The organism is Pseudomonas sp. KCJK8993 (assembly GCF_046230915.1).
GTDB lineage: Bacteria > Pseudomonadota > Gammaproteobacteria > Pseudomonadales > Pseudomonadaceae > Aquipseudomonas > Aquipseudomonas piscis.
The window spans coordinates 1-48,744 of record NZ_JBJJLO010000041.1 but is presented as its reverse complement, the minus strand read 5'-3'; the positions used below and the strand labels follow the sequence as shown (position 1 = coordinate 48,744).

The window sequence follows — 48,744 nt, the reverse complement described above, 5'->3', positions numbered from 1 at the left end:
AAAGGAAAAATGATATAATAACCACCAACCATCAGCGATTTGACCATAAACATACAGAAACACAACTACAGCTATAAGCCCTCCCCCACCCCATAACGCCCATATGTAAGGCCAGGGCATCTCAACAACCCCGCCTAAAAAGGGAATAGCGGAGAGAAAACTCAGAACAATCGCTACACCTCCTCCCCTCGGAGTCGGAACTGAATGGGAACTACGATCATTGGGAATATCCATGAGGCTGCGCGTCAGCGCATAACGTCGCAGCACCCACGTTAGTAAAAGCGAAGCACCGAGCACCACCAACATCAACCAGCTAATTGCCATCTAGACTTCTAATCCTTAAAAACAAAAGAGGGTATTAATTGAATATCCACTCTTAACCAATAATAAAAACGCACAAAACTACTAAAAAATAGAAATCAGGTATTTTTTGCAAGAAAATCCCTGGCTGTAGTACCCAGTGCAGAATCTACGCTTAACGGTGGCTTCCATCCCAGCAACTCTCGGTTTTTGTCGATATCGACCTGAAGCGAGCCACAGAGGCGCTGCGAAAGAGACTGCTTGCCCAACAAGAATGCTGCAAGCTTCAAAAAGAAACTCGGGATAGGTAAAAGTCGAGCAGGCTTATTCAATGCTTGCGCCATTTTATTCAGCAACATAGTCGTTGAAAGATCATCACCATCACTGACGAGGAACTTCTGATTGGCAGCCTTGGGATGATCGATACATGTGACAACAAGATCCACCAAGTTACCCAAAGCCACTAGACTACGCCTGTTGTTGATCGCACCAAAAGGCAACGGAATGCCTTGGCTCAACCATTTCATCATGCTCAAGAAATTCGCCTTGACCCCAGGGCCGTAAACTAGAACTGGGCGAATGATCACCACCTCCATCCCGGTCTGGGAGGCAATGCTCATGAGCCCCTGTTCCGCCTCCAGCTTGGAAATACCATAAGGATCCACCGGAGCTGGTTCAGAATCTGCGGTATAGGGGACCCCGAAGGTTTCCTCACCATTGACCTTGATGGAGCTAATGAATATGAAACGGCGAACGCCCTTAGCCGCAGCTTGGCGCGCCAAATTCAGCGTTCCCTCTACATTCACTTTTCGAAACGATGCGAGAGGATCTTTGGAAGACTCACGCATTACATGGACACGAGCAGCAGCATGTATAACCACTTCGCAATCCAACAGTGATTGAGTCCAGTCCGTAACACCGTCGATTTGCTCGATCAGAGCACTGGTGACAGCAGCCCCAAGTGTTTGCATGGGCCTACGTAGTGCGAGGGTCAAATCATAAGTCGGGAATTTGGCTAAACGCTCATGAAGAGCGCCTCCCACAAAACCGGATGCTCCTGTCAAAAGAATCCTGGTCATTTTTTAGCGTACCCTCTCAAACTCGCGCTACAGACTATGCCTGAAACACTCAAAAGCTGGCATTATGCGCCTACAATGCACCGAGGAGCTACATTTCCTCTCAAAAATCGCTCACCATTGATCCTTATACCGCAAGCCAGCCAGCACAGGTTGAACTCCCAATAACCTACAATAGGTGTGACCTGCAAAATCCACAGCGAAAGTTCAAATTGCAAATACAAAAAAACCACACCTGTCTATAGGCATGGCATGACCAGAAAGAACATCTAAATTTTCCGGAACAGAAAGAAGCCCTGCTCTAGCAACATTGCAAGGGTAATTTGGAGAATAACTTCTTCCTTATGGAAGCTTGAAGTCTCTCAGAGTCAAAACTTAAAAAGAATTATCGTCTTCTTCATTAACCCTATCCCTAAGCTCCTTGCCTGGCTTGAAATGCGGAACAAACTTCCCATCCAAGCTGACCGACTGACCTGTCTTCGGATTTCGGCCGACCCTCGGAGCACGATAGTGGAGTGAGAAACTACCAAACCCCCTTATCTCGATCCGATCACCAGTAGCCAAACACTGAGACATTTGCTCAAGCATCGTCTTGATGGCCAACTCGACATCCTTGGATGACAGCAGCCCTTGATGGGTGACAATTCGTTCGATCAACTCCGACTTCGTCATATTTTTCCCTTCTTTTTCAAGCAGCTAGATCAGTGCTTAGAAGGTTTTAGCATGCCCAGAAGGTTTTGAACAGCCCACCCACATCGAGCAATACAAACAAGACGCATCTGTAACAACCGAAAACCTTAACGACACATAACCAGCATTGTCCTCGTCATATACCCCGCCGGATTCCAGCCAAAGGGATAATCGCCCTCCTCATCCTTCGCATCGCTAGATTTAGTGATGATCCGATAACCACTGGAGCCGCACTCACGTGCAGCCCGTTCGTAGCATCTATCCCAATCCGCGCCCAATCCAGAACAGTCAATTTCGATACCAGTGACCCCTCGAATTGCATGGGTTCTCACATTGGCTTCACAACCCACCAAAAGCAAAATCAAACTAACGACCATAAACCTGCTCATACTCCTCCCTAGGTCAAGCTTCTAGATACCTGGCTCGTCCAGCGAAAGCCAAGAGCCTTAAATACAATCTACCCACCTAGAGAGACCCATGATTGCATGCCTTGGTTTCACTCCAAGATATCCTTGCTGATCTCCAGGCATAAAAAAGGGCGACCGAAGTCGCCCTTTTTTGGTGAACCAGAACTTAGTTCTGCTTCTCCATCTGTGCACGCAGCAGGTCACCCAGAGTGGTAGGACCAGCAGCGATATCCGAGGTAGCCGGCTTGTCGCGCAGGCTCTGGATAGCTTCTTTCTCGTCCTCAACGTCTTTCGACTTGATGGAGAGCTGGATTACACGACTCTTACGGTCAACGCTGATGATCTTAGCTTCAACTTCTTCGCCTTCTTTCAGGACGTTGCGCGCATCTTCGATGCGGTCACGGCTGATCTCAGAGGCTTTCAGAGTAGCTTCGATATCGTTAGCCAGGGTGACGATGGCGCCTTTGGCGTCAACTTCTTTTACAACACCCTTAACGATTGCGCCTTTGTCGTTCTCTTGTACGTACTCGGAGAACGGATCGCTTTCCAGTTGCTTGATACCCAGGGAGATACGCTCACGCTCTGGGTCAACCGACAGGATAACGGTGTCCAACTCGTCGCCCTTCTTGAAGCGACGCACAGCTTCTTCGCCCACTTCGTTCCAGGAGATGTCGGACAGGTGAACCAGGCCGTCGATGCCGCCGTCCAGACCAATGAAGATACCGAAATCGGTGATCGACTTGATGGTGCCGGAGATCTTGTCGCCCTTGTTGAACTGGCCAGAGAAGTCTTCCCATGGGTTGGACTTGCACTGCTTGATGCCAAGGGAAATACGACGACGCTCTTCGTCGATGTCCAGAACCATAACTTCCACTTCGTCGCCAACTTGTACGACTTTCGAAGGATGGATGTTCTTGTTGGTCCAGTCCATTTCCGAAACGTGTACCAGACCTTCAACGCCTTCTTCCAGCTCAGCGAAGCAGCCGTAGTCAGTCAGGTTGGTTACACGAGCGGTAACGCGGGTGCTTTCTGGGTAACGAGCTTTGATGGCAACCCATGGGTCTTCACCCAGTTGCTTCAGGCCCAGGGAAACACGATTGCGCTCGCGATCGTACTTCAGAACCTTGACATCGATCTCGTCGCCAACATTGACGATTTCGGAAGGATGCTTGATACGTTTCCAAGCCATGTCGGTAATGTGCAGCAGGCCGTCGACGCCACCCAGATCGACGAATGCGCCGTAATCGGTGAGGTTCTTGACGATACCCTTGACTTGCTGACCTTCCTGCAGGGATTCCAGCAGAGCTTCACGCTCGGCGGAGTTCTCGGCTTCAAGGACGCTACGGCGGGAAACGACAACGTTGTTGCGCTTCTGGTCGAGTTTGATGACCTTAAACTCGAGCTCTTTGCCTTCCAGGTGCGTGGTGTCGCGCACTGGACGGACGTCAACCAGAGAACCTGGCAGGAACGCACGGATGCCGTTAACGTCGACAGTGAAGCCGCCTTTAACCTTACCGTTGATAACGCCCTTGACCACTTCTTCGGCTGCGAAGGCTGCTTCCAGAACGATCCAGCATTCAGCGCGCTTGGCTTTTTCACGGGAGAGCTTGGTTTCACCGAAGCCGTCTTCAACCGAGTCCAGAGCAACGTGAACTTCATCACCAACATTGATGGACAGTTCGCCGGCATCGTTGTAGAACTGCTCAAGCGGGATCAGCGCTTCAGACTTCAGACCAGCGTGAACGGTTACCCAACGCGCTTGGTAGTCGATGTCGACGATAACACCGGTGATGATGGAGCCTGCCTGAAGGTTCAGGGTTTTCAGGCTTTCTTCAAAGAGTTCCGCAAAGCTTTCGCTCATTTTAATTCCTGTTGATAAGGGCGAAGATTCCGCCCATCTGCCACATTCCAGACAATGTGGGTTACGTTCATATAAAAGAAAGATCGCAGGACTATGACTGGTCCCCTACGATCTTCCTTGTTCACCCGGCGATATCGCGAAGGGCGATTTCGCTCAAGATGCGTTGCAACACCTGATCGATGGACAACTCCGTTGAATCCAGCTGTATGGCGTCAGCCGCCGGCTTGAGCGGGGCGACCGCTCGCTGGGTATCGCGCTCATCACGCGCACGAATCTCATCTAGCAGACTCGACAGACTAACACCATCGACCTTTCCCTTCAACTGCAAGTAGCGGCGGCGCGCACGCTCCTCGGCACTAGCGGTCAGGAAAATCTTCAATGGCGCATCGGGAAAGACTACCGTGCCCATGTCACGACCATCGGCGACCAGCCCCGGCAATTCACGAAAGGCCCGTTGACGCTGCAACAACGCATCCCGTACGGCCGGCAATGCAGCGACCTGGGAAGCCCAGGCACCGACCTGCTCGTTACGCAAGTCGTCGGTCACATCGTCGCCTTCGAGGATGATCCGTTGCGGATGGCTTTCGGTAGCACCCAGAAACTGTACATCCAGATGAGCCGCCAGAAGCTTGAGCGACTCCTCGTTGGTCAAATCGACCCCATGATTGCGGGCAGCGAACGCCAGCAACCGATACAAGGCCCCGGAGTCCAGCAGACACCAGCCCAGATGCTCGGCCAGCTTGCCAGCGATGGTGCCCTTGCCCGAACCGCTTGGCCCATCGATGGTGATTACAGGCGCCTTGCTCATCACGACTGAGCCTCTTGGGCAACACGGATGCCGACCTGGGCGCACAACGCAAGGAAGTTCGGGAAGGAGGTGGCGACGTTGGCGCAGTCATGGATGCGAATCGGCGCATTGGCGCGCAACGAGGCCACACTGAAGGCCATGGCAATCCGGTGGTCGCCATGACCATGGACCTCGCCACCACCAATCTGGCCACCATCGATGATGATGCCATCCGGGGTCGGTTCGCATTTCACACCCAGGGTCAGCAGGCCGTCGGCCATCACCTGGATGCGGTCGGACTCCTTGACCCTCAGCTCTTCCGCGCCACGCAGCACAGTACGCCCTTCGGCACAAGCAGCAGCGACGAACAGTACCGGGAACTCGTCGATCGCCAGCGGCACCAGTTCCTCCGGGATCTCGATTCCCTTGAGTTTGGCTGCGCGCACATGCAAGTCTGCAACCGGTTCGCCACCCACTTCACGCTGGTTTTCCAGGCGAATGTCGGCCCCCATCAGGCGCAGGATATCGATGACCCCGGTACGAGTCGGGTTGATCCCCACATGCTCCAGCACCAGCTCGGAGCCTTCGGCGATCGAAGCGGCCACCAGGAAGAAGGCCGCGGAGGAGATGTCCGCCGGCACCTCGATATGACTAGCCTTGAGCTTGCCACCGGAAACCACCGAGGCGGTCGCTCCCTCGACATCCACTGAATAACCGAAGCCGCGCAGCATGCGCTCGGTATGGTCGCGAGTCGGCGCCGGCTCGGTCACCGTGGTCTTGCCTTCGGCGTACAGCCCCGCCAATAGCAGGCAGGACTTCACCTGGGCGCTGGCCATCGGCAAGGTGTAGGTCAAGCCCTTGAGCTTATGACCGCCACGGATCACCATCGGCGGGCGACCTTCGGCCGCGGTCTCGATCACCGCGCCCATCTCCCGCAACGGATTGGCCACACGATTCATTGGACGCTTGGACAGTGAAGGGTCGCCCGTCAGGGTGCTATCAAAATCCTGCGCAGCCAGCAGGCCGGAGAGCAGGCGCATGGACGTACCGGAGTTGCCCAGGTAGATCGGGCCAGGTGCCGGCTTCAAACCATGCAGCCCGACTCCATGAATGGTCACCCGGCCGTGATGCGGCCCCTCGATGACCACCCCCATGTCGCGGAAAGCCTGCAAGGTAGCCAGCGCATCTTCCCCCTCGAGGAAACCTTCCACTTCAGTGGTGCCTTCGGCCAGGGAGCCGAGCATGATCGAGCGGTGGGAAATCGATTTGTCACCTGGAACACGAATCCGCCCACTCAGGCGGCCACCAGGATTTGCCAGGAAAATCAGATCGTTGGAGTTCATAGCGTCCACATAGGCCCGGCGGGCCAGGATTTTACCGAAATGCTCGCGGGCTACCCGGGCGCGAGTGAATACGCCCAACAACTGATGCCCGTCCCCTGCATCGACCGCGTCGCGCAAGGCGTCGAGGTCATTGCGAAATGTATCGAGTGTGCGCAGGACCGCTTCGCGATTGGCGAGGAAGATGTCATGCCACATGACCGGGTCACTGCCAGCGATTCTCGTGAAATCGCGGAACCCGCCCGCAGCGTAACGGAAGATATCCAGATTTTCACTGCGCTTGGCCAACGAGTCGACCAGGCCGAATGCCAACAAATGCGGTAGATGGCTGGTTGCAGCCAGGACCTCGTCATGCCGCTGGACCTGCATATGTTCGACATCTGCCCCCAATTCGCGCCACAAGCTGTCGACCAGCGCCAGCGCCAGCGCATCGGTCTGCGCCAACGGCGTCAAGATCACCTTGTGCCGGCGAAACAACTGGGCATTGGAGGCCTCGACGCCGCTTTGCTCGGAACCGGCGATCGGATGCCCAGGCACGAAGCGCGCCGGCATGCCAGCAAAAGCCTCGGTCGCCGCCCGCACCACATTGCCTTTGGCGCTGCCGACATCGGTCAACACCGCCCGCCCCAGATCCATGCCCGCCAATTTGGCCAGCAATTTCTCCATGGCCAGGATCGGCACCGCCAGCTGGATCACATCAGCCCCCTGGCAAGCCAGGGCCAAGTCCTCTTCGCAGCGATCCACCACCCCCAGTTCCACGGCCAATCGACGGGACTGCGGATCCAGGTCAACGCCAACCACTTCACGACAGATACCACTTTCACGCAGCCCCTTGGCAAAGGAGCCGCCAATCAATCCCAAGCCGATCACCACCAGGCGACCGATCATAGGCACAGCAGATTGCACTGGAATGACATCAACCACGAGCCAGGACCTTGGCCAAGGCCTCGAGGAAGCGGGTATTTTCCGCCGGCAAACCGATGGTCACGCGCAGGTGGTTGGGCATTGAGTAGTTGGCCACAGGGCGCACGATCACCCCTTCACGCAACAACCCCTGGAATACCGGCGCGGCCTCGCGCCCCAGGTCAACGGCGATGAAGTTGCCCCTGGACGGGATCCAATCCAGGCCCAACTCGCCGAACCCCGCTTCCAACTGCTGCATTCCAGCCTCGTTCAGGCGCCGGCTTTCAGCCAGGTAGTCATCGTCCTGCAATGCTGCGCAAGCCGCGGCCAGGGCCAGGCTGTTGACGTTGAAGGGTTGGCGCACGCGATTCAGCACATCCGCCACCACCGCGGTAGACAGGCCATAACCGACCCGCAGAGCTGCCAGGCCATAGGCCTTGGAAAACGTCCGCGAGACCAGCAGGTTCGGGTAAGCCGCCAGGAAATCCAGGCCATCAGGCAGGTCGCTGCCTTCGGCATACTCGATGTAGGCCTCGTCCAGCACCACCAGCACATGGGCCGGTACGTCCTGGAGAAACTCGTCCAGCGCCTCGGCATCGAACCAGGTACCCGTCGGGTTGTTCGGGTTGGCGATGAACAGCACCCGGGTTTGCGCATCGATGGCCTTGAGCATGGCGGGCAGGTCATGCCCCCAATTCTTGGCCGGCACTACCCGCGCCTCGGCACCGACCGCCTGGGTGACGATCGGGTACACGGCAAAGGCGTGCTCGCTGAACACCGCATTCAGGCCTGGGGCCAGGTAGGCGCGAGCGACCAGCTCGAGGATGTCGTTGGAGCCATTGCCCAGGGTCACCTGCCCGATCTCGACGCCACAGCGCTCGGCCAGCAGGGACTTGAGCGCGAAGCCGTTGCCATCCGGGTAGCGAGTCAGCTCGGCCAGCTCTTCGCGAATCGCGGCAAGCGCCTTCGGACTGGCGCCCAGCGGATTTTCGTTGCTCGCCAGCTTGACGATGGTGGCCGGATCGATATCCAGCTCACGGGCCAGTTCGTCCACGGGCTTGCCCGGAACGTACGGCGAAAGTTGTTGCACGCCTGGCTGCGCCAGGGCGAGGAAGTCGCCACTCATTGTTAAATGCCTCAGAGAACCGCTTTCGGGTAGGAACCCAGCACCTTGAGTGCCACTGCTTCCTGACTGATCTTCTCCAACACACCCTTGACCAGCGGATCGCGGTGGTGGCCGACAAAGTCGATGAAGAATACGTAGGTCCATTTGCCACTACGCGAAGGCCGGGTCTCGATCCGCGTCAGATCGATGCCATTGTCATGGAACGGCACCAGCAGCTCGTGCAGCGCACCCGGCTTGTTGCTCATGGAAACGATGATCGAAGTCTTGTCGTCTCCAGTCGGCGGCACTTCCTGATTGCCGATCATCAGAAACCGCGTGGAGTTGTCCGGACGATCCTCGATCTTGTCAGCCAGGCGGGTCAGGCCATAGAGGCTCGCCGCCATGTCGCCGGCGATCGCCGCCGAGCTCCACTCCCCCTTGACCCGCTTGGCGGCCTCGGCATTGCTCGATACCGCGACCCGTTCCACATTCGGATAGTGGGCGTCCAGCCATTTGCGACACTGGGCCAGCGACTGGGCATGGGAATAGATACGGCTGATGCTGTCGGTCTTGGTGTTCTCGCCCACCAGCAGGTGATGGTGGATACGCAGCTCGACCTCGCCGCAAATCACCATGTCGTGCTCGAGGAAACTGTCGAGGGTATGGTTGACCGCACCCTCGGTGGAATTCTCCACCGGCACCACGCCGAAGTTCACCGCACCAGCCGCCACTTCGCGGAACACCTCGTCGATGGCCGCCATCGGCTTGCTGATCACCGCGTGACCGAAATGCTTCAAGGCCGCGGCCTGGGTGAAGGTACCCTCGGGGCCCAGATAGGCCACTTTCAGCGGCTGCTCCAGCGCCAGGCAGGAGGACATGATCTCGCGGAACAACCGCGCCATTTCCTCATTGTCCAGCGGCCCCTGGTTACGCTCCATCACCCGCTTGAGAACCTGGGCCTCGCGCTCGGGGCGATAGAACACCGGCACCTCGCCTTCGGCCAGGGAAGCCATCTTCACCCGGGCCACTTCCTGAGCACAGCGCGCGCGCTCACTGATCAGCTCCAGGACCTTCTCGTCCAGGGAGTCAATGCGCAGGCGCAAGGCCTTGAGTTCTTGCTCAGACATCAGCCATGTTCCTTCTCGAACTCCGCCATGTAGGCCACCAGCGCGTTGACCGCATCGAGGCCCAATGCGTTATAGATGGAGGCGCGCATGCCGCCTACCGAGCGGTGCCCCTTGAGATTGAGCAGGCCCCGGGCATCGGCACCGGCCAAGAAAGCCTTGTCCAGGCGCTCGTCGGCCAGACGGAACGGCACGTTCATCCACGAACGGGCGTTGACGCTGATCGGGTTGGTGTAGAAATCGCTGTTGTCGATGAAGCCGTACAGGGCATCTTTCTTCGCCTTGTTGCGCTGCTCCATGGCGGCAACGCCACCCTGCTCCTTCAGCCACTCGAAGACCAGGCCCGAGAGGTACCAGGAATAGGTAGCCGGAGTGTTGTACATCGAGCCGTTGTCGGCAGCGACCTTGTAGTCGAGCATGGTCGGGCAAGCGCTACGGGCGCGGCCCAGCAGGTCTTCGCGGACGATCACCACCACCAGGCCACTCGGGCCGATGTTCTTCTGCGCGCCGGCGTAGATCAAGCCGTACTGCGACACATCGGCCGGACGCGAAAGAATGTCGGAGGACATGTCGACCACCAGAGGCACGTCACCGGTCTGCGGCACCCAGTCGAACTGCAGGCCACCGATGGTTTCGTTGGATGCATAGTGCACATAGGCCGCGCCCGCGGTCAGCTTCCACTCGTTCTGGCCCGGGATGGCCAGGTAGTCGTAGGACTTGGCGCTGGCGGCGATGTTGACGGCACCAAAGCGACGGGCTTCCTCGATGGCCTTCTTCGACCAGATACCAGTCTCGATATAGTCCGCCGTGCCGTTTTCCGGCAGCAGGTTCAACGGGATCTCGGCGAATTGCTGGCTGGCGCCGCCCTGGAGGAACAGCACCTTGTAGTTGGAGGGGATGGACATCAGCTCGCGCAGGTCCTGCTCGGCTTTTTCGGCGATGGCCACATAGTCGTCGCTACGATGGCTCATTTCCATGACCGACAGGCCCTTGCCGTTCCAGTCCAGCATCTCGGCCTGGGCGCGCTTCAGCACCGCTTCAGGAAGCGCGGCAGGGCCTGCGCAGAAGTTAAAGGCTCGTTTGCTCACATCCACTCTCGCTCTGCTTCAGTTATGAAGCGGGGCGATCATGCTGATCGCCCCGCCGGGTTATTGCGCTGGGTTATTCCTGGGTCACCTCGTCGGCGGCGTCGGGCGCCTCGCCCTCGGCGTCGACTACCTCACCATCGATCACCTCGCCGTCTTCGAGCACGCCCTCGAGCTCATCCGACGCCTGGATACGCTCCAGGCCTACCAGCGTCTCGTCGTCGGCCAACTTGATCAGCGTCACCCCCTGGGTGTTGCGGCTGAGGATCGACACCTCGCCTACCCGTGTACGCACCAGGGTTCCCTGATCGGAGATGAGCATGATCTGCTCGTCTTCACGCACCTGGATGGCGCCGATCAGATTGCCGGTACGCCCCTTCATGGCGATCACGCCCTGGCCGCCACGCTTGCGACGCGGGAACTTGGCAAGCTCGGTACGCTTGCCGATACCGCGCTCCGAGGCGGTAAGGATCTGCGCGCCGGACTCGGGGATGAGCATGGAAATCAGTTGCTGGGACTTGCCCAACTTCATCCCGCGCACACCACCGGCCACACGACCGCGCTCGCGAACTTCGCTCTCGACGAAGCGGATGACCTTGCTGGCGCTGGAGAACAACATGACTTCCCGCGCACCATCGGTGATGGCGGCAGCGATCAGGGTATCGCCCTCTTTCAGCTTCAAGGCGATCAAGCCGGCCTTGCGCGGCTTGGCGAAGCTTGCCAGCGAGACCTTCTTGACCAGGCCGAAGGCGGTCGCCATGAACACGAAGGCACCGGTCGGCTCGGCGACCCACTCCGGCGTGTCGCGGTCGTCATCGTCCTCGGCTTCCTCTTCATCCATCACTTCGGCGTCGGCCAGAACGTCCTCAGCCTCTTCGACCTCCTCGGAGTCGGCGCCCTGCTGCAGGGCCTCGAGGTCGACCTGCAACATCGCGGTGATGCGCTCGCCCTGCTCCAGCGAGTCGATGATGTTCACCAGCGGACGACCGCGGGCAGCACGGGAAGCTTCAGGAATCTCGTAGGTCTTGAGCCAGTACACCTTGCCCTTGCTGGAGAACAGCAACAGGGTGGCATGGCTGTTGGCTACCAGCAGGTGCTCGATGTAATCCTCATCCTTCACGCCGGTCGCCGACTTGCCCTTGCCACCACGGCGTTGGGCCTGGTAGGCCGACAACGGCTGGGTCTTGGCATAACCGCCATGGGAAATGGTCACTACGCGCTCTTCTTCGGGGATCATGTCGCCGTAGTCGAGATCGTGGGTCGCATTGACGATTTCGGTACGGCGCTCGTCGCCGTATTCGGCACGGATCACTTCCAGCTCTTCGCGGATCACTTCCATCAGGCGCTCAGCGCTGTTGAGGATGCGGATCAGCTCGCCGATCTGGTTGAGGATCTCCTGGTACTCGGCCAGCAGTTTCTCGTGTTCCAGGCCCGTCAGGCGGTGCAGGCGCAGTTCCAGGATGGCCTGGGCCTGTTCCGGGGACAGGAAGTACTTGCCGTCGTGCAGGCCATACTGCTCCGGCAGGTCCTCAGGGCGGCAGGAATCGGCACCAGCGCGCTCGACCATGACCTGCACGGCACTGGATTCCCACGGTGTGGAAACCAGCGCTTCCTTGGCTTCGGACGGTGTCGGCGAGGCCTTGATCAGGGCGATGACCGGATCGATGTTGGACAGGGCAACGGCCTGGCCTTCGAGGATATGGCCACGCTCGCGAGCCTTGCGCAGCTCGAATACGGTACGCCGGGTCACCACTTCGCGGCGATGACGAACGAAAGCTTCCAGCAGGTCCTTCAAGTTGAGGATCCGCGGACGACCGTCGATCAGCGCGACGATGTTGATGCCGAACACGCTCTGCAACTGGGTCTGGGCGTAGAGGTTGTTGAGCACCACCTCCGGCACTTCGCCACGGCGCAGTTCGATCACCACGCGCATGCCGTCCTTGTCGGACTCGTCGCGCAACTCGGTGATGCCTTCGAGTTTCTTCTCCTTGACCAGCTCGGCGATCTTCTCGATCAGGCGGGCCTTGTTCAGCTGGTATGGCAGCTCGGTGATGACGATCTGCTGGCGACCACCGACCTTGTCGATGTCCTCGACAGTGGAGCGGGCGCGCATGTAGATACGGCCACGGCCTGTGCGGTAGGCCTCGATGATGCCCTGGCGGCCGTTGATGATACCGGCGGTGGGAAAGTCCGGACCGGGGATGAACTGCATCAGGTCGTCGACGCTCAGCTCGGGATTGTCGATCAGTGCCAGGCAGCCATCGATCACCTCGCCCAGGTTGTGCGGCGGGATGTTGGTCGCCATGCCCACGGCAATACCGCTGGAACCATTGACCAGCAGGTTGGGGATCTTGGTCGGCATGACCGCGGGAATCAGTTCGGTGCCATCATAGTTGGGCACCCAATCCACGGTTTCCTTGTGCAGGTCGGCCAGCAGCTCGTGCGCCAGCTTGGTCATGCGCACCTCGGTGTATCGCATGGCCGCCGCGTTATCGCCGTCCACCGAACCGAAGTTACCCTGGCCGTCTACCAACAGGTAGCGCAGGGAGAATGGCTGAGCCATGCGGACGATGGTGTCGTACACCGCGGTATCGCCGTGGGGGTGGTACTTACCGATCACGTCACCGACCACACGGGCAGATTTCTTGTACGGCTTGTTCCAGTCGTTACCGAGTTCGCTCATTGCGTACAGCACACGCCGGTGCACGGGCTTCAAGCCGTCGCGCGCATCAGGCAGTGCCCGCCCGACGATTACGCTCATCGCGTAGTCGAGGTAGGACTGTTTCAGCTCGTCTTCGATATTGACCGGTAGGATTTCTTTGGCCAGTTCGCCCATGAGAAGCCTGATTCCTTTTTCTGGTGAAACTTCGCCACATCCAGATGGGACGAACGAAGCTCGCCGCTGCAGGCCTAGTGCCAGCACCGACTTACGACAAATCAACAAGTTATGACATGGATTTGCGCAGTAGAGGTGACCGCATCGGACCACCCTGGAAACCGCCGGATGTTATCACAATCGCCGCCACGCACCTATCCCCCTGATGCGCATGGAACGTAGCTAGTTGACCGATGACCACCTGAAAGACGGCGACAGGGCCTCAGAGGCCGATTCCCTTTCCGACAACCAGGTTTTTTCCGAGCTGGCGAGCATTTTTTGGTCCTGCCTGCTGACAGGCATCGCTCCCGACTCAATGCAGGCGCTTGCGGCACAGCAATTGGGCCATTTTTGCCGCATCAGGGCGCTCGACGACGCCCTTCTCGGTGACGATGGCGTCGATCAGGTCCGCCGGCGTGACGTCGAACACCGGATTGAAGACCGCCACCGCCGCCCCCAGCGGTTTGCCACCCACCTCCAGCAGCTCGCGGGCGTCACGCTCCTCGAGGGGAATGTCCTCGCCAGTGGCCAGGCTCATGTCGATGGTCGAACTGGAGGCCACCACCATGAAGCGCACGCCATGATGCATGGCGTTGACGGCCAGCTGGTAGGTGCCGATCTTGTTCGCCACATCGCCATTGGCGGCGATCCTGTCCGCACCGACCACCACCCAGGTCAGGCCCTTGGTCTTCATGATGTGCGCCGCCGCGGCATCGGCGTTCAGGGTCACCGGCACGCCTTCACTGGCAAGTTCCCAGGCAGTCAGCCGCGACCCTTGCAGCCAGGGCCGGGTTTCATCGACGTAGACCCGCTCCACCATGCCCTCCAGCCAGGCTCCGCGAATCACTCCCAGGGCAGTGCCGAAGCCACCGCTGGCCAGGGCCCCGGTATTGCAATGGGTCAGCAAGGTCTGCGGGTTTCCCTGGTGCCGACGAATCAGCTCCACCCCGAGCTGGGCCATGGTCAGGTTGGCCTCGCGATCGCTTTCATGGATCGCCAGGGCCTCGACCTCCAGGGCCGCCAGAGGGTCGGCATGCTCCCTGACCCGCTCCAGCCGCTCACGCATGTGGCGCAAGGCCCAGGAGAGGTTGACCGCCGTCGGCCGGGTGGCTTCGAGCAGCTCCAAGTCCGCATCGAGCGCAGCGATCCAGTCGCCACCGGCGGCAAAACGTGCGCGGGCAGCCAGGACCACACCATAGGCTGCACTGATGCCAATGGCCGACGCACCGCGCACCACCATCGCGCGAATGGCCTCGGCCACCGCGGCGACGCTGTCGCAGGCCAGCCAGTTCTCTTCAAGGGGCAAGGCCCGCTGATCGAGCAGGTACAGAGTGCCATCTCGCCAGTCAATGGCCTTGACCTTCTCCGCAGCCAACAGACGATCGCGCATCCCTCACCCCGCACTCATGAACAAAAGCCGCCGATTATAGCGATCCCCCGGCGAAGACGCTCGGGTATACTTCGCCATCCTTTGTCTTTGAAGCCCTGGACCGATACTCGATGCCGAACCGTGAACCTGCGCTCGACCTGTTGCTGCTGCCCACCTGGTTAGTGCCTGTGGAGCCAGCCGGCGTCGTCCTCAAGGACCACGGCTTGGGCATCCGCGACGGCCGCATCGCCTTCATCGGGCCACGCAACGAAGCCCTGAGGCGCCAGGCTGGCGAGGTCCGCGAGCTGCCCGGCATGCTGCTCGCCCCGGGCCTGATCAACGCCCACGGGCATGCGGCCATGACCCTGTTTCGCGGCCTGGCCGACGACTTGCCGCTGATGACCTGGCTGGAGAACCACATCTGGCCCGCCGAAGCCAAATGGGTGGATGAAGCCTTCGTCCACGACGGCACGGACCTGGCCATCGCCGAGCAGATAAAAGGCGGCATCACCTGCTTCTGCGACATGTATTTCTTCCCCAAGGTCGCCAGCGAACGGGTTCACAACAGCGGCATTCGCGCCCAGATCGCCATTCCGGTACTGGACTTCCCGATTCCTGGCGCCCACGACGCGGCCGAAGCCATTCGCCAGGGCGTGGAACTGCTCAGCGATCTCAAGCATCACCCGCGCATCCGCATTACCTTCGGCCCCCATGCCCCCTACACCGTAAGCGACGAAAACCTGGAGAAGGTCCGCATGATCGCCGAGGAACTGGACGCCTCGATCCACATGCACGTGCACGAAACCGCATTCGAGATCCAGCAGTCCCTGGAGCGGCATGGCGAGCGACCGTTGGCCCGCCTCGCCCGGCTAGGCTTGCTGGGACCACGCTTGCAGGCCGTTCATATGACCCAAATCAGCGATGAAGACCTGGCTTTGCTGGTAGAAACCAACACCAGCGTGGTTCATTGCCCGGAGTCCAACCTTAAACTGGCCAGCGGCTTCTGCCCGGTCGAGCGCCTGTGGCAGGCCGGGGTCAATGTCGCGGTGGGCACCGACGGCGCAGCCAGCAACAACGACCTGGACCTGCTCGGCGAAACCCGCACCGCAGCCTTGCTGGCCAAGGCCGTGGCAGGTTCGGCAACCGCGCTGGATGCCCATCGCGCCCTGCGCATGGCCACCCTCAACGGCGCCAGGGCCATGGGCCTGGAAGATGAAGTGGGCTCCCTGGAGCTCGGCAAGGCTGCGGATCTGGTGGCATTCGACCTGTCCGGGCTGGCCCAGCAACCGATTTACGACCCGGTGTCGCAACTGATCTATGCCACCGGCCGCGACTGCGTGACGCACCTCTGGGTGGCCGGCAAGCAGCTACTGGACAACAAGCGGCTGACCCGCATGGATGAGCGCCAACTCGGCGACACCGCCCGCGACTGGGCCAGGCGCATCAGCGGACACGCCCAATAATCCCGGGCCTCGAGCCAGCGCGCGAGGCCCTATCGAATTCCTTGAGTTTTGGAGCACTACCCATGAGCAACGTCGACCACGCTGAAATCGCCAAGTTCGAAGCCCTGGCCCACCGCTGGTGGGACCGTGAAAGCGAGTTCAAGCCCCTGCACGATATCAATCCGCTGCGGGTCAACTGGATCGACGAACGGGTCGGCCTGGCCGGCAAGAAGGTCCTGGACGTCGGTTGCGGCGGCGGCATTCTCAGCGAAGCCATGGCCCAGCGTGGCGCTACCGTGACCGGTATCGACATGGGCGAGGCCCCGCTGGCGGTCGCCCAGCTGCACCAGCTGGAATCCGGGGTGAACGTCGAATACCGGCAGATCACCGCCGAGGCTCTGGCCGAGGAAATGCCCGAGCAGTTCGACGTGGTCACCTGCCTGGAGATGCTCGAGCACGTTCCCGATCCTTCGTCGGTGATCCGCGCCTGCTTGCGCATGGTCAAGCCCGGCGGCCAGGTGTTTTTCTCTACCATCAACCGCAACCCCAAGGCCTACCTGTTCGCCATCGTCGGCGCGGAATACATCATGAAGCTGCTGCCACGCGGCACCCATGACTTCAAGAAATTCATCCGCCCATCGGAGCTCGGCGCCTGGAGCCGCGCCGCCGGCCTGACCGTCAAGGACATCATCGGCCTGACCTACAACCCGCTGACCAAGCACTACAAGCTGTCAGCGGACGTGGACGTCAACTACATGATCCAGACCCTGCGAGAGGAGTGACACATGGCCATCAGAGCCGTTCTTTTCGATATGGATGGCACCTTGCTCGATACCGCGCCGGACTTCATCGCTGTCTGCCAGGGCATGCGCCGTGATCGCGGCCTGCCGCCCATCCCCGACCAGCACATCCGCGACGAAGTCTCGGGCGGCGCCCGGGCCATGGTGGCCGTGACCTTTGCCATGGACCCCGAATCCCCGGGGTTCGAAGAGTTGCGCCAGGAGTTCCTCGAGCGCTACCTCCAGCATTGCGCGGTGCATAGCCGGTTGTTCGACGGCATGGAACAGTTGCTGGCCGACATCGAGCGCGCGAACCTGCCCTGGGGCGTGGTGACCAACAAGCCCGTGCGCTTTGCCGCGCCGATCATGGAGCAACTGGGACTGGCCGAGCGTTCGGCCCTGCTGATCTGCCCCGATCACGTGAAGAACAGCAAGCCGGACCCCGAACCACTGATCCTGGCCTGCAAGATGCTGGACCTGGACCCCTCCACCGTGCTGTTCATCGGCGACGACCTGCGCGACATCGCATCCGGCCGCGATGCCGGCACCAAGACCGCGGCCGTGACCTACGGCTACATCCATCCGGACGACAATCCCCGGCACTGGGGTGCAGACGTGGTGGTCAGCCACCCACTGGAACTGCGCCAGGTCCTGGATAACGCATTGTGCAGCTGCTGAGCAGCGCCCTGCCCGACTGACTCCCGGCAGGCTCCCATTTCCGCTGAGGCTTTTTATGTTTGATTACTCCGCCCGCCCCGAACTGCTCAAGGACCGGATCATCCTGGTCACCGGCGCCGGTCGCGGCATCGGCGCCGCCGCCGCCAAGACCTACGCCGCCCACGGCGCCACCGTGCTCCTGCTGGGCAAGACCGAGGCCAACCTGACCGAGGTCTACGACGCCATCGAGGCCGCCGGGCACCCGCAGCCCGTCGTGATCCCGTTCAACCTGGAAACCGCGTTGCCGCACCAGTACGACGAGCTGGCGGCCATGATCGAAGCCGAATTCGGTCGCCTCGACGGCCTGCTGCACAACGCTTCGATCATTGGCCCGCGCACACCGCTGGAGCAGCTGTCGGGGGAAAACTTCATGCGGGTCATGCAGGTCAACGTCAACGCCACCTTCATGCTGACCAGCACCCTGCTGCCGTTGCTCAAGCTGTCCCAGGACGCTTCGGTGGTCTTCACCTCCAGCAGTGTCGGCCGCAAGGGCCGCGCCTACTGGGGCGCCTACGGAGTATCCAAGTTCGCCACCGAAGGCCTGATGCAAACCCTCGCCGACGAGCTGGATACCGTCGCCCCGGTACGCGCCAATAGCATCAATCCCGGCGCCACCCGCACCAGCATGCGCGCCCTGGCCTACCCGGGTGAAAACCCCAGCAAGAACCCGCAACCAGAAGAAATCATGCCGGTCTACCTCTACCTCATGGGCCCGGATAGCACCGGCATCAACGGCCAGGCATTCGACGCGCAGTAACCCCTCCGTTCGTCGCGACGGAATACCGTCGCGACACCTCGACAAGTCCCATTCAGCACGGACTTCAAGCCAAACAACCGTCGCCCTGGATGACGGCAATTCCTCTCATATTTACAACCCGTTGAATTGGATGGATTTTTCTCCATCTGAACCGAATGGCACGAGTTTCGCTCTAAGAACACTCAATACACCGTGCCTTGGCACCGTGGAATATGGCTTTGATCGGGGCGTGGAAGCCCAAGATGAAGCGGCATAAAATGTGCGCGATTGTCCTACGGGACTGAAGGAACAGTATGACGCGCAGCTCCGAGCCGCTCTCACCCAGGCCAGTAAGACTTTACACAGTGCTCAGGGGGCGCAAGCTCAGATGAAGATTCCCACCCAGAACAACGCAATTGACTTTGACAGCGCCAAATTGCAGCGCCTGGGCTTTACCCAACAATCGCCACTGCTCAAACAGCCAGTGAGCCTCACGCAGTTGCGCCAACAGTTAGGCCTGCAGTTGCAGACCAGCCTGGAACCGCAGCGCATCCTGGAGCTGTTCTTCCGCGAAGCGCAGCGCCTGGTGCCTCTCGATGCCCTGCACTACAGATACGCCCCCAGCGACCTGCGCCTGGAGTTCGGCCAGCGCGGCCACCATTCCACCAGCTACAGCCTCAGCCATGAAGGCGAACCCATGGGCGAACTGGTCTTTCGTCGCAACCAGCGCTTCAGCGATAGCGAACAAGGCCACCTGGAATCCTTGCTCTCCACCCTGCTCTACCCGATGCGCAACGCCTTGCTGTACCGCGCCGCCACCCGCAGCGCCCTGCGCGACCCGCTGACCGACACCGGTAATCGCATCGCCATGGACCAGACCCTGTCGCGGGAAATCGAGATGGCTCGGCGCCACCTGCTGCCGCTGTCGCTGCTGATGCTGGACATCGACCATTTCAAGCGCATCAACGATAGCCATGGCCACAGCACTGGCGACGAGGTACTCAAAAGCGTTGCCGCCTCCATCAAGGGGCAACTGCGCAATGTGGACATGGTGTTTCGTTTCGGCGGGGAGGAATTCCTGATCCTGCTCTCCAACACCGGTCGCGAGGCTGCGGCCATGGTCGGGGAGCGCCTGCGCAATGCCACCCAGGCCCAGGAACATCGGGCCGATGGCAAGCTGATCGAACTGACCGTCAGCCTGGGCTGCGCCACGCTGCTGCCCGGAGAATCCGCTGAAAGCCTGCTGCGCCGCGCCGATAGCGCGCTTTACGTCGCCAAGCGCGAGGGCCGCAATCGCCTGGCCATGGCAGGCTAGGCGTCAAATATCGCCACAAGCGCTAGCCGCTTGTGGCGATCTGTCCTGCCAACTGCTGACTCAGCCCTCGGCCAGCGCCAGGCGCTCGCGAGTCACCGTGTTCTTTTCCAGCTGCATGCAGCGCTCCAGGAACAGGTACATATAGTCATAGCTCTTGCAGATCGCCTGGCGCAGCTCGGCCTGCAGCGCCTTGCTCGGGTTCAACCCGGCCAGGGTAACGATGATCTCCAGGGCTTCCCATGGGTGGGCATCGTCGTACTGCGCGTGCATCTTCAGCCACTTCATGGCGCGCTTGCGGTCTTCCTCGGGGAAGGACGCCGCATAAATGCCGTTGGAGCAGACCAGGGCCGACCATTCGCCGGTCGCCCCTTCGATGGCGTAGTTGGTGGCGGCAATGGCCACGATCAGCGAATCCGCCGAGCTGGTATGCCAGCACCAGTGGCTCAGGGCATGCAGCTCCGGTGGCACCTGCTGGGCCTGCAGGTCTTCCAGGGTCACCCCGTGAGCCCGACTCCAGTGCACCCAATAGTCGGCATGGTTGAGCTCGACGCGAATGTTGCGCATCAACCAGCGGCGCGCCATGTCTTCGCCAGGGTGGCGGGCAAAGCGAGTCTTGGTCAGGTTCTGCGCCATGTACAGGGCGAACTGCTCGACCACCGGCCAACCACCGATCAGGTACTGGCGCATGATTTTCGGACTGAGCTTGTTGTCTCGCATGCGCTGGTACAGCTCATGCTCTACGACGCGGCGCTTGCTCTCGCTACAGTCCTGGATCAGTTGCTGGGTCCAGGCGGGGTAGCTGGCAGCTTCCATGAGCGGGCCGGTTCGGCTGAATGTGTCGATCACTGTCGGGCTCCTTTTGATTGTGATGTACGGATCCAAAAGAGGTTTCAGCGGAACGTGCCGGGCGCCTTCAGCAATACGGGCCGTGGCCGCACGGGTCGACACTGCAGGCTGTCACAGGTGAACAATTGCGGGCGCTCGATGTTGTAGCCTTGAGCATAATCCACACCGATCTCGAGCAGGGCCTGTTCGATCTGCGGCGTTTCGACGAATTCGGCAATCGTGCGCTTACCCATGACATGCCCGATATGGTTGATCACCTCGACCATGGCGCGGTTAATCGGGTCGTCCAGCATATCCTTTACGAAACTTCCATCGATCTTCAGGAAGTCTACAGGCAAATGTTTGAGATAAGCGAACGACGACATTCCCGCACAAAAGTCGTCCAGGGAAAAATGACAACCTAAACCCTTGAGTTCGTTTATAAAACGAATCGCACTGCCGAGGTTGGCGATGGCGCTGGTTTCGGTAATTTCAAAACAGATCAGTTCCGGTGATATCCGGTAGATGGCGAACTGCTCGCGCAGGAAGTCGAGGAATTCATCGTCGCCGATGGTGATCCCCGACAAGTTGATCGCACACATGGCCATCGGCCCTTCGCGCCCCTCCTCGATGCACTGGGCAATGATCTTGAATACATTCTGCACCACCCAACGATCCAGTGACGTCATCAGGCCATAGCGCTCGGCCGCCGGAATGAAGCTGTCCGGCAGGATCATGCGCCCGGCCTCGTCGTGCAGGCGCAGGAGGATCTCCAGATGGCCCCCCCCTTCTTCCAGATGGTCCAGCGCGGTGATTTCCTGGGAATACAGGCAGAAGCGGTTTTCCTCCAGCGCCATATGCAGGCGCTGGACCCAGGCCATTTCGCCAAAACGCAAGGACAGCTCCGAGTCATCGGCATGGTAGACCTGCACTCGGTTGCGGCCCTTTTCCTTGGCCATGTAGCAGGCCATGTCCGCCGCGCGCAGGGAGGCCTCCAGGGTGGTCGGGGTCTGGGCGATATGCACCAGTCCGATGCTGACGGTGGTCACGAACGGCCGCCCCTTCCAGACGAAATGCAGATTCTGCACGGTTTGGCGCAACCCCTCGGCGATTTTCTCCGCGGCTTCCGGCGAGCAATTCTCCAGGAGGATGCCGAACTCGTCCCCGCCCAGCCGCGCCAAGGTATCGCCCTCGCGCAGTCCTGATTGCAGCAAGGCGCAGATATGCCGCAACAATTCGTCGCCGGCAGCATGACCACAGGTGTCGTTGACCAGCTTGAACTGGTCCAGGTCCAGGAACATCAGGGCATGCCGCGCCGGTTGCCGGGCCAGGCCGTACAGGGCCTGTTCCAGGCGAAACTCGAACTCGCGACGGTTGGCCAGGCCGGTCAGGGCATCGTGGGTCGCCTGCCAGGACAGGTTGGCGATGTATTGCCGCTCCTGGGTCATGTCGTGCAACACCAGCACCGCACCGCTGACCTTCCCGGCATTGCGGATTGGCGCCCCCACCAGCGTCACCGACACTGTGCTGCCGTCCAGGCGCTGGATCAGCTTGGAATGCTCGCTGCCACCACTGAGTTGGCCGCTGAGAATATGCTCGATCAAGGTAAAGCCGTCGGTCTGGGCGTTTTCGTCCAGCAGATTGAATAGCGCCGCCAGGGGCAAGCCGACGGCCTGCGCGCCCTTCCAGCGAGTCAGCTCCTCCGCCGCCGGGTTCATGTAGGCGATGGCGCCTTCGACATCCGTGGTGATCACCCCGTCGCCGATGGACTGCAAGGTGATTTGCGCCCGCTCTTTCTCCAACTGCAAGGCGGTGGCAAAGGCATGACGCTGGGCCAGCAGCTTGTGGGTGCGCAGCAAAGCCAGGCCGATCAGGAACAACGCCGTGGCCAGATTGGTCACCAGCAGCAACCGCAGGATCACCCGCGAGCCTTCCCCGAGGGCATCGCTGAACGCCTTGGCCGCCGGGGTGACTCCAGCGTTGATGGCGAAGATCTCGCTCTTCCAGCGCTGGACATCGGCATCGCTGGCGTTGTTGCTATTGATGTGCTGGTGCATTTCCCGCGCGACCTGGTCCAGTTGCAACAGGTAGCTGTCGCCCACGGTCCAGCGGTCGATGGCTTTTTCCAGGTAGCTGAAGTGCCGGAAGTTGAGGTACAGCCAGATCAGGCTGGCCACGTCGTCCGGGTGGTTGCCACCCTTGAGGATCCCCAGCCGCGCCGCTTCTAGGTCCGGCGGCTGACTATCCAGCGCTCCCCGCAGCTCATGCCCGCCCTGGGGCACGGCGATCGCGTTCTGGTACTTGAGGAAGGTGCCTTCGTCGCGGCTGTCGGCATACAGACTGAGGTAGTAGATCGCGTCTTTCTGGCCCTTGGACCATAGGCTTTCGCCGGCGACGTAGCCACGCACCGCCGATAGCACATACAGGCTGAGGCCACCCAGGAGTGCCTGGAATACCACCACTGCAATGAAAGGCCAGACGATGCCCAACAACCGTGGCGTTGCGAAAGTCCGCTTTTGCTTCATGAGGGTCCTTGCTTCAGCACTGCCAAATGAACACCCAGTAGTCTCGCCTCAGACAGCACAGATTAGGCTAATTTCCCCCGTTTCGAGACCGGGCGAACGGCCGCTGGCTCGAGCCCTTTGCAAAAGGTCCCGAGCCTGGACTGCTGAAGCGATCAATACACCTGGAAATTCAAGCACTAAGCACAGAAAGCCGGATAAAACTCAAGGCGCTCGAACTTGCTGCAAATGCCCATAAAGCTTGGCATAGAGGCCGCCATCGGCAATCAGTTGCTGATGGTCGCCATCTTCGGCGATCTGCCCGCCATCGAACACCAATACCCGGTCCGCCTGTTTCACCGCCGACAATCGGTGAGCAATGATCAGCGTAGTCCGGCCCCGTAAAAAACGCGTCAGTGCCTGGTGCAGGTTGTATTCGGTGGCCGCGTCCAGTGCGGACGTGGCCTCGTCGAGGATCACCACCTTGGGTTCGGCCAAAATCATCCGCGCAATCGCCAGGCGCTGGCGCTGGCCTCCGGACAGTCGTACCCCAGAACGTCCGACCATGGTGTCCAGGCCCTGGGGCAAGGCCCTCACCGTGACATCCAGCTGGGCGATCTCCAGCGCCTGCCAGCAGGCGCCGTCGCTGCGCTCACGGCCCATGGTCAGGTTGGCCCGCACGGTATCGTTGAACAACGCCGGATGTTGCAGCACCACGGCGACATTCTCGCGCACGGTAGCCAGGCCGATCTCCTCCTGGGTCGAACCGCCGAAGCGGATACTGCCGGCTTGTGGCGTGTATAGGCCGAGCAACAGTTGCACCAGGGTACTCTTGCCGCCGCCGCTGGCGCCGACGATCGCCACCTTCTCCCCCGGGGCGATGGACAGGTTCATGTTGTCCAGCACGCGCTCGTCGCCATAACCGAAGCTCAGCCCGCGCACCTCGATGCCCACGGTCTCGCGCCCCAGGAACGGGTCCACGCCACCGGCATGTTGCGGCTCGTCGGCGCGCGCCAGCAGCTCGTTGATCCGGGTCAGCGCCCCACCCGCGGCATAATAGGCGTACTGCAGGTTCAGCAACTGTTCCACCGGGCCGATCATGAACCACAGGTAGCTGAACACCGCCAGCATCTGGCCGATGGACAGGTCGGAAAACAACACGGTGAGCATCGCCACGGCGCGGAAGATATCGATACCGAACTGGAACAACAGCCCGCTGGCCCGCCCCGACGCGTCGCTCTTCCATTGCGAGGCCACTGCGTAATCCCGCACCTCTTCGGCACGCCGCCCCAGGCGCCCGAGGAAGTAGCCCTGGCGATTGCCTGCACGGACTTCCTGGATCGCTTCCAAAGTCTCGGTCAAGGCCTGGGTAAAGCGTGAGGTGCTGTCGTTCTCCAGCTTCTTCAGGTGCTTGACCCGCTTGCCCAACTGCACTGTGGCGAAGATCACCAGCGGGTTGAACAGCAGGATCAGCAAGGCCAGTTTCCAGTGCATCCACATCAGGATCCCGGCGGTGCCCACCAGGGTCAGCATGGCCACCAGGAAACGGCTCAGGGTCTCGCCGACGAATTTGTCCACGGTGTCCAAGTCGGTCACCAGGTGGCTGCTGACGGTGCCGCCGCCTAGGCTTTCGTACTCCCCCAGGGAGATGCGCTTGAGTCGCTCGATCAGGCGGATACGGATGCGATAGACGATGTCCTTGGCCAGGCCGGCGAACAATCGGGCCTGGACCACGTTGAACACCAGGGCCGCGCAGCGCAGGACCAGGGTCACCAGCAGCATCAGGCCGATGTAGCCGGCGGCGTCATGCCAGGCCGTCGGCAGCAACAGCCGCATCACCTGCAACGCAGCATCGCCATGCCCCAGTAGCACTTCGTCCACCAGCAATGGCAACAGCAGGGGAATCGGCACGCTGCACAGGGTCGCCAGGACGGCGACGCCATTGGCGATCCACAGGGATTTCTTGTGTTGCAGGGCCAGGCGACGGATTTCCGCCCAGCTCAGACGGTCGACGGTTTTGCCGCTGGCGCCTGGATCGACCGGCTCAGGCACTGGCGGCACGCTCCAGCCAGCGCCCCAGCAACGGTGCGAGCTCGCCAAGTGGCTGGTAGCCGTTGGTCAGCAAGGCCAGTTGGCCGTTGCGCTCGGCCAGCAGGGTGGGGAACCCGGCGATGCCCAGGTCCTGGACCCAAGTGAAGTCCGCCGCCGTGGCCGCATGCTGCTCGGCCCGGTCGAAGGCCTCGGCGAATTCGATGCGCGGCACTCCGGCGCGTTCGGCCAGTTCCACCAGCACGCTGGCCAGGGTCACATCCCGGCCTTCGACATAGAACGCGCGCTGGATCAGCCCCAACAGCTTCCAGGCGCAATCCGGCGCCAGGCCCCGCGCGGTGACGATGGCTCGGCAAGCCGGCTCGGTGTCATAGACGAATCCGTCGGGCAACGCCCCCTCGAACTTGAACGCCTGGCCGGTGGCCTGGTGCACCGCCTGCCAGTGTTCGAGGATGTAGCGCCGCGTCGTGGGTTCCAGCGCCGCGCCACTGCCGGTGCGCAGGCCGCCCACTACCAGGTGCAACTCGACGCCGGCAGCTTGTGCCTGCTCCACCAGGGCCTCGGCCACCGGAGCGAAGCCCCAGCACCATGAACACATCGGGTCCATCACATAGAGCAGGCGGGCGGACATGGCTCAGGCCTCGGAGGATGCTTGCTTGTAGTTGTAGCCGATCGGGTGCGGCTGGTTGCGAGCCTTGGCCAACTCGATCTGTTTCTGCCGGTCGATAGCGCTGCGGCGGGTCTTCTCGCTCAGCGTGTCCCAGCAATGAGGGCAACTGATGCCCGGCACATAGTGCTCGGAGGCGCGATCCGCGACGCTCACCGGCGTCCGGCAGGCATGACATTGATCGTAGTCGCCTTCGCTGAGGTCGTGGCGCACGGTGACCCGGTTGTCGAACACGAAGCAGTCGCCCTGCCACTTGCTCTCTTGCTGCGGCACTTCCTCGAGGTACTTGAGGATCCCGCCCTTGAGGTGGAACACCTCGCCGAAACCTTCGCTGAGCATGTAGCTCGAAGCCTTCTCGCAGCGAATGCCGCCGGTGCAGAACATCGCCACTTTCTTGTGCTTGCTGGGGTCGAAGTTGGCCCGGATGTACTCCGGGAACTCACGGAAGGTGGTGGTCTTGGGGTCGATGGCGCCTTCGAAGGTACCGATGGACACCTCGTAGTCGTTGCGGGTGTCGATCAGCAGGACCTCCGGATCGCTGATCAGGGCGTTCCAGTCCTGGGGCTCGACATAGGTCCCGACCTGCTTGTTCGGGTCGACGCCCGGCACGCCCAGGGTGACGATTTCCTTCTTCAGCTTGACCTTGGTGCGGTAGAACGGCTGCTCGTCGCAGTACGACTCCTTGTGGTCGATATCGCGCATGCGCGGGTCGTTCTTGAGCCAGGCCAGCAGGCCGTCGATACCTTCGCGGCTGCCGGAAACCGTGCCATTGATGCCTTCCTCGGCGATCAGCAGGGTGCCCTTGATGCCGTTGTCGAGCATCGCCTGCAGCAAAGGCTCGCGCAGGCTGACGTAATCTTCGAGGGTGACGAACTTGTACAGTGCCGCCACGACGATGGGTTGAGTCATGGGTAATCTCCAGGTGGCTACCCTCGCAAAGGGTGAACCGGATGCAAAAAAAACGCGCCGGCTAAGCGGCGCGTTGCGGATTGTAACAGGAAGCCGGCGGCAAGCTCCAAGTCTCGAGTGGCAAGCGACCAACCGAGCCGGAAATCCCGGAATCGCGCCCTGCCGCCAAAGCCCGCGGCTGCTCCTAGGGATGACCGCCGGCGCAGGTCGGCGAGGCCGGGGCCGCGCCGATCTTTTCCCATTCCTGGGGCGTGTAGGTATGCAGCGCCAGGGCATGGAACTGGCCCATCAGCTCGCCCAGGGTGGCGTAGACCTTCTGGTGGCGCTTGACGCTGTTGAGGCCGGCGAACTGCTCGCTGACCAGCACCGCCTTGAAGTGGGTTTCCTGGCCACGACTATGCATGTGGCTTTCGTCCAGCACTTGCAGGTGCGCAGGCTGCAAGCCCGCCAGCGCCGTTTCGATCCGTTGTTGCATGATCATCGCGGGCTCCGCTTACTTCTTCTTCGCCGGAGCGGCCTTGGGCTCGAGCTCGGCGGTCATGTCGGCCAGCAGCTTGTTGACCACCGGCACTGCGCTTTCCAGCTTGCCCTGGGTCATCTGCGCCGATTGCTGGGTCAGCTGGGGCATCTTCTCCAGGACTTTCTTGCCCAGTGGCGACTGGTAGAAAGCCACCAGATCCTTGAGCTCCGATTCACTGAAATTGCTGGTGTAGAGCTTGACCATGTCCGGTTTCAGCTTGTTCCAGCCGATGGCCTGGTCCAGGGCCGCGTTGGCCTTGGCCTGGTAGGTTTCCAGTAGCGCACGCTTGGATTCCGGAGCCTTGGTCTGCTCGAAACGCTGGGCGAACATTTGCTGCACTTGCATGTAGACCGGGGTACCGAGCTTGTCCGCATGGGCCAGGGTCAGGAAAGCCTCGGCACTGGCGTTGTGGCTGGCGGTATCGGCAAGAACCTGGCCGCTGGCACAGACCAGAACAACCGCGGAACAGAGGGCACGAAGACGGGTCATCGAGTTTCCTTTTCTAGCAGGCGAGGTAGAACCCCAAGGGCGTCCATTCTGCGCCTATTGTTCCGCGTCCCTCAACCCCACCCGGTTTTGCCCGGGCCAATGGCAGGGATAAATCCCGCCAAGGGAACCCGAGCCTCGGATCAGGGCCTAAACTGGCCAGTCAGACTAGGAGGATCGCCACGATGAATCGAATCGAAACTGACAGCCTGGGCCAGGTTGAAGTCCCGCAGGAAGCCTACTGGGGCGCTCAGACCCAACGCTCGCTGGTCAACTTCGCCATCGGTACCGAACGCATGCCACTGTCGGTCCTGCACGCCCTGGCGCTGATCAAGAAAGCCGCGGCCCGGGTCAACAACCGCAACGGCGACCTGCCCGCGGATATCGCCCGGCTGATCGAACAGGCCGCCGACGAAGTGCTGGCCGGCGAGCACGACGACCAGTTCCCGCTGGTGGTGTGGCAAACCGGCAGCGGCACCCAGAGCAACATGAACGTCAACGAAGTGCTGGCCGGACGAGCCAACGAGCTGGCGGGCAACCCTCGCGGCGGCAAGGCGCCGGTGCACCCCAACGATCACGTCAACCGCTCCCAGAGCTCCAACGACTGCTTCCCCACCGCCATGCACATCGCCACCGCCCAGGCTGTGCAATTCCAGCTGCTGCCGGCCATCGCCGAACTCTCCGGTGGCCTGGCCGAGCTGTCGGCGCGGCACATGAAGCTGGTGAAGACCGGACGCACCCACATGATGGATGCCACGCCGATCACCTTCGGCCAGGAACTCTCGGCCTTCATCGCCCAGCTGAGCTACGCCGAGCGGGCGATCCGCAGTGCCCTGCCGGCGGTCTGCGAACTGGCCCAGGGCGGCACCGCCGTGGGTACCGGGCTGAATTCGCCCCACGGTTTCGGCGAAGCCATCGCCGCCGAACTGGCCGCCCTCTCCGGCCTGCCGTTCGTCACCGCGCCCAACAAGTTCGCCGCCCTGGCCGGCCATGAACCGCTGACCGCCCTGTCCGGCGCGCTCAAGACCCTGGCCGTGTGCCTGATGAAGATCGCCAACGACCTGCGCTTGCTGGGTTCGGGGCCGAGGGCCGGCCTGGCGGAGGTCAAGCTGCCGGCCAACGAGCCGGGCAGTTCGATCATGCCCGGCAAGGTCAACCCGACCCAGTGCGAAGCCTTGTCGATGCTGGCCTGCCAGGTCATGGGCAACGATACCGCCATCGGTTTCGCCGCCAGCCAGGGCCATTTGCAGTTGAACGTGTTCAAGCCGGTGATCATCCACAACCTGCTGCAATCGATCCGCCTGCTGGCCGATGGCTGCAGCAACTTCCACCAGCACTGCATCACCGGCCTGGAGCCCGACCCGGTGCAAATGGCCGCCCACCTGGAACGCGGCCTGATGCTGGTGACCGCGCTCAACCCGCATATCGGCTACGACAAGGCCGCCGAGATCGCCAAGAAGGCCTACGCCGAGAACCTGACCCTGCGCGAGGCGGCGCTGCAACTGGGTTACCTGGACGATGCGCAGTTCGACGCCTGGGTCCGCCCGGAAAACATGCTGGAAGCCGGAAAACAGGGCTGACATCCAGAGTGGGCGGCTGGCTCATGCCACCGCCCGTGATCGTCACCTGGCGCCACCGCGCCGACGCCGTGCCCGCAGCCCCTCGATCAGCGACGGCCCCAGGGCCGTCAGCGCCGAACCCAGCACCACCAACAACGCACCGCCGTAACCCAGGCCGTTGATCTGTTCCGCGTGCACGTACTGCGGCCACACCCAGGCCGCCCAGGCCACGGCGGCGAAGGTCACCAGCGGGGTGATGGCCAGGGTCGCACTGACCCGCGATGCCTCCCAATGGGCCAGGGCTTCGGCAAACGCGCCATAGGCCACCAGGGTGTTGAGGCAGCAGGCCAGCAATAGCCAACCTTGCAACGGCGTCAGCGCCATGACCTCCAGCGGATGAACCCAGGGCGTGAGCAGCAAGGCACAGGACAGGTAGATCACCATCATCACCTGCAATGAATTCCACACGCTCAGCAACTGCTTCTGGCCCAGTGCATAGAAAGTCCAGACCGCCGACGCCGCCAGCACGGTGAGCACGCCAGCGGTGTAGTCGCCCAGGGTGGTCAGCAACTCGGCCAGGCGCTGGTTGAAGAACAACCCGAACCCCACCAGCAATACCAGCAGGCCCAGGCCTTGCCCCAGGCTGAAACGCTCCTTGAACACCAGCACACTGGCGACCAGCAACAGGATCGGCCCCATCTGCACCACCAGCTGCGCGGTACCCGGGCTCAACAGGTTCAGGCCCATCAGGTACAGCACGTAGTTGCCCACCAGGCCGCCCACCGCAAGCGGCACCAGCCAGGCGCCTCGTGGCCCGAGCTGGCGCCAGTCGGGCAGGCGGCGTACCGCCGCCAGGTAGACCAGCAGGCACCCGCCGGAGACCAGCAGGCGGAACCAGGTCACGGTGACCGGATCCATCGCTTGCAGCACGTGCTTGAGCTTGATGGGCAGGATGCCCCAGAGCACCGCCGTCACCAAGGCGAGGAACAGGCCGTAGGCCCAACGACCGGATGAAACATGCATGCCAACCCCACAAGACCTGCCAGCGACGGGCACATTCTAGGGCCGGAACCTGGAGCAACACAGCGGCCATGAGCGGCCGAGCGCAAACAGGATGGTCCAGGTCGCAAACACGCAAGCCGGCCCCATCGTAGCCGGCTGGTATAGCAGCAACAGGCCTAGCGCACGGCCTCGAACAGCCCGGTGGCGCCCATGCCACCCCCTACGCACATGGTGACGATGCCGTAGCGCAGGTTGCGCCGCTGCAGCTCGCGCACCAGGTGTCCGACCTGGCGCGAGCCGGTCATGCCATAGGGGTGGCCGATGGCGATCGAGCCGCCATTGACGTTGTAGCGGGCGTTGTCGATTTCCAGGCGCTCGCGGGCATACAGGCACTGGGACGCGAAAGCCTCGTTGAGTTCCCACAGGTCGATGTCGGCGATGCTCAGGCCCTTGGCCTTGAGCAGCTTGGGCACCGAGAACACCGGGCCGATGCCCATTTCGTCCGGCTCACAGCCGGCCACGGTGAATCCCCGGAAAAACGCCTTGGGCTTGAGCCCCAGGGCCAGTGCCCGCTCCAGGCTCATCACCAGGGTCATCGAAGCCCCATCGGAGAGCTGTGAGGAGTTGCCAGCGGTCACCGAACCATCCTCGGCGAACACCGGCTTGAGCGCCGCCAGGTTCTCCAGGGTGGTGTCCGGGCGGTTGCAGTCGTCGCGATCCACCACGCCATCGAGGATCTGCACCTGCCCGGTGTTCTTGTCCTCGACCTTGTACTTGACCGCCATCGGCACGATCTCGTCGTCGAACAGGCCGGCGGCCTGGGCTTGGGCGGTGCGCTGCTGGCTCTGCAGGGCATAAAGGTCCTGGCTCTCGCGACTGACCTTGTAGCGTCGAGCCACCACCTCGGCGGTCTGGCCCATGGGGAAATAGATGCCCGGCACCTGTTCCTTGAGCAATGGATTGATCAGATTGTCGGTGTTGACGCTCTTCATGGTCAGGCTGATGGACTCCACCCCGCCGGCGACGATGATGTCGCTGCAGCAGGAGGCGATCTGGTTGGCGGCGATGGCGATCGCCTGCAACCCCGAAGAGCAGAAACGGTTGAGGGTCATGCCCGCGGTGCCGGTGCCCAGGGCCGAAAGCACGGCGACGTTGCGTCCGATGTTGTAGCCCTGGGCCCCTTCGTTGGAGCCGGCGCCGACGATGCAATCCTCGACGCTGGCCGGGTCGATGCCAGTGCGCGCCAACAGCGCATTGACACAATGGGCGGCCATGTCGTCCGGACGGGTCTGGTTGAACTTGCCGCGAAAGGACTTGGCCAGGCCAGTCCGCACGCTGTCGACTATCACCACTTCACGCATGACGCTCTCCTTGTTGTTGCCAGCTCAAGAGCGTCGAGCATAGATCCGCGGCCAACTGGCCGCGACGATCATTCATTGGCCGTATGCGTGGCCATCGGCCTACTTCTTGTGTTTCTTGTCGTGCCGGTCGCTGCGCTCGAAGGCCTCTTCCAGGGTCCGGTTGATGGTGCGCAGGACCTTGACCCGGGCCCAGCGCTTGTCGTTGGCCTCCACCAGGGTCCAGGGCGCCACTTCGGTACTGGTGCGGTCGACCATGTCGCCCACCGCGGTGCGGTAGTCATCCCACTTGTCGCGGTTGCGCCAGTCGTCCTCGGTGATCTTGAAGCGCTTGAAGGGGATCTCTTCGCGCTCTTGGAAGCGCTCCAGCTGGGTGTCCTTGTCGATGGCCAGCCAGAACTTCACCACGATCACCCGGGCATCGGCCAACTGCTCCTCGAAGTCGTTGATCTCGCTGTAGGCACGCAACCAGTCGGCCGGGCTGCAGAAACCCTCCACCCGCTCCACCAGCACCCGGCCGTACCAGGAACGATCGAAGATGGTGAATTTGCCCCGGGCCGGGATTTGCCGCCAGAAACGCCAGAGGTAGGGCTGCGCGCGCTCGTCTTCGGACGGCGCGGCGATCGGCACGATGCTGTATTGGCGTGGGTCCAGCGCCGCCGCCACCCGGCGGATGGCGCCGCCCTTGCCCGCCGCATCGTTGCCCTCGAACACCGCCACCAGGGCGTGCTTGCGCATGCGCTTGTCGCGCAACAGGCCGGCCAGGCGCGCCTGCTCGGTGATCAGTTGCTCTTCGTAGTCGTCCTTGTCCAGGTGCTGGGTCATGTCCAGGCTGTCCAGCAGGCTCAACTGGTCCACCGCTGGCGGCAACGGCGCGGCGTTGACCTGGGCCGGCTTGAGCGGCTTGCGAGCCAGGGCGCTCTGCAAGCCCTCGAGGAGGATGCGGCCCACGGTAAGGCTGCGGTAATGCGGGTCCACGCCTTCGATCACATGCCAGGGCGCATAGTCGCGACTGGTGCGGCGCAACACTCGCTCGCCGTACTTGACGAACTTGTCGTAGGTCTCCGATTGCTGCCAGTCCAGCGGGCTGATGCGCCAGCTGTGCAGCGGATCGTCCTGCAGGGCCTTGAGCCGGGCCTTCATCTGCTTCTTGGACAGGTGGAACCAGAACTTGAAGATCAGTGCGCCCTCATCGCAAAGCATCTTCTCCAGGCGCTCGGCAGCATTGATCGCCTGGTCCAGGCGCGGGTCCTTGATCTGCCCATGCACCCGCCCCTGGAGCATCTGGCTGTACCAGTTGCCGAAAAACACCCCCATGCGCCCCTTGGCCGGGAGCATGCGCCAATAGCGCCAGGCCGGTGGCCGCGATAGCTCCTCGTCGGTCTGCTGGTCGAAGGTGCGCACCTCGATCAGGCGCGGGTCCATCCACTCGTTGAGCAGCTTGACCGTCTCGCCCTTGCCCGCCCCTTCCACGCCATTGATCAGCACGATCACCGGGAATCCGGCCTTCTGGCGCAACTCGAACTGCGCCTCGAGCAAGGCTTCGCGCAAGGCCGGCACTTCGGCGTCATAGGTTTCCTTGTCGATGGCGTGACCGATTTCAGCGGATTCGAACATGGGTGGCTCCCTTCCAAGAATTTTCCAAGACTAGCGGATGGACCTCGGCCAGGGAAAACAAATCCAGAAGCGCCAACGGCTTGCCATGGATCAAGCGCCGACCCGGTGATCGGCTAGAATGGTCGCCTTGCGCCACATGAGCCGAACATGACAGCAGAACTGCCCTACGCCCAGCTCGACTGGGACGACCAAGGACGCCCGCGTTCGCGGGTCTTCGACGATGTGTATTTCTCCAGCGACTCGGGGCTGGATGAAACCCGCCACGTCTTCATCGAACAGAACCGCCTGGGGGAACGCTTCGCCGCCCTGGCCGCCGGCCAGCGCTTCGTCATCGGCGAGACCGGCTTCGGCACCGGGCTGAACTTCCTCTGCGCCTGGCAACTGTTCCGGCAACAAGCGCCGGCCGGGGCGCGCCTGCATTTCGTCAGCGTCGAAAAATACCCCCTGAGCCATGCCGACCTGCAACGGGCCCTGGCGCTTTGGCCGGAGCTGGCCGACCTGGCACAGCCGCTGCTGGAGCAGTACCAGGCGATCCACGGTGGTTTCCAGCGCCTGGTCCTGGACCAGGGCCGGGTCATCCTGACCCTGTTGATCGGCGATGCCCTGGAGCAACTGCCGCAACTGGACGCCCAGGTGGACGCCTGGTTCCTCGATGGTTTCGCCCCGGCGAAGAACCCCGAGATGTGGACCGCCGAGCTGTTCGCCGAACTGGCCCGCCTGGCCGCACCGGGCGCCAGCATCAGCACCTTCACCAGCGCCGGCTGGGTGCGGCGCCTGTTGAACGCCGCGGGCTTCAAGATGAAGCGCACCCCGGGTATCGGCCGCAAATGGGAAGTGCTGCGCGGCGAGTTCCTCGGCTGGCCCGAAGAAACGCCCGCTCCGGCCGCAGCCAAGCCCTGGTTCGCCCGCCCACCACGACAAGACAAGACCGCCCTGGTGATCGGCGGCGGCCTGGCCGGCTGCTCCAGTGCCGCCAGCCTGGCCGCCCGTGGCTGGCAGGTACAACTGCTCGAACGCCACGGGCAACTGGCCCAGGAAGCCTCGGGCAATCCCCAGGGCGTGCTCTACCTCAAGCTATCGGCCCACGGCACGGCGTTGTCGCAGATGATCCTCAGCGGCTTCGGCTACACCCGCCGCCAGCTCGAACACATGCAACGGGGCCTGGACTGGGACGCCTGCGGCGTCCTGCAACTGGCGTTCAACCCCAAGGAGGCCGAGCGCCAGGCACAACTGGCCGCGGCCTTTCCCCACGATTTGCTGCACATCCTGGACCGCGAGCAAGCCCAGGCCCGGGCCGGCATTGGCCTGGAATACGGCGGGCTGTTCTTCCCCGAAGGCGGCTGGGTCCATCCGCCGGCGCTGTGCCAGTGGCAAGCCGGGCATTCAGGCATCCAGGTCCTGACCCATCGACAGGTGCTGGAACTGCGTCGGGTCGATCAGCAGTGGCAGGCCTGGGACGGCGAACAACTACTGGCCAGCGCCGCCGTGGTGATCCTCGCCGGCGCTGCCGAGATCAAGCAGTTTCCCGCCAGCGCCGAGTTGCCCCTCAAGCGCATCCGTGGGCAGATCACCCGCCTGCCGCAAACGGCACGCAGCCAGGCCCTGGCCACGGTGGTCTGCGCCGAAGGCTATGTCGCCCCGCCCCGGCTGGGGGAGCACACCCTGGGCGCCAGCTTCGATTTCCACAGCCAGGACCTGGCCCCGACCACGGCCGAACATGCGGGCAACCTGGAAATGCTGCGGGAAATCTCCAGCGACCTGCTGCACCGCCTGGAGGTCGAACAACTGCCCCTGGAAGATTTGCAGGGCCGCGCGGCCTTTCGCTGCACCAGCCCGGACTACCTGCCCATCGTCGGCCCGCTGGCGGACCCCGCCGACTTCGCCGACACCTATGCCGCCCTGGGCAAGGACGCTCGCCAGGTACCGGACCTGCCCTGCCCCTGGCTCGAAGGCCTGTACATCAACAGTGGCCATGGCTCGCGCGGCTTGATCACTGCGCCGCTGTCGGGGGAGCTACTGGCCGCCTGGCTGGAAAACGAGCCCCTGCCATTGCCCAGGAGCGTGGCCGAGGCCTGCCATCCGAACCGCTTCGCCCTGCGCCGGCTGATTCGCGGCAAGGCCTGAAACAAGGCCCCGGCAGCCGCTTGCCGGCGGCGCTGCCTGCCCCTCCCTGCCCCGCCCCGGCCCGCCCGGGGTTGGACAAGACCTGGCGCTTATTACCCATCGATCTAAAACTCCCGAGTTATGCACAGGTCAGTTTCCAGGTAGCCGTGATTTTGGCGGCGACGGATTGACTCTTCCCCAACGGAAACAACCGGTAAGGACTTATGTGCGGATTAGCTGGAGAACTACGTTTCGATCACCAACCTGCCGACCTTGCGGCAGTTGAACGCATCACCCACCACCTCGCCCCCCGCGGTCCCGACGCCTGGGGCTTCCACAGCCAGGGGCCGATCGCCCTGGGCCATCGGCGCCTGAAGATCATGGACCTGTCGGACGGTTCGGCGCAGCCCATGGTCGACAACCAGCTGGGCCTGTCCCTGGCCTTCAATGGCGCGATCTACAACTACCCCGAGCTGCGCGCCGAGTTGGAAGCCAAGGGTTATGCCTTTCATTCCGGGGGCGACACCGAAGTACTGCTCAAGGGCTACCACGCCTGGGGCGCCGAGCTGCTGCCCAAGCTCAATGGCATGTTCGCCTTCGCCATCTGGGAGCGCGACAGCAAGCGCCTGTTCCTGGCCCGCGACCGCCTCGGGGTCAAGCCCCTGTACCTGTCGCGCACCGGCCAGCGCCTGCGCTTCGCCTCGACCCTGCCGGCACTGCTCAAGGGCGGCGACATCGATCCGCTGCTCGACCCGGTCGCCCTCAACCACTACCTGAACTTCCATGCCGTGGTCCCGGCTCCCAGGACCTTGCTGGCCGGTATCGAGAAACTGCCGCCGGCCACCTGGATGCGCATCGAGGCCGATGGCCGCAGCGAGCAGCAGACCTGGTGGACCCTGGCCTACGGCCCGGCCGCCGACGAAACCCGGCTGACCCTGGAAGACTGGCGCGACCGGGTGCTGGACAGCACCCGTGAAGCGGTGGCCATCCGCCAACGGGCGGCGGTGGACGTCGGCGTGCTGCTGTCCGGCGGCGTCGACTCCAGCCTGCTGGTGGGCCTGCTGCGCGAAGTCGGGGTGGACGAGCTGTCGACCTTCTCCATCGGCTTCCAGGATGCCGGCGGCGAACGAGGCGACGAGTTCCAGTATTCCGACCTGATCGCCCGGCACTACGGCACCCGCCATCACCAACTGCGCATCGCCGAGCACGAGATCATCGAGCAGTTGCCCGCTGCGTTTCGCGCCATGAGCGAGCCGATGGTCAGCCACGACTGCATCGCCTTCTATTTGCTATCCCGGGAAGTGGCCAAGCACTGCAAGGTGGTGCAGAGCGGCCAGGGTGCCGACGAGTTGTTCGCCGGCTACCACTGGTATCCGCAGGTGGACGGCGCCGATGATCCCTATGGCGCTTACCGCGCGGCGTTCTTCGACCGCAGCTACGAGGACTACGCCGCCACCGTGCAACCGCGCTGGTTGCTGGACCACGACGCCGCCGGCGACTGGGTCCGCGAGCATTTCGCTCGTCCCGGGGCCGAGGCTGCCGTGGACAAGGCCCTGCGCCTGGACAGCACGGTGATGCTGGTGGACGACCCGGTCAAGCGTGTGGACAACATGACCATGGCCTGGGGCCTGGAGGCCCGCACGCCCTTCCTCGACTACCGCCTGGTGGAGCTCTCGGCCCGGGTCCCGGCGCGCTTCAAGCTGCCAGACGGCGGCAAGCAGGTGCTCAAGGAGGCCGCGCGGCTGGTGATTCCCAGCGCGGTCATCGACCGCAAGAAAGGCTACTTCCCGGTACCGGGGCTCAAGCACCTGGAGGGCAAGACCCTGGACTGGGTCCGCGAACTGCTGCTGGACCCGAGCCAGGACCGCGGCCTGTTCAATCCGGCGATGCTCGACCGCCTGCTGACCGACCCCCAGGGCCAGCTGACGCCGTTGCGCGGCTCCAAGCTGTGGCAGCTGGCGGCGTTGAACCTGTGGCTCAGTGAACAAGGAATCTGATCGATGAAAGCCCATACGGCCTACAGCCAACGCCTGCTGCGCGGCCAGGCCCCTACCTACGAGCGCCTGCAGGCGCGCTTCGCCGAGGACGGCAACGAACCGGGCAAGGCACCGGTGGCCGTGCACTGCGGCTGGGGTCGCCTGCTGATCGGCCATACCTTCCCCGACGCCACCCGGCTGGCCGAGGAACTGCTCAACGAGCGTCCCGGCGAGCGCGACATCGCGCTGTATGTGGCCGCGCCCCAGCAGGTGCTGGGGCTGGAACCGGCGCAACTGTTCCTCGACCCCTCCGACACCCTGCGCCTATGGTTCAGCGACTACCGCCAGGCCACCCGGGTGTTCCGTGGCTTTCGTATCCGGCGTGCGCAAAGCGCCGCCGACTGGCAGGCCATCAACCAGCTGTACCTGGCCCGGGGCATGCTGCCCATCGACCCAGAGCTACTGACCCCACGCCACCAGGGCGGACCGGCCTACTGGCTGGCCGAGGACGAGGACAGCGGCGCACTGATCGGCAGCGTCATGGGCCTGGACCATTACAAGGCCTACCAGGACCCGGAGCACGGCAGCAGCCTGTGGTGCCTGGCGGTGGACCCCGACTGCAGCCGACCGGGCGTTGGCGAGGTATTGGTGCGCCACCTGATCGAACACTTCATGAGCCGTGGCCTGAGCCACCTCGACCTGTCCGTGTTGCACGACAACCGCCAGGCCAAGAACCTCTACGCCAAGCTGGGTTTTCGCACCCTCTCGACCTTCGCCATCAAGCGCAAGAACGGCATCAACCAGCCGTTGTTCCTTGGCCCCGGCCCCCAGGCGCAGTTCAACCCCTATGCCCGGATCATCGTCGAGGAAGCCCATCGCCGGGGTATCGATGTACAGGTCGATGACGCCGAGGCGGGCTTGTTCACCCTCAGCCACGGCGGGCGCCGGGTGCGCTGCCGGGAATCCCTGAGCGACCTGACCAGCGCCATCAGCATGACCCTGTGCCAGGACAAGAGCCTGACCCACAAGGTGCTCAAGGGCGCCGGACTGAACCTGCCGGCGCAGCGCCTGGCGGGCAACGCCGACGACAACCTGGAGTTCCTCGACGAGCATCGACGGGTGGTGGTCAAGCCCCTGGACGGCGAACAGGGCCAGGGAGTGGCCGTGGACTTGCACAGCATCGAGCAGGTGCAGCAGGCCATCGAGCAGGCACGCAAGTTCGACAGCCGGGTGCTGCTGGAAAGCTTCCACGAGGGCCTGGACCTGCGCATCCTGGTGATCGGCTTCGAAGTGGTGGCCGCGGCCATCCGCCGCCCGGCACAGATCATCGGCGATGGCCAGCACTCCATCGGCGCCTTGATCGAAGCCCTCAGCCGTCGGCGCCAGGCGGCCACCGGTGGCGAGAGCCGCATTCCCCTGGACCACGAGACCCAGCGCACCCTGCATGCCGCCGGCTACGACTACAACAGCGTGCTGGAACCCGGCGAGCTGCTATGCGTACGGCGTACCGCCAACCTGCACACCGGCGGCACCCTGGAAGACGTCACCGATATCCTCCATCCGCAGTTGGCCGATGCCGCCGTACGCGCGGCCCGCGCCCTGGATATCCCGGTGGTCGGCCTGGACCTGCTGGTGACGGCGGCGGACCAGCCCGAGTACGTGTTCATCGAAGCCAACGAGCGTGCCGGGCTGGCCAACCACGAACCGCAACCGACGGCCGAACGTTTTGTCGACCTGCTGTTTCCCCTCAGTCAACCAACCCCCTGAGCCCCTGGGGCCTGCGGCGCCAGCGAGCGCCGCAGGTCTTGGTCGAAGCCATCGACGGGCGTTTTTTCGTCAGGAGTTTCCATGACCCACACGATCGCCGAACCGGACCTCGCCTACCTGCAGAAGGTCCTCCTGGAAATGCTCGCCATTCCCAGCCCCACCGGTTTCACCGACACCATCGTGCGTTATGTCGCCGAACGCCTGGAGGAACTGGGCATTCCCTTCGAACTGACCCGGCGCGGCACCATCCGCGCCACCCTCAAGGGCCAGAAGAACAGCCCCGACCGGGCCGTCTCGGCACACCTGGACACCATCGGCGCCAGCGTCCGCGCGGTGAAGGACAACGGCCGCCTGACCCTGGCGCCGGTGGGCTGCTGGTCCAGCCGCTTCGCCGAGGGCAGCCGGGTCAGCCTGTTCACCGATAACGGCGTGCTGCGCGGCAGCGTGCTGCCGTTGATGGCCTCCGGGCATGCCTTCAACACCGCGGTGGACGAGTTGCCCATCAGCTGGGACCACATCGAGCTGCGCCTGGACGCCTACTGCACCACCCGCGCCGACTGCGAATCCCTGGGCATCGGCGTGGGGGATTTCGTCGCGTTCGACCCCCTGCCGGAGTTCACCGAAAGCGGTCATATCAGCGCCCGGCACCTGGACGACAAGGCCGGGGTCGCGGCGCTGCTGGCCGCCCTCAAGGCCATCGTCGACAGCGGCGAACCCTTGTCGATCGACTGCCACCCGCTGTTCACCATCACCGAGGAAACCGGTAGCGGCGCCGCCGCAGCCCTGCCCTGGGACGTCAGTGAATTCGTCGGCATCGACATCGCGCCGGTCGCTCCGGGCCAGCACTCCAGCGAGCATGCGGTGAGCGTGGCCATGCAGGATTCCGGTGGTCCCTACGACTATCACCTGTCGCGCCACCTGCTGCGCCTGGCCGGGGAGCACGAGTTGCCGGTACGCCGCGACCTGTTCCGCTACTACTTCAGCGACGCCCATTCGGCGGTCACCGCCGGCCACGATATCCGCACTGCGCTGCTGGCCTTCGGCTGCGACGCCACCCACGGCTACGAGCGGACCCATATCGACAGCCTGGCGGCGCTGGCCCGGCTGCTGAGCGCCTATATCCTCAGCCCCCCCGTGTTCGCCAGCGATGCGCAGCCGGCCCAGGGCTCCCTGGACCGCTTCAGCCACCAACTCGAGCATGACGCGCAGATGGAAAGCGAGACTCGGGTGCCTTCGGTGGACAGCCTGGTGGGCAACCGCTCCTGAGAACCAGCCGGGGGTTTGTGCACGCGATGGCTGGCGGCGCGCACCTGGCCCCGGTAGCATCCGGGATTGTTTGCCGGAGCCCCCTTATGCTGATTCCCCACGAGCTGCTTGAAGTCGACACCCTGACCCGCCTGATCGAGGACTTCGTCACCCGCGAAGGCACCGACAACGGCGATGAAACCCCGCTGGAAACCCGGGTCTTGCGGGTTCGCCAGGCCCTGGGCAAGGGACAGGCGGTGATCGTCTTCGACCCCGACAGCGGGCAGTGCCAGTTGATGCTCAAGCACGATGTGCCCAAGGAACTGTTCGACTGAAACACCGCCAGGTCGCGGCTCAAGGGGTCGTGAATCGCGGCCCGAACAGGATCACGCTGGCGCCGATCACGCACAGCGCCAGCCCCAGCCAGTCCGACCCCAGGGGGCGAACCCGCTCCACCACCGCCAGCCAGCCAATCGACGCGACGATGTAGATGCCCCCGTAGGCGGCATAGGCGCGCCCGGCGTAGGCGGCCTCGACCTTGGTCAACAGCAGGGCGAACAGGGTCAGGCTGACCAGCGCGGGAATGACCCACAGGGCACTCTTGCCCTGGCGCAGCCACATCCAGAAGGCATAGCAGCCGAAGATTTCGAACAGCGCGGCGAGGAAGAACCACAGGTAGTTGAGCATGCAAGGTCTCGTCAGGATTGCCGGGTGCCGGCAACCCTAGCGAGGCCCCGGGCCCAGGGCAAGTTCAGTGGGTGCCTTGCTTGGCCTTGGCGCGCATCTTCTCGGCCATCTGGGTCATTTCGGCGTACAGCGCCTGGGGGTTGTGTTGCTTCAGGGTCCAGGCCAGGCGTCCCTGCTCATGGGGCAGGATCATGAACTGGCCGGCCTGCACCTGCTGGTGGACATAGTCGGCGATCTGGCTGGCGCTGATAGGCGAGCTCTCCAGCAACTTGCCCACCTGGGCCTTCATCGCCGGGGTCGGGCCACGGAAGGAGTCCAGCAGGTTGGTCTGGAAGAACGACGGGCAGACCACGTGCACGGCGATTTCCTGCTGCGCCAGCTCGACCAGCAGGCTTTCCGAAAGCGCCACCACGCCGGCCTTGGCCACGTTGTAGTTGCTCATGGCCGGCCCCTGCATCAGGGCGGCCATGGAGGCGATGTTGATGATCTTGCCCTTGCTCTGTTCCAGCAGCGGCAGGAAGGCCTTGCAGCCTTTGACCACGCCCATCAGGTTGATCGCGATCTGCCAGTCCCAGTCCTCCAGGGACAGCTCGCTGAAGAAACCACCGGAAGCCACGCCGGCGTTGTTGACGATGATATCGATGCCCCCGAACTTGAGCTCGCAAGCCTGGGCGAGCGCCGTCAGCTGGCTGTAGTCACGCACATCGCAGCGCTGCACGAACCCATCGCCACCGGCTTGGCGAACCTGCTTCAGGGTCTCTTGCAAACCCGCCTCGTTGACGTCGGACAAAGCCAGCCGCCAACCCTCGCGCGCCCAGCGCAAAGCGATTTCGCGCCCCAGGCCGGAGCCGGCGCCGGTGATCATCATGCGATTGTGCATAACAGTTGCCTTGTAGGTCCTGGAAAGATGGACGCCAGTGTAGCGAAGGCCCCGGCGCGCCCCATGCACCATCAGGGTGCTGAATGGCACGGGCAAACCCCTGCCCCGGTCCGGCCCTTGGGAGCGACGGCGCTGGCCGGCGAAAAACTTTGAATCTTGCGCACCGGCAACGAGTCCGAAACAGTAAGCGGCCCATGTTGCGAACAAGACAGGTGCGCAATCTTCGCCGCTCGACCAATACTTCCTGAAAGGACATCGCTATGGGCACCATCCTGATCATCATCCTGATCCTGCTGCTGATTGGCGGCCTGCCGGTCTTCCCCCACTCCAGAAGCTGGGGCTACGGCCCTTCAGGGGTTATTGGCGTGGTGCTGGTCGTACTGTTGGTGCTGCTGTTGCTCGGCAGGATCTAGGGCACAAGACGCTTCGGCAGCTTTGGGCCGGGCAAAAAAACACCCCTGCAAGAGGGGTGCATGGAGGCTTGGTCAACCCGGCCGGCGCTCGAAGGCGAGCCGGCCGGGTGCCTTGGCGATCAGTCCGGCTTGCCGTTGACCACGCCTGCAGTGTTGTCCAGCAGGCTCTTGGTCGCGGTTTGCAGGAAAGACTCGAGTTTCTGCTTGAGTTGCGCCTCGTCGGCGGATTCCGGGATCAGCTCTCCACTCGGGTTGGCCCCCAATTCGTACCTGTACAACCGCGGCGACATTTCCTTGGGCAGTACCAGGACCCGATCGGCGGTCAACAGAGCTACGGTCTGGTCACTGCCCGAGGGCTTGATCACGCCGAAGCCCTTGTCACCCTCAGGCAGGTTGAGCAGGTCGCGTCCCCAGCACTGGTGCAGGACGTCGCCACCCAGGCGTCCCATGATGGTCGGCACGATATCGATCTGGGTGCCCACGGTGTGGTCACGCTGGCCGAACTTCTCCTGGATGCCCGGAGCGATCATCAACATCGGCACGTTGAAACGGCCCAGGTCCATCTCGGTGATCTGCTGCTCGTTGCCGAAGCCATGGTCGCCGACCACCACGAACAGAGTCTCCTTGAAGTACGGCTCCTTGCGCGCCTTCTCGAAGAACTGGCCCAGGGCCCAGTCGGAATAACGCATGGCGGTCAAGTGCTCATTGAGGCTGCCACGATCGGTCACTTTTTCCACCGGCAACGGCGTCGGCAAAGCGTACGGCGTGTGGTTGGACAAGGTCTGCAGCAAGGCATAGAACGGCTTGCCGTTTTCCCGGGCCTTCAGTTCCTGCAGGCCACGCTCGAACATGTCCTGGTCGGACACGCCCCAGGTCGGGTCGGAGAACACCGGATCGACGAAGTCGTTGCGACCGATGAAGTTGGTCATGCCCTGGTTGCTGAAGAAACCCGACTGGTTGTCCCAGGCGAAGTCGCCGTTGTAGACGTACACATCATCGAACTTGCGCGCACTGAGCAATTGCGGCAGGCCGGACAGCTTGTGGCTGCCTTCCGGGGTCTGCATCAGGTATTCGAAGCCCGGCAGGTTGGGGAAGCAGGCCATGGTGGCGAACATGCCCTGGTGGGTATGGGTGCCATTGGAAAAGAAACGGTCGAACAGCAAGCCTTCCTTGGACAGCTTGTCGAAGTATGGGGTGACTTCGCCCGGACGGCCCAGGGCACCCACCGAATGCCCAGCGAAGCTCTCCATGAGGATCACCACGACGTTCTTGATCGGCAGGGTCTTATCCGCGTCGGGAGTGTAGTTTCGGCGTACGGCCGCGACATCGGCATCCACCAGCTTGTCGCTCGGGACCAGCAACATATCGCGTACGGTCTGCTGGGCCAGGGGCTGAGGCAGGGTCGCCTTCCAGATGTTGGTGCGATCCTCGGACATGCGGTCCTTGGCGGCGGCCAACAGTTGCAGGGTGCCGTTGAGGCCCAGTTGGTTGGCGAAGTTCGATTCGGTGGTGTAGACGTCACCCCAGCGCATCGGCGGCCCTTGGCGCAGGGTGCCGCGGGCTGCCACTACGCAGACCACCAGGCAGACCACGAACACTGCCAGGCGCGCGTACCAGGGTGCGATCTGGCGCGCCCCGACACTGCCGCCAGTGAATGGTCCACGGGGCCGGGTAGCACGATCGGCCCCCTTGAACGCCAGGCTCAGCAGCCAGGTGCCCACGACCCAGGCCAAGAGGTAGCGCACCACCGGGAAGCCGTACCAGAGCATGCTCATCACGGTCTTCGGGTCTTCCTTGACGTACTGGAATACCAGGCCATTGAGGCGCTGGTGGAACTCACGATAGAAGTCCATTTCCATCAGGCCGAGGAACAACGCGATGCTGGAGGTCAGCGTCAGCCAGAAGCGCAGCAGCCCGCGGGCGGCCATGGCCCGGGCACTGAACAGCGCCAGCACCAGCGGCACGCAGAGGTAGACCACCAACCGCAAGTCGAAACGCAGGCCGTTGGCAAACGCCTCGAGGAAGGTCGAGGCCGGCGTATCGAGGATCATCTCGCGGTTGTAGACCAGCAGCGCAACGCGCAACAGAGTGAACATCACCATCATGACCAGCGCACAGAGGAGCGTGTAGGCCAGATGGGATTTGACGGTCGGTTGCAGCAAGCGATTCGGGGATCGCTGCTGGCTCAGGGCATCCGAGTTTGCCATGTCGTTTTAGGACCCATTGGAAGTTTAAGTTGCAAGGATGAAGCGGCGTTCAGCCCTCTTGTTGCCGCCGGGGGCGACGGGGGAATACGCGGTGCGCAGATGTTGCACGATCACTGGAGGCATTGCCATTACTTGGTGGCAGGCGTATGCACCTGGCCACCAACGGCTCTGGGGCAATGAATGGCAGGGAGTGACAGCGAAAAAAACGCTGGCGAATTGTCTTCGAGCGTTTGTGAAAATTTCGTTCAAGGCATGTTTAGTCACACAAAAAAGGACCTCGCGGCCCTTTCTTGCAGACGCTCGACCCGTTGTCGGTCAGAGGCGGACATTCCCCCGGGGTCCGGCGATGGCCCAGATGATCAGCCCCAGCACCGGCAGCAGGATGATCAGCAGTACCCAGAGGATCTTCATGCCCGTCTCGGCGCCGCTCTTGAGGACGTTGATGATGGCCCAGATATCCAGGGCCAGGATGATCAGGCCGACCAGGCCATTGAAGGTGGAACCCATGATGTCGCTCCCTAGTGATGGTGTGCTTCCTTCTAGGATAGCCGGGCGCCATCAGGGTTCCGCGAGATCACCACGGCATTGGCGATTCAGACGTGCACCGCGACCTTCAGGGCCTCCAGGGCCGGAGCCGCGGCGATGCCCACCTCGGCACACAGCTCCAGCACCCGCGGCACATCGTGGCCGTAGACCAGGACCATCTGCAGTTCGTCGTCCAGCAACTGGCTGAAGTTCATCAGCACGTAACCGCCGTTCTCCGGGTTCATGCTGCCCATCTGGATCTGGATCCGGTTCAGGGCGGTCAAGGCTTCGGTCTTGGCCAGTTGCTTGGGCTTGATATTGAACGACACATCCTTGCCGAAGGACGCGACGATCTGGCTGAACAGGTCGACATAGGTATCGGCCTGGAACAGCACCGTGTCCGGCAGGCTGCCGACCACCACCCACTCACCCAGGGGGATGGGGAAGCTGTCGTCATAGTTGATGTCGGGGTTGGCCGCCAGGAACGCCTCGGGATCGGCATAGGCCTGGCTCGCTTCGTCGGCGATCCGCTGGATCTCGGCGTCGCCCATGCAACCGGAGCTGATTCTGGTGATGAGTTCGATAAGGGCGGTCTTCATGGGCGCATCCTGGAGGCAAGGAAATTTCGAGGGCGCGAAGGATAGCCTAAAGTCCGCGGCCGGTCCTGCTGCAACGACGAGGGCCCAAGCCCTCGCCGCCCTCGCGCCTCAGGCCAGGAGTTGTTCCAGTTGCGCGGTGGTATCCACCGCGCCCATGGTCCTGGCCGCCTCCAGGGCGTTCACGCCATTGGCATCGCGAGCCTTGGGATCGGCCCCCTGGCTGATCAGGTAGGTGACGATCTCGGTGCGGTTGAACATGGCTGCCATCATCAGTGCAGTACGCCCGTCGAAAGAGGCGCCCTCGACCTGGGCACCACCCTCCACCAGCGCCTTGACCACCGCCAGGTCGCCCTTGAAGGCGGCCCCGGCGATCGGGCTCTGGCCGTTGTCGTTGCGGATCTCGGGGTCGGCCTTGTGCTTGAGCAGCACCTGCACCGCATCCACATGCCCGTAGTACGCGGCCAGCATCAGCAGGGTATCGCCCTTGTGGTTGCGCAGGTTGACCGGCAGGCCACCACCGGCCAGTCGGTCGAGCATCTGGGCATCGCCCTGGCGGGCGACGTTGAACACCTGCTCGACGAACTGGGCGGCCTCGTCTTCGGTCATCTGGCGGCTTTTGTCGGTCATCGGAAACTCCAGGTTCGGGCAATCGGAATGTCGCTAGTTTCCCCAAGCCGGCCGCAGCCTGTCATCCTCTTTTTCCCAAGGGCCGCCATAGACAGAATCAATAGCGCAGGCGCCCTGCCTGGATGTCGGCGAAGATTTGCGGGGTCAATCGCTCATAGGTGTCCGAGCCCGGCAACCAGGCATAGATCGGATCGTCTCCGGTGCGTTCGAGATCGAAGGCCTGCTCCTTCAGGCGGCTCTTCTGGTATTTGAAAGTACCGGTGGTGTCCATCTTCACCTTGATCCGCAGGAACAGCGGCACCGCATAGCCCGGCAGTTGCTGCCGGGCGAACTGCAACAGCGCACCGAAATCCAGGGTCGCCAGGGACTCCGCCGGGGTGATCGCCACCATCCCCGCACGGCCGTTGGTGTTATGAATCTCCACGTCGTAGGCCACCACCTCGGCGATTTGCGGGTGCCCCAGCAGGATGTTCTCCACCTCGGTGGTGGAGACGTTCTCGCCCTTCCAGCGGAAGGTATCGCCCAAGCGATCGACGAACTGCACATGGCCAAAACCGATGTCACGCAGCAGATCGCCGGTATTGAAGTAGCTGTCGCCCTTCTCGAACACGTCCTTGAGGATCACCTTGAGGTTCTTCTCCGGATCGGTATAGCCATCCAGCGGTGCCTTGTCGTCGATCTTCGCCAGCAGCAGGCCCTGGCCGCCCTTGGCCACCTTCTGCATGAACCCCTGGCTGTTGCGCAGCGGCGCACCGGTGTCGTGGGCATACTCCACCAAGGCCCAGGGAATCAGGGAAAACCCGACGGTGTTGTCGAAGTTGAGAATGTTGCTGAAGCCGATGTTGCCGTCGCTGGCGGCGTACAGCTCGCAGATATGGCCAACGCCGAAGCGCTGCTTGAATTCACTCCAGACCCCCGGGCGCAGGCCGTTGCCGATCATCTTGAACACCTGGTGGTCGCTGTCACGCGGCGAACCCGGCTGGTCGATCAGGTAGCGGCACAGTTCACCGACATAACCTATGGTGGTCGCCTGGAAGCGCCGGGCATCGTCCCAGAACTGGCTGGCGCTGAACTTGCGGCGGATGGCGAACCCCGAGGCCCCGGTGATGGCCGAGCCCCAGCACACGCACAAGCCGGTGGCGTGATACAGCGGCAAGGTGCAATACAGCACATCCTCAGGCTGCATATCCAGGGCGATGGTGCCGAAGCCGGCACTGGTGCGCATCCAGCGCCCGTGCTTGAAGATGCCTGCCTTGGGCAAGCCGGTGGTGCCGGAGGTATAGATGTAGAAGCAAGGGTCATCGAGGAAGATGCGCTGGGTCTGGGCCAGGTTGTCCCCCGGGTAGCCGGCACTCTCGGCCATCAGGTTGACCAGCCCTTCGGGGGTGGCTCCGGGATCGGCCAGGGTGTCCTGGTCGGCGATGTACCAGGTACGCCGCGGCTCGATGGCGACCTGGTCGCGCACCGCCGAATAGGCCGCCAGCAATTCGGCGCCGACCACGATCGCCACCGGCTTGACCAGGTTCAGGCTGTGCACCAGCACACTCTGGGTCTGCGCGGTGTTGACCATGGCGCAGATCCCGCCGAGCTTGGCCACCGCCAGTACCGTGACCAGCAGTTCCGGACGGTTTTCGATGAAGACCGCCAATACATCGCCCTTGCCGATGCCCTGCTCCTGCAGGTAGGCCGCGATGCGGTTGGCCCACTGGTTGACCTGGGAGTAGCTCAGGACCCTGTTGCCATACAGCAATGCCGGCCCTTGTGGATTGCGCCTGGTCGCTTGTTCGAAGCTCCAGCCCAGGCCGCAGGGCTGGTCCGCTTTCTCGATGTTCCCGGCCCTGATGCCGCGCACCACCCGTGGCAATGCCCGGGCAATGGATGGCACCTTACGCAGCATCATGCCCCAGGTGATCATGTCGCTCTTTTGCTTGCTCATGGTGGCTCCGGCTCGACGACAAAGGTCTGTGCCCGGACCTGGCCGGCCGGGCGCTGGCAACGGATGACGTGCTGGGCTCAACCGGGAGTGGCGACCCGGAATCGGAGCACCGACAGGCGACGCAGGCCGCAGCTGCTGGAAAGGAACGACGGATGAGTCGGGGAGAATGCGGCAGGCAGCGCCGCCGAGGGTATGCACAGATCGTTCATGAAGGGCGTCCTATATTCTTATTATCCTTCGGGCGAGGTCACCAGGACCGCGCCACAACACATTCCATGTCGCTGCAAGCCCCTGCCCAGCGCAGCCGCAAGACCAGCGCAGCAAGGGCTGACGAGCTGGAAAATACGTCAGCCCTCACGAAGCTGTACACGGGGT

General features: G+C 62.6%; 40 protein-coding genes and 1 pseudogene. 12 read left to right on the top strand and 29 right to left on the bottom strand.

The window, feature by feature from the left end:
* The 12 genes and pseudogenes from ACK6AU_RS15325 to mtnA form a co-directional block, all read right to left on the bottom strand.
* A pseudogene (locus ACK6AU_RS15325) lies at positions 1-324 on the bottom strand (glycosyl transferase); the annotation flags it as partial.
* A gap of 95 nt (positions 325-419) precedes the next feature.
* Entirely contained in the window at positions 420-1,379 is a 960-nt protein-coding gene (locus tag ACK6AU_RS15320) for a UDP-glucose 4-epimerase family protein (RefSeq protein ID WP_409299842.1), read from the bottom strand.
* 372 nt (positions 1,380-1,751) lie between these two features.
* Positions 1,752-2,048, bottom strand: coding sequence for an integration host factor subunit beta (ihfB, locus tag ACK6AU_RS15315; protein WP_409299840.1), 297 nt, complete (start codon positions 2,046-2,048; stop codon positions 1,752-1,754).
* Positions 2,049-2,173: 125 nt separating this feature from the next.
* Positions 2,174-2,455, bottom strand: a complete 282-nt coding sequence (locus ACK6AU_RS15310) for a hypothetical protein (RefSeq protein WP_409299838.1) — start codon at positions 2,453-2,455, stop codon at positions 2,174-2,176.
* A 184-nt stretch (positions 2,456-2,639) separates the two neighbouring features.
* Entirely contained in the window at positions 2,640-4,334 is a 1,695-nt protein-coding gene (gene rpsA, locus ACK6AU_RS15305; protein WP_022640118.1) for a 30S ribosomal protein S1, read from the bottom strand.
* A 121-nt stretch (positions 4,335-4,455) separates the two neighbouring features.
* Positions 4,456-5,142: a (d)CMP kinase gene (gene cmk / locus ACK6AU_RS15300; RefSeq protein ID WP_053133198.1), complete on the bottom strand. Its 687-nt coding sequence runs from the start codon at positions 5,140-5,142 to the stop codon at positions 4,456-4,458.
* Positions 5,142-7,349, bottom strand: a complete 2,208-nt coding sequence (locus tag ACK6AU_RS15295; RefSeq protein WP_185699833.1) for a bifunctional prephenate dehydrogenase/3-phosphoshikimate 1-carboxyvinyltransferase — start codon at positions 7,347-7,349, stop codon at positions 5,142-5,144. Before ACK6AU_RS15295 ends, cmk begins: the two co-directional genes overlap by 1 nt.
* Before the next feature lie 28 nt (positions 7,350-7,377).
* Entirely contained in the window at positions 7,378-8,490 is a 1,113-nt protein-coding gene (hisC, locus tag ACK6AU_RS15290) for a histidinol-phosphate transaminase (RefSeq protein ID WP_409299835.1), read from the bottom strand.
* 11 nt (positions 8,491-8,501) lie between these two features.
* Positions 8,502-9,596: a prephenate dehydratase gene (gene pheA, locus ACK6AU_RS15285; protein WP_185699816.1), complete on the bottom strand. Its 1,095-nt coding sequence runs from the start codon at positions 9,594-9,596 to the stop codon at positions 8,502-8,504.
* Complete coding sequence (serC, locus tag ACK6AU_RS15280) at positions 9,596-10,681, bottom strand: 3-phosphoserine/phosphohydroxythreonine transaminase (RefSeq protein WP_185699815.1); 1,086 nt, start codon at positions 10,679-10,681, stop codon at positions 9,596-9,598. Before serC ends, pheA begins: the two co-directional genes overlap by 1 nt.
* A gap of 73 nt (positions 10,682-10,754) precedes the next feature.
* A complete protein-coding gene (gyrA, locus tag ACK6AU_RS15275; RefSeq protein WP_185699814.1) occupies positions 10,755-13,514 on the bottom strand; it encodes a DNA gyrase subunit A in 2,760 nt (919 codons plus the stop codon).
* Positions 13,515-13,866: 352 nt separating this feature from the next.
* Positions 13,867-14,943, bottom strand: a complete 1,077-nt coding sequence (gene mtnA, locus ACK6AU_RS15270) for an S-methyl-5-thioribose-1-phosphate isomerase (protein WP_185699813.1) — start codon at positions 14,941-14,943, stop codon at positions 13,867-13,869.
* 110 nt (positions 14,944-15,053) lie between these two features.
* Here mtnA and ACK6AU_RS15265 point away from each other — a divergent pair, with 110 nt between their 5' ends.
* From ACK6AU_RS15265 to ACK6AU_RS15245, 5 genes are all read left to right on the top strand, one after another.
* The gene (locus tag ACK6AU_RS15265) at positions 15,054-16,385 is read left to right on the top strand and encodes a TRZ/ATZ family hydrolase (protein WP_409299831.1); all 1,332 of its coding nucleotides are present in this window, start codon (positions 15,054-15,056) and stop codon (positions 16,383-16,385) included.
* Positions 16,386-16,447: 62 nt separating this feature from the next.
* On the top strand, positions 16,448-17,146 hold the full coding sequence (gene ubiG, locus ACK6AU_RS15260; RefSeq protein WP_185699811.1) for a bifunctional 2-polyprenyl-6-hydroxyphenol methylase/3-demethylubiquinol 3-O-methyltransferase UbiG: 699 nt from the start codon (positions 16,448-16,450) through the stop codon (positions 17,144-17,146).
* 3 nt (positions 17,147-17,149) lie between these two features.
* Positions 17,150-17,821, top strand: coding sequence for an N-acetylmuramic acid 6-phosphate phosphatase MupP (gene mupP, locus ACK6AU_RS15255; protein WP_185699810.1), 672 nt, complete (start codon positions 17,150-17,152; stop codon positions 17,819-17,821).
* A 55-nt stretch (positions 17,822-17,876) separates the two neighbouring features.
* Positions 17,877-18,617: a YciK family oxidoreductase gene (locus ACK6AU_RS15250; RefSeq protein ID WP_185699809.1), complete on the top strand. Its 741-nt coding sequence runs from the start codon at positions 17,877-17,879 to the stop codon at positions 18,615-18,617.
* A 367-nt stretch (positions 18,618-18,984) separates the two neighbouring features.
* Positions 18,985-19,911 (top strand): GGDEF domain-containing protein, encoded by a 927-nt coding sequence (locus ACK6AU_RS15245; RefSeq protein ID WP_409299828.1) that lies wholly within the window; start codon positions 18,985-18,987, stop codon positions 19,909-19,911.
* A 60-nt stretch (positions 19,912-19,971) separates the two neighbouring features.
* On the opposite strand, the gene ACK6AU_RS15240 is transcribed toward ACK6AU_RS15245, so the two are convergent.
* The 7 genes from ACK6AU_RS15240 to ACK6AU_RS15210 form a co-directional block, all read right to left on the bottom strand.
* Complete coding sequence (locus ACK6AU_RS15240) at positions 19,972-20,724, bottom strand: iron-containing redox enzyme family protein (protein ID WP_221775290.1); 753 nt, start codon at positions 20,722-20,724, stop codon at positions 19,972-19,974.
* A gap of 77 nt (positions 20,725-20,801) precedes the next feature.
* Positions 20,802-23,261, bottom strand: a complete 2,460-nt coding sequence (locus tag ACK6AU_RS15235) for an EAL domain-containing protein (RefSeq protein ID WP_185699806.1) — start codon at positions 23,259-23,261, stop codon at positions 20,802-20,804.
* 201 nt (positions 23,262-23,462) lie between these two features.
* Positions 23,463-25,289 (bottom strand): ABC transporter ATP-binding protein, encoded by a 1,827-nt coding sequence (locus tag ACK6AU_RS15230; RefSeq protein WP_409299825.1) that lies wholly within the window; start codon positions 25,287-25,289, stop codon positions 23,463-23,465.
* Positions 25,282-25,884: a DsbA family protein gene (locus tag ACK6AU_RS15225; protein ID WP_185699832.1), complete on the bottom strand. Its 603-nt coding sequence runs from the start codon at positions 25,882-25,884 to the stop codon at positions 25,282-25,284. Before ACK6AU_RS15225 ends, ACK6AU_RS15230 begins: the two co-directional genes overlap by 8 nt.
* A 36-nt stretch (positions 25,885-25,920) precedes the next feature.
* Complete coding sequence (locus ACK6AU_RS15220) at positions 25,921-26,862, bottom strand: rhodanese-related sulfurtransferase (protein WP_409299823.1); 942 nt, start codon at positions 26,860-26,862, stop codon at positions 25,921-25,923.
* A gap of 184 nt (positions 26,863-27,046) precedes the next feature.
* Entirely contained in the window at positions 27,047-27,343 is a 297-nt protein-coding gene (locus ACK6AU_RS15215; RefSeq protein WP_185699803.1) for a BolA family transcriptional regulator, read from the bottom strand.
* Positions 27,344-27,355: 12 nt separating this feature from the next.
* Positions 27,356-27,871 (bottom strand): DUF2059 domain-containing protein, encoded by a 516-nt coding sequence (locus ACK6AU_RS15210; RefSeq protein ID WP_085596795.1) that lies wholly within the window; start codon positions 27,869-27,871, stop codon positions 27,356-27,358.
* Positions 27,872-28,053: 182 nt separating this feature from the next.
* On the opposite strand from ACK6AU_RS15210, the gene ACK6AU_RS15205 reads away from it, so the two are divergent.
* Positions 28,054-29,448: a class II fumarate hydratase gene (locus tag ACK6AU_RS15205; RefSeq protein ID WP_185699802.1), complete on the top strand. Its 1,395-nt coding sequence runs from the start codon at positions 28,054-28,056 to the stop codon at positions 29,446-29,448.
* A 42-nt stretch (positions 29,449-29,490) separates the two neighbouring features.
* On the opposite strand, the gene ACK6AU_RS15200 is transcribed toward ACK6AU_RS15205, so the two are convergent.
* The 3 genes from ACK6AU_RS15200 to pap form a co-directional block, all read right to left on the bottom strand.
* On the bottom strand, positions 29,491-30,450 hold the full coding sequence (locus tag ACK6AU_RS15200; RefSeq protein WP_409299820.1) for a DMT family transporter: 960 nt from the start codon (positions 30,448-30,450) through the stop codon (positions 29,491-29,493).
* Positions 30,451-30,605: 155 nt separating this feature from the next.
* Positions 30,606-31,790, bottom strand: a complete 1,185-nt coding sequence (locus ACK6AU_RS15195; protein ID WP_409299818.1) for a thiolase family protein — start codon at positions 31,788-31,790, stop codon at positions 30,606-30,608.
* Between the two features lie 99 nt (positions 31,791-31,889).
* Positions 31,890-33,404, bottom strand: coding sequence for a polyphosphate:AMP phosphotransferase (gene pap, locus ACK6AU_RS15190; RefSeq protein WP_085596798.1), 1,515 nt, complete (start codon positions 33,402-33,404; stop codon positions 31,890-31,892).
* Between the two features lie 147 nt (positions 33,405-33,551).
* Between pap and mnmC the strand changes: the two genes are divergently transcribed.
* The 5 genes from mnmC to ACK6AU_RS15165 all read left to right on the top strand — a co-directional run bounded on the left by mnmC (position 33,552) and on the right by ACK6AU_RS15165 (position 40,830).
* Complete coding sequence (mnmC, locus tag ACK6AU_RS15185; RefSeq protein WP_409299816.1) at positions 33,552-35,528, top strand: bifunctional tRNA (5-methylaminomethyl-2-thiouridine)(34)-methyltransferase MnmD/FAD-dependent 5-carboxymethylaminomethyl-2-thiouridine(34) oxidoreductase MnmC; 1,977 nt, start codon at positions 33,552-33,554, stop codon at positions 35,526-35,528.
* 203 nt (positions 35,529-35,731) lie between these two features.
* Positions 35,732-37,504, top strand: coding sequence for an N-acetylglutaminylglutamine amidotransferase (locus ACK6AU_RS15180; protein ID WP_409299814.1), 1,773 nt, complete (start codon positions 35,732-35,734; stop codon positions 37,502-37,504).
* A gap of 3 nt (positions 37,505-37,507) precedes the next feature.
* Positions 37,508-39,250 carry an N-acetylglutaminylglutamine synthetase gene (gene ngg, locus ACK6AU_RS15175; protein ID WP_409299812.1) on the top strand — a complete coding sequence of 581 codons (1,743 nt, stop codon included), beginning with the start codon at positions 37,508-37,510 and terminating at the stop codon, positions 39,248-39,250.
* 81 nt (positions 39,251-39,331) lie between these two features.
* Positions 39,332-40,516, top strand: a complete 1,185-nt coding sequence (locus ACK6AU_RS15170) for an osmoprotectant NAGGN system M42 family peptidase (protein ID WP_185699795.1) — start codon at positions 39,332-39,334, stop codon at positions 40,514-40,516.
* Between the two features lie 86 nt (positions 40,517-40,602).
* A complete protein-coding gene (locus ACK6AU_RS15165) occupies positions 40,603-40,830 on the top strand; it encodes a YheU family protein (protein WP_409299810.1) in 228 nt (75 codons plus the stop codon).
* A 19-nt stretch (positions 40,831-40,849) separates the two neighbouring features.
* Here the strand turns inward: ACK6AU_RS15165 and ACK6AU_RS15160 are convergent, their stop codons facing one another.
* Both ACK6AU_RS15160 and ACK6AU_RS15155 read right to left on the bottom strand, forming a co-directional pair.
* The gene (locus ACK6AU_RS15160) at positions 40,850-41,182 is read right to left on the bottom strand and encodes a YnfA family protein (protein ID WP_185699794.1); all 333 of its coding nucleotides are present in this window, start codon (positions 41,180-41,182) and stop codon (positions 40,850-40,852) included.
* A gap of 64 nt (positions 41,183-41,246) precedes the next feature.
* Positions 41,247-42,062: an SDR family oxidoreductase gene (locus ACK6AU_RS15155; RefSeq protein WP_409299808.1), complete on the bottom strand. Its 816-nt coding sequence runs from the start codon at positions 42,060-42,062 to the stop codon at positions 41,247-41,249.
* Positions 42,063-42,316: 254 nt separating this feature from the next.
* Here ACK6AU_RS15155 and ACK6AU_RS15150 point away from each other — a divergent pair, with 254 nt between their 5' ends.
* Positions 42,317-42,475 carry a DUF3309 family protein gene (locus ACK6AU_RS15150; protein ID WP_172681654.1) on the top strand — a complete coding sequence of 53 codons (159 nt, stop codon included), beginning with the start codon at positions 42,317-42,319 and terminating at the stop codon, positions 42,473-42,475.
* A 119-nt stretch (positions 42,476-42,594) separates the two neighbouring features.
* On the opposite strand, the gene ACK6AU_RS15145 is transcribed toward ACK6AU_RS15150, so the two are convergent.
* The 5 genes from ACK6AU_RS15145 to ACK6AU_RS15125 all read right to left on the bottom strand — a co-directional run bounded on the left by ACK6AU_RS15145 (position 42,595) and on the right by ACK6AU_RS15125 (position 48,369).
* Positions 42,595-44,682: an LTA synthase family protein gene (locus ACK6AU_RS15145; RefSeq protein ID WP_409299806.1), complete on the bottom strand. Its 2,088-nt coding sequence runs from the start codon at positions 44,680-44,682 to the stop codon at positions 42,595-42,597.
* A gap of 315 nt (positions 44,683-44,997) precedes the next feature.
* A complete protein-coding gene (locus tag ACK6AU_RS15140) occupies positions 44,998-45,189 on the bottom strand; it encodes a PLDc N-terminal domain-containing protein (RefSeq protein ID WP_011062611.1) in 192 nt (63 codons plus the stop codon).
* 86 nt (positions 45,190-45,275) lie between these two features.
* Positions 45,276-45,806: a hypothetical protein gene (locus ACK6AU_RS15135; protein ID WP_185699791.1), complete on the bottom strand. Its 531-nt coding sequence runs from the start codon at positions 45,804-45,806 to the stop codon at positions 45,276-45,278.
* A gap of 108 nt (positions 45,807-45,914) precedes the next feature.
* Positions 45,915-46,433, bottom strand: coding sequence for an ankyrin repeat domain-containing protein (locus ACK6AU_RS15130; RefSeq protein WP_185699790.1), 519 nt, complete (start codon positions 46,431-46,433; stop codon positions 45,915-45,917).
* Positions 46,434-46,530: 97 nt separating this feature from the next.
* Positions 46,531-48,369: a long-chain-acyl-CoA synthetase gene (locus ACK6AU_RS15125; protein ID WP_409299802.1), complete on the bottom strand. Its 1,839-nt coding sequence runs from the start codon at positions 48,367-48,369 to the stop codon at positions 46,531-46,533.
* Positions 48,370-48,744: the final 375 nt, after the last annotated feature.

Excerpts from the sequence above, each read along its gene's own strand:
- mupP (WP_185699810.1), top strand. The coding sequence starts at position 17,150 with ATGGCCATCAGAGCCGTTCTTTTCGATATGGATGGCACCTTGCTCGAT.
- ACK6AU_RS15145 (WP_409299806.1), bottom strand. The coding sequence starts at position 44,682 with ATGGCAAACTCGGATGCCCTGAGCCAGCAGCGATCCCCGAATCGCTTG.
- ACK6AU_RS15250 (WP_185699809.1), top strand. The coding sequence starts at position 17,877 with ATGTTTGATTACTCCGCCCGCCCCGAACTGCTCAAGGACCGGATCATC.
- ACK6AU_RS15310 (WP_409299838.1), bottom strand. The coding sequence starts at position 2,455 with ATGAGCAGGTTTATGGTCGTTAGTTTGATTTTGCTTTTGGTGGGTTGT.
- ACK6AU_RS15240 (WP_221775290.1), bottom strand. The coding sequence starts at position 20,724 with ATGGAAGCTGCCAGCTACCCCGCCTGGACCCAGCAACTGATCCAGGAC.
- ACK6AU_RS15170 (WP_185699795.1), top strand. The coding sequence starts at position 39,332 with ATGACCCACACGATCGCCGAACCGGACCTCGCCTACCTGCAGAAGGTC.
- ACK6AU_RS15195 (WP_409299818.1), bottom strand. The coding sequence starts at position 31,790 with ATGCGTGAAGTGGTGATAGTCGACAGCGTGCGGACTGGCCTGGCCAAG.
- ACK6AU_RS15135 (WP_185699791.1), bottom strand. The coding sequence starts at position 45,806 with ATGAAGACCGCCCTTATCGAACTCATCACCAGAATCAGCTCCGGTTGC.
- ACK6AU_RS15235 (WP_185699806.1), bottom strand. The coding sequence starts at position 23,261 with ATGAAGCAAAAGCGGACTTTCGCAACGCCACGGTTGTTGGGCATCGTC.
- ACK6AU_RS15215 (WP_185699803.1), bottom strand. The coding sequence starts at position 27,343 with ATGATCATGCAACAACGGATCGAAACGGCGCTGGCGGGCTTGCAGCCT.
- pheA (WP_185699816.1), bottom strand. The coding sequence starts at position 9,596 with ATGTCTGAGCAAGAACTCAAGGCCTTGCGCCTGCGCATTGACTCCCTG.
- ACK6AU_RS15220 (WP_409299823.1), bottom strand. The coding sequence starts at position 26,862 with ATGACTCAACCCATCGTCGTGGCGGCACTGTACAAGTTCGTCACCCTC.
- ACK6AU_RS15160 (WP_185699794.1), bottom strand. The coding sequence starts at position 41,182 with ATGCTCAACTACCTGTGGTTCTTCCTCGCCGCGCTGTTCGAAATCTTC.
- mtnA (WP_185699813.1), bottom strand. The coding sequence starts at position 14,943 with ATGCGCGATCGTCTGTTGGCTGCGGAGAAGGTCAAGGCCATTGACTGG.
- gyrA (WP_185699814.1), bottom strand. The coding sequence starts at position 13,514 with ATGGGCGAACTGGCCAAAGAAATCCTACCGGTCAATATCGAAGACGAG.
- ACK6AU_RS15245 (WP_409299828.1), top strand. The coding sequence starts at position 18,985 with ATGAAGATTCCCACCCAGAACAACGCAATTGACTTTGACAGCGCCAAA.
- ACK6AU_RS15210 (WP_085596795.1), bottom strand. The coding sequence starts at position 27,871 with ATGACCCGTCTTCGTGCCCTCTGTTCCGCGGTTGTTCTGGTCTGTGCC.
- rpsA (WP_022640118.1), bottom strand. The coding sequence starts at position 4,334 with ATGAGCGAAAGCTTTGCGGAACTCTTTGAAGAAAGCCTGAAAACCCTG.
- ACK6AU_RS15155 (WP_409299808.1), bottom strand. The coding sequence starts at position 42,062 with ATGCACAATCGCATGATGATCACCGGCGCCGGCTCCGGCCTGGGGCGC.
- ACK6AU_RS15165 (WP_409299810.1), top strand. The coding sequence starts at position 40,603 with ATGCTGATTCCCCACGAGCTGCTTGAAGTCGACACCCTGACCCGCCTG.
- ACK6AU_RS15125 (WP_409299802.1), bottom strand. The coding sequence starts at position 48,369 with ATGAGCAAGCAAAAGAGCGACATGATCACCTGGGGCATGATGCTGCGT.
- ACK6AU_RS15200 (WP_409299820.1), bottom strand. The coding sequence starts at position 30,450 with ATGCATGTTTCATCCGGTCGTTGGGCCTACGGCCTGTTCCTCGCCTTG.
- ACK6AU_RS15180 (WP_409299814.1), top strand. The coding sequence starts at position 35,732 with ATGTGCGGATTAGCTGGAGAACTACGTTTCGATCACCAACCTGCCGAC.
- ubiG (WP_185699811.1), top strand. The coding sequence starts at position 16,448 with ATGAGCAACGTCGACCACGCTGAAATCGCCAAGTTCGAAGCCCTGGCC.
- hisC (WP_409299835.1), bottom strand. The coding sequence starts at position 8,490 with ATGAGTGGCGACTTCCTCGCCCTGGCGCAGCCAGGCGTGCAACAACTT.
- ACK6AU_RS15130 (WP_185699790.1), bottom strand. The coding sequence starts at position 46,433 with ATGACCGACAAAAGCCGCCAGATGACCGAAGACGAGGCCGCCCAGTTC.
- ACK6AU_RS15320 (WP_409299842.1), bottom strand. The coding sequence starts at position 1,379 with ATGACCAGGATTCTTTTGACAGGAGCATCCGGTTTTGTGGGAGGCGCT.
- ngg (WP_409299812.1), top strand. The coding sequence starts at position 37,508 with ATGAAAGCCCATACGGCCTACAGCCAACGCCTGCTGCGCGGCCAGGCC.
- ACK6AU_RS15265 (WP_409299831.1), top strand. The coding sequence starts at position 15,054 with ATGCCGAACCGTGAACCTGCGCTCGACCTGTTGCTGCTGCCCACCTGG.
- mnmC (WP_409299816.1), top strand. The coding sequence starts at position 33,552 with ATGACAGCAGAACTGCCCTACGCCCAGCTCGACTGGGACGACCAAGGA.
- ACK6AU_RS15205 (WP_185699802.1), top strand. The coding sequence starts at position 28,054 with ATGAATCGAATCGAAACTGACAGCCTGGGCCAGGTTGAAGTCCCGCAG.
- cmk (WP_053133198.1), bottom strand. The coding sequence starts at position 5,142 with ATGAGCAAGGCGCCTGTAATCACCATCGATGGGCCAAGCGGTTCGGGC.
- ACK6AU_RS15140 (WP_011062611.1), bottom strand. The coding sequence starts at position 45,189 with ATGGGTTCCACCTTCAATGGCCTGGTCGGCCTGATCATCCTGGCCCTG.
- ACK6AU_RS15295 (WP_185699833.1), bottom strand. The coding sequence starts at position 7,349 with ATGATCGGTCGCCTGGTGGTGATCGGCTTGGGATTGATTGGCGGCTCC.
- pap (WP_085596798.1), bottom strand. The coding sequence starts at position 33,404 with ATGTTCGAATCCGCTGAAATCGGTCACGCCATCGACAAGGAAACCTAT.
- ihfB (WP_409299840.1), bottom strand. The coding sequence starts at position 2,048 with ATGACGAAGTCGGAGTTGATCGAACGAATTGTCACCCATCAAGGGCTG.
- ACK6AU_RS15225 (WP_185699832.1), bottom strand. The coding sequence starts at position 25,884 with ATGTGTTCATGGTGCTGGGGCTTCGCTCCGGTGGCCGAGGCCCTGGTG.